Raw genomic sequence first — 56,293 nt, 5'->3', positions numbered from 1 at the left:
GGACGACGTGGACGCGGTCGTCCCGTACGCCGAGGTGGTCGACGATCTCCTGGCGGGAGGTGCCGGAGACGGTGAGTACGGAGGGCAGGCGGCGCGCGACGCGCTTCTGCATGCGGGTGAAGGCGTACCAGCGGCGCACCGAGTACCGGCGCTTCCAGCCTTCGGCGGCGTCCAGTTCGAGCTGCCGGTCGACGGTGATGGGGTGGTGGATGGTGGTGACGAGGGGGGCGCCCACGTCGCCCAGCAGGCCGTAGCCGAGGGTCTGGTTGTCGTGGACGACGTCGAAGTCGCCGCGGCGGGCGCGCAGATGGCGGCGGGCGCGCAGCGAGAACGTCAGCGGTTCGGGGAAGCCGCCGGTCCACATCGTGCCGACCTCCAGCGCGTCGACCCAGTCGCGGTACTCGCCGCGCTTCGGGGTGCGGAAGGGGTCGGGCTGGCGGTAGAGGTCGAGGCTGGGCAGCTCGGTGAGGGACAGCCGGTCCGCCAGGCCCTCGTCGAGCACGGGGTACGGCTGGGCGCCGATGACCTCGACGCGGTGGCCGAGGCGGGCCAGTTCGCGTGAGAGGTGGCGGACGTAGACGCCCTGTCCGCCGCAGAACGGGTTCCCCTTGTAGGTGAGGAGCGCGATACGGAGCGGTGGCAAGCCGTCGGCGGCTGGCTCCGGACGGGGACCCGTCTGACTGGCCTCGGCGGTCACCCTGGGCCCCCTCCTCACTGCGCTGTCCCGCGACACTATGCCGGGACGTTAATCTAGAACAAGTTTCAGACTTGATCGTTCAGAGGCTCCGAATCTACCGGCAGGTAGGGGTGCTGTGACGAGTGGATCAGGTGATTCACGCCACGGCGACGGGGAGAAGGTGGCCAAGGTGGACAACCCGGGAACGGAAGCCTCCGGTGGTTCTGGGCCCTGCGGTGCTTCCGGTACCTCCGACGCCTGCGATGCCTCCGGTTTCGAGCGCCGCTCCGCCGCCCCGCCCCTCACCGAGCGGCAGCGGGAGCGCCGCCGCCGCATTCTGCACGCGACCGCGCGGCTGGCCTGCCGGGGCGGTTTCGAGGCGGTGCAGATGCGCGAGGTCGCGGAGTCGTCGCAGGTCGCCCTGGGCACGCTGTACCGCTACTTCCCGTCCAAGGTCCATCTGCTGGTGGCGACCATGCACGACCAGCTGGAGCGGTTGCACGGCACCCTGCGCAGGAGCCCCCCGTCCGGTGAGACGGCGGCGGACCGGGTGGCGCAGACCCTGATGCGGGCGTTCGGCGCGCTGCGGCGGGAACCCCGGCTGGCCGAGGCCATGGCCCGGGCCCTGACCTTCGCCGACCGCGGCGTCTCCCCGGAGGTCGACCAGGTCTCCCGCCAGACCACGGCGATCATCCTGGACGCTATGGGCGGCCTGGAGAACCCGACCCCCGAGCAGCTCTCCGCGGTCCGCGTCATCGAGCACACCTGGCTCTCGACCCTGATCGCCTGGCTCTCCGGCCGCGCCTCCCTCGCCCAGGTGGGAGTGGACATCCAAACGGTGTGCCGGCTGATCGACCTCACGGACGCCGGGGCACACGGGCGGCCGCCCCGGCCCGGCCCCGTCGGCTCCGGGTAAGGTGGCCGCGTCGTCATCACGCCGTACGGGGGGAAGCCGGTGCAATTCCGGCGCTGACCCGCAACCGTGAACCGCCCGCCGAGGCCCCTTCGGGGTCGTCCGCGGACGGTGAGCCGGACTGCCCCGCACGGACGTGACCGGCTCACGTGCCCGGCACCCGCCGGCGCACGGGCACCGTCGAGGCATACGGGGCCGAGCCGCCGGGGGTGCCCCGTGCTGTCCGGCCCCGCACAGGGAAAGGCACCCGCCGCTCATGAACGTCCGCCGTCGTGGCAGCGCCGCGGCCCTCGCCGTCATAGCCGTGCTCGGCGCCGCGGCCGCGCCCGCGGTCGCCGCCGACCCGTCGCCGTCCGCCTCCGCGTCCGCCTCGTCCACGCCGTCCCAGCCGTCCGGGCTGTTCGGCACCACGGACCCCCAGTACGACGGCGTCTGGCGCCAGTCCCTCGCCCTGCTCGCGCAGGACACGGTGGGCATGCTCCCGTCGTCGGAGGCCGTGGACTGGCTCGCCGGGCAGCAGTGCGACAACGGCGCCTTCGCCCCGTACCGCGCCGACACCGCCAAGGCGTGCGACGCCAAGACCATGGTCGACTCCAACAGCACGGCCGCCGCGGTCCAGGCGCTGTGGGCCGTCGGCGGGCGCGGCGACGTCGTCGAGGACGCCCTCGCCTGGCTGAAGTCCGTACAGAACGAGGACGGCGGCTGGGGCTACACCCCCGGCGGTGCCAGCGACGCCAACTCCACCTCCGTCGTCATCGGCGCCCTCACCGCCACGGGCACCGACCCCGAGCGGGTCGAGAAGGACGGCAGGTCCCCGTACGACGCCCTGCTGACCTTCGCCCTGCCCTGCGCCGAGGACAAGGGCGCCGGAGCCTTCGCCTTCCAGCCCGACAAGGACGGCAAGCTGCTCGCCAACGCGGACGCGACGGCCGCCGGCGTCCTCGGCGCGCTCGGCAAGGGCCTGGTCACCGAGGCCGGCGGGAAGACCGCCGACGCCACCTGCGCCGACGCGGACAAGCCCACCCGCGAGCAGGCCGCCGCGAACGGCGCCGCCCACCTCACCCAGGCCCTCGCCGCGGACGGTCACCTGAAGTCCGCCCTCGGCGGCTCCGCCGACCAGCCCGACTACGGCAACACCGCCGACGCGGTCGTCGCCCTCGCCGCGCGGGGCGGCGCGCAGAAGGCCGCCGAGCCGCTGGCCTGGCTGAAGAAGAACGCCGCGAAGTGGGCCGAGCAGAGCGGCCCGGCCGCCTACGCCCAGCTGATCTTCGCCGCGCACGCCACGGGCACCGACCCGCGCGCCTTCGGCGGCACGGACCTGGTGGAGAAGCTGAACGCGACCGGGCCGGCTCCGCGAGGTGTGACGGACACCGCCACCATCAGCGCCCAGGACGCCGACCAGGACGAGAAGAAGGACGACTCCGGCTTCGGTGTCTGGTGGATCGTCGGCGTCTGCCTCGTCGTCGCCGTCGCCGTCGCCGCCGGCCTCGTCCTGCGCGCCCGCACCAAGAGGCAGCAGCCGTGACCCGCCGCGCCGTTCTCCTCCTCCTGGCCACGATCCTGCTGATCGGGAGCGCGGGCCAGGCGCAGGCCGCCGGGTATCGCTACTGGTCCTTCTGGGACCGCGACGGCGACAGCTGGGTCTACGCCACCCAGGGGCCGTCGCTCGTCCGTCCCTCCGACGGCGACGTCCAGGGCTTCCGCTTCGCGGTGAGCGAGAACTCGGGCGACGCGGCCCAGCCGCGCGGTACGGCGGACTTCGCGGCGATCTGCGCGAAGACGCCGGCCGAGGACGGCAGCAAGCGCGTCGCCCTGGTCCTCGACTTCGGCACGGCGTCCGACGCGCCGTCCGGCGAGACTCCGCCGGCCCCGCGCACGGCCTGCGCCCAGGTCTCCCCCGACGCGACGACGGCCGACGCCCTGGCCGCCGTCGCGGACCCGCTCCGGTACAACACCAACGCGCTGCTGTGCGGCATCGCCGGGTACCCGAAGTCGGGGTGCGGCGAGCAGGTGGCGCGGAACGAGGGCGCGCAGGACGACACGCAGGAGGGCTCGGCGGCCACCGCGGCCCCGGACGAGAAGAGCACGCAGGACGACGACGGCCCGTCGGTCGGCCTCTACGCGGGCATCGCCCTCGTGGCGGCCCTGGCCGGAGCGGCGGCCTGGCAGGCGAGGCGGCGCAGAAATGCCACCGACTGACCCTGCGGACAGCCACGCCACGCCGCCCCGCCCTACGGACAGCCGCGCCACGCCGCCGCCCCAGCCTGCGGGCAGTCGTGCCGCTGGGGCGGCACGGGTGGGCGCAGGCGGCACCCTGGCAGCGCCGGTAAGCGCCCCCACCCCCGGCCCCCACCGCACGGTGCCCGTACACCCCGGCGCCTGGTGGCTCTGGGCGCTGGCCCTCGGCACCGCCGCAACCCGCACCACCAACCCCCTCCTCCTCTCCCTCCTCGTAGCCGTCTCCGCCTACGTCGTCATCGCCCGCCGCCCCCACGCCCCCTGGTCCCGCTCCTACGGCGCCTTCGTCAAGCTCGCCCTGGCCGTCCTCGTCATCCGCCTCCTCTTCACCGCGGTCCTCGGCTCCCCCATCCCCGGCACGCACACCCTCGTCACCCTCCCCGAGGTCCCCCTCCCCGACTGGGCGCAGGGCATCCGCCTCGGCGGCCGGGTCACCGCGGAGGGCCTGGCCTTCGCCCTGTACGACGCGATGAAGCTGGCCACCCTCCTCATCTGCGTCGGCGCCGCGAACGCCCTCGCCAACCCCGCCCGCCTCCTCAAGTCCCTGCCGGGCGCCCTGTACGAGATGGGCGTGGCCGTCGTCGTCGCCCTCACCTTCGCGCCGAACCTCATCGCCGACGTCCAGCGCCTGCGCGCCGCCCGCCGTCTGCGCGGCCGCCCCGACGGCGGCGTACGGGGCCTGCTCCAGGTCGGTCTGCCGGTGCTCGAAGGCGCCCTGGAGCGTTCCGTCGCCCTCGCCGCCGCGATGGACGCCCGCGGTTACGGCCGTACCGCCCAGGTCCCCGCCCCCGTCCGCCGTACCACCGCCGCCCTCACCCTGGGCGGCCTGCTCGGCGTCTGCGCGGGGACGTACGGGCTGCTGACCGCGGCGGGCGGCACGTACGGCATCCCCGTCCTCCTGGCCGGCGTCGCCGCCGCGCTCGCGGGGCTGTGGCTCGGCGGTCGCCGGTCGGTCCGCACCCGGTACCGACCGGACCGCTGGGACGCCCGCGCCTGGCTGGTCACCGCCTCCGGGGTGGCGGTGGCGGCGCTGATGTTCCTCGCCGCCGCCCGTGACCCGGCGGCGCTGCACCCGGGCGTGGTCCCGCTGGTCGCCCCCGGCCTTCCGCTGTGGCCGGCGGCGGCCGTACTGATCGGCCTGCTCCCGGCGTTCGTCACTCCCGCCCCCACCCCCACCTCCGTAACCGCCCCCGTACCCGCCCCCGTCAAGGAGCCGTCGTGATCCGCTTCGAGGATGTCTCCGTGACGTACGACGGAGCGGCCGAGCCCACCGTCCGGGGCATCGACTTCGAGGTCCCCGAGGGTGAACTCGTCCTGCTCGCCGGCCCGTCCGGGGTCGGCAAGTCCACCGTGCTGGGCGCGGTCAGCGGCCTGGTGCCGCACTTCACCGGCGGCACGCTGAGCGGCCGGGTCACGGTGGCCGGGCGGGACACCCGCACCCACAAGCCGCGCGAACTCGCCGACGTCGTCGGCACGGTCGGGCAGGACCCGCTCTCCCACTTCGTGACGGACACCGTCGAGGACGAGCTCGCCTACGGCATGGAGTCCCTCGGTCTGGCCCCGGACGTGATGCGCCGCCGCGTCGAGGAGACCCTCGACCTCCTGGGCCTGTCCGACCTCCGGTCCCGCCCCATCGCCACGCTCTCCGGCGGCCAGCAGCAGCGGGTCGCGATCGGCTCGGTCCTCACTCCGCACCCGGACGTCCTGGTCCTGGACGAGCCGACCTCCGCCCTCGACCCCGCCGCCGCCGAGGAGGTCCTCGCCGTCCTCCAGCGCCTGGTCCACGACCTCGGTACGACGGTTCTGATGGCCGAGCACCGCCTGGAACGCGTCATCCAGTACGCCGATCAGGTCGTCCTGCTCCCGTCATCGGGCGCGGCGCCGCTCCTCGGCTCTCCGGCGGACGTGATGGCCGTGTCCCCGGTGTACCCGCCGGTGGTGGGCCTGGGCAGGCTGGCGGACTGGTCCCCGCTGCCACTGACGATCCGCGACGCCCGGCGCCGCGCGGCCCCGCTGCGGGACCGGCTGGCCGACCGGGAGATCCCGGCCCGCACGCCGCCGGCCGCCACGCTCCCGCCCCTTCCCGCGCTCCGGCCCGCCCCCGCGTCCCGCTGGCGCCGCCGCGGGAAGGCCCCGCAAGCCCCTTCGGGCCCCACCTCGTACGCCGCCGAGGTCCGCTCCCTCGCCGTCCGCCGGGACCGGATCCAGGCGCTGCGCCACATCGACCTGACCGTCTCCCCCGGCGAGACCGTCGCCCTGATGGGCCGCAACGGCGCCGGGAAGTCCACCCTCCTGTCCGCCCTCGTCGGCCTGGTCGAACCGTCCGCCGGTTCGGTCCGCGCCGGCGACGCCGTACCGCACCGCACGGCCCCCCGCGATCTCGTGCGCCGGGTCGGCCTGGTCCCGCAGGAGCCGCGCGACCTGCTGTACGCCGACACCGTCGCCGCCGAGTGCGCGGCCGCCGACCGGGACGCGGAGGCGTCCCCCGGTACCTGCCGCGCCCTGCTCACCGAGCTGCTCCCCGGCGTCACCGACGACACCCACCCCCGCGACCTCTCCGAGGGCCAGCGCCTCACCCTCGCCCTGTCCGTCGTCCTGACCGCCCGCCCTCCCCTCCTCCTCCTGGACGAGCCGACGCGCGGCCTGGACTACGCGGCGAAGGCCCGGCTGGCCGGCATCCTGCGCGGCCTGGCCGCCGAGGGCCACGCGATCGTGCTGGCCACGCACGACGTGGAACTCGCCGCCGAGCTGGCCCACCGGGTCGTGCTGCTGGCCGAGGGCGAGGTGATCGCCGACGGCCCGGCGGCGGACGTGGTGATGGCCTCCCCGTCCTTCGCCCCGCAGGTCGCCAAGGTGCTGGCCCCGAGGCAGTGGCTGACCGTCGCGCAGGTGCGGGAGGCGCTGGCATGACCGGCGGCGTCCCTCCCCAGCGTCAGGCCCGCGCCGTCCGGCTCGGCCCCCGTTCCGTGGCCGCCCTGCTCCTGGTCAGCGCGGTGGGCGTGGCGGGCTTCGGCTGGCCCTTCCTGGCCCCGCCGGACGCCTCGCTGAACGCGCACGCGCAGGACGCGCCGTGGCTGTTCGCGGGCCTGCTGGTGCTGCTGGTGGCCGTGGTGGCGGCGACGATCTCGGAGTCGGGGCTCGGCCCGAAGGCCGTGGCGATGCTCGGTGTCCTGGCGGCGGTGGGCGCGGCGCTGCGTCCCATCGGCGCGGGCACCGCGGGCCTGGAGCCGATGTTCTTCCTCATGGTCCTCAGCGGCCGGGTCCTGGGCCCGGGCTTCGGCTTCGTCCTCGGCTCGGTCACGATGTTCGCGTCCGCGCTGCTCACGGGTGGGGTGGGCCCGTGGATGCCGTTCCAGATGCTGTCGATGGGCTGGTTCACGATGGGGGCGGGCCTGCTGCCCTTCCCCGACCGTCTGCGCGGTCGCACGGAGCTGTTGATGCTGGCCGCGTACGGCTTCCTGGCCGCGTTCGCCTACGGCACGGTGATGAACCTGGCGGGCTGGACCTTCATGAACACGCTCGCCTCGAACATCGCCTTCGACCCGGACGCGTCGATCCCCGACAACCTGGCCCGCTTCCTCGCCTACTGCCTGGCCACGTCCCTCGGCTGGGACGGGGGCCGCGCCGCCGTGACGGTCGTACTGACCCTCGCGCTGGGCACCCCGGTCCTGAAGGCACTGCGCCGCGCCACCCGCCGGGCGGCCTTCGAGGCACCGGTCACGTTCGAGCGGCCGGCGAGGTGAGCCGCCCCACGTGACCGAGGGCGCCGACTGCGGCGGCACCGCGCCCGCGGCGCCGATCGCGCCGCGGGGCAGGGCCTTCGTGCGGAGCGGCGTGCTCACGGCAGGACGTGCGCCGGGTGCGCCTACGGGAGGACGATGTCGCGGCCCGGCCCGCCTTCGACGGTGTCCTTTCCGAGGCCGCCACCGACGAGGTCGTCGCCGCCTTCGCCGTGCAGCATGTCGTCGCCGGGGCCGCCGAGAACGATGTCGCGGCCGTCCCCGCCCATGGCATGGTCGTCGCCGGAGCCGGCGTACACGGTGTCGTCGCCGCCGTAGCCCTCGATCATGTCGTCGCCCGCGCCACCCCACATCCGCTGGTCGTCGCCGTCGCCCATGAGGTGGTCCATGCCCTCGCCGCCGTGCAGCACGGCGGGCCCCATGACCATGTCGTTCCCGTCGCCGCCCAGCACCGTGCGTGCCGTGTGGGCGTGCAGTTCGTCGTCACCGGAGCCGCCGCTGACGGTGCCGACCCCGGGGGTGAAGGCGGCGACCGTGTCGTCGCCGTCGCCGAGGTGGATGTCGATCCGGTCGGGACGAGCGCCGTCGGCGGGCAGTTCGCAGACGACGGCGGTGGTGTCCTCGGCTGAGGAGTACGCGCAATGATCGCCCGGTTCGAGCGGGACCACGTCGCGGAAGCCGATCCGCTGGATGCCGTCGCTGGTGTACATGAAGAAGACGTTGAGGTCGTTGGTGTGGCCCGCGGCGGCCGTGAAGACGATCGACTGGGTCTCCCAGTCGGCTCCGACGCGGGACTTCGCCTCGGCGGCGCTCGCGGCGGTCGCCGGGCCGAGGGTGAGGCCGGCAGTGCACAGGGCCACGACGAACGCGCCGACGGCGGTTCGGTTTCGGTTCATCTGATTCCTCCGTGGATACCCCTGCCTTCAGGCAGGGGAGGAAACGGACTCCCTGCGGAGCAGGGTGATGGGCGGGGTTTCGCCGCCAGGGCGAAGGGCCGCGCCCCGACCAGCAGCTTTGGTCTTAAGTCGCAGTGCCGCTAGTTTGTGAGCGTGGCCACGACGTGTGTGAAGCGGGCGTTCAAGTACCGCTTCCATCCAACCGATGCGCAGGCAGCCGAGCTGTCGCGCACCTTCGGATGCGTACGCAAGGTCTACAACCTGGCACTCGCGGCCCGTACCGAAGCATGGGCGCGGCAGGAACGGGTCAACTACAACGCCACCTCGGCGATGCTGACGGCGTGGAAGAAGACCGAGGAGCTCGCCTACCTCAACGACGTCTCCTCCGTACCCCTGCAGCAGACACTTCGGCACCTGCAGAACGCGTTCACCCACTTCTTCGGCAAGCGGGCCAAGTATCCGCGCTTCAAGTCGCGGAAGAGGTCGCGGAAGTCGGCCGAGTACACGACCAGTGGTTTCCGCTTCCGTGACGGGAGACTGACGCTGGCGAAGATGGCCGGCCCGCTGGCCGTCGTGTGGTCGCGGCCCCTGCCCGAGGGGGCATCGCCGTCCACCGTGACCGTCTCGCAGGATCCGGCGGGACGCTGGTTCGTCTCCCTGCTGTGTGACGACCCGACCGTGAAACCGCTCCCGGCAACCGATACGGCGGTCGGTGTGGACGTGGGCCTGGAACACCTGCTGACCCTCTCCACCGGGGAGAAGATCGCCAATCCCCGGTATGAACGCGCCGACCGTGCCCGCCTGGCGAAGGCCCAGCGCGCCCTTGCCCGCAAGGCGAAGGGCGACGGAGCCAACCGGGCCAAGGCCCGCCGCAGGGTCGCCACAATCTACGCCCGCATCGCCGACCGGCGCCGGGACGGGCTCCACAAGCTGACCACCCGACTCGTTCGTGAAAACCAAACGATCGTGATCGAGGACCTGATCGTACGCAACATGGTCAAGAACCACACCCTCGCCCGGGCCATCTCGGACGCGGGCTGGAGCGAGTTCCGCTCCCTGCTGGAGTACAAGGCCGCCTGGTACGGGCGCGAAGTGATCGCAGTGGACCGCTTCTTCCCCTCCTCCAGGCTGTGCTCGGCCTGCGGCGCCCTGCGGGGCAGGATGCCGTTGAACGTCCGTACCTGGACGTGCGACGGCTGCGGCACGACCCACGACCGGGACGTGAACGCGGCCAACAACCTTCTGGCGGCCGGGCTGGCCGTGTCTGTCTGTGGAGCTGGTGTAAGACCTCAACGGAGTACTCCGGGCGGGCAGTCGGCGACGAAGCAGAAACCCTCACGACGCGAGCCGTGAGAATCCCCCTCCTTCAGGAGGGCGAGAAGTCAAGGAACCTCATCTCGATGGAGTGACAGTTGACCGAACGGCTTGCGTGGTGCTGGCGGGGACTCGGCCGTGAAGGCGGTCTCCTCCGCCGGCCCGAAGATGCCGGGCCGCGAACTGACGCGGCGTCATGGTAAACCGCTGCCCCTCCGGATGCGATGGGTGGGACTCGACGGCAAGGAGTGGTTCCGGAGTCGCCGCGGGAAGGGCCGACCGCCCGAGTCCGGCAAGGGCACCGGCTCCCGCACCAGGGCGGATTCCCCAACCGCGACCCACCACTGTGATCGACTTTGTCTGTTTCATTGACATTTCACTGAGGAGTCGTCATTTTGGGAGCGCTCCCATTACAGCCTTGCCTCTGGAAGGAGTCCCCCCACATGCGCACAACGAGTCCGTTAACCGGGCGTTCGCGGTCGGCCCTCCGTCGGCCTCTCCAGGCGCTCGTCATGCTGTTCGCCGTGGTCGTCGGCGCACTGGCCTGGTCGACCCCCGCCCAGGCCCACGGCACCATCGTCGGTCCCGCCACCCGCGCGTACCAGTGCTGGAAGACGTGGGGCAGCAACCACACGAACCCGGCCATGCAGACCCAGGACCCCATGTGCTGGCAGGCCTTCCAGGCCAACGCCGACACCATGTGGAACTGGATGAGCGCCCTCCGCGACGGCCTCGGCGGCCAGTTCCAGGCGAAGACCCCCGACGGGACGCTCTGCAGCAACAACCTCTCGAGGAACGCCAGCCTGAACAAGCCCGGCCAGTGGAAGACCACCAACGTCGGCAACAACTTCTCGGTGCAGCTGTACGACCAGGCGTCCCACGGTGCCGACTACTTCAAGGTCTACGTGAGCAAGCAGGGCTTCGACCCCAAGACCCAGACCCTGGGCTGGGGCAACCTCGACTTCATCACGCAGACCGGCCGCTTCGCCCCGGCGCAGAACATCACCTTCCCCGTCCAGACCTCCGGATACACCGGACACCACGTGGTGTTCGTGATCTGGCAGGCCTCGCACCTCGACCAGGCGTACATGTGGTGCAGCGACGTGAACTTCGGCTGAGCCGAGGAGCGCCGCGCACGGCACCGGCCTTCGCCGGGCGCCGGTGACCCGCCCGCCCGGCAGACCGAGCCCCGTCGGGGCAGGGGCCCTCTTCGGCCACCCTGCCCCGACGGGGCTTCACGCGCTCCGGGTTCCGTGACCCGCAAGCCGAGTTCACGCAGGAACGGTCCGGAACCGTCGCCGGTACTCCGTCGGGGTCGTGTCCAGGCGCCGGCGGAACGCCCGGACCAGGGTGTCGACGGTGCCGAAGCCGCAGGCGGAGGCGACCCTCTCCAAGGTCCCGTCAGTGGATTCGAGCTGCTGGCGCGCCACCTCGACGCGGACCGACTCGACGTAGGCGTACGGGGTGGTGCCGAGTTCGGTCTTGAAGATCCGGGTGAGCTGCCGGTCGCTGACGTGCGCGTGTGCGGCGAGGTCGGCGACGGTGAGCGGTTCGGCGATGTTGCGCAGGACGTGGTGGCGGAGTTCCTCGACGCGCCGTGTCGTGGAGACCTGCTCCAGCGGAACGCTGAACTGACTCTGCCCGCTCGGCCGCTTCAGATACATCACGAGCTGCCGGGCCACGCGCAACGCCACCGCCTCGCCGAGGTCGTCGGCGACGAGCGCGAGGGAGAGGTCGAGGCAGGAGCTGATGCCCGCGCCGGTCCACACGTCGCCGTCCCGGATGAAGATCGGGTCGGCGTCCACCTCGACCGCCGGGTGGTCGTCGGCGAGCTGCCGCGCGGTCGACCAGTGGGTGGTGACGCGCTTGCCGTCGAGGAGTCCGGCGGCCGCCAGCACGTGCGCGCCGACGCAGACGGACGTGACCCGCCGGGTCCGGCCGGCGAGCTGCCGCACCCGCTCCACCACGGCGGGGTCGGTGAGCGCGTGGACACGCCGCCGACCGTCGATCTCGACCGCGCCGGGCACGATCAGGGTGTCGACGCGCCGGGCGGACAGGTCGTCGAAGGTGACGTCCGGGAGGACCCGGACCCCGGCGCCGGTGGTGACCGGGTCCATGGTCTCGGCGGCGAGGACCACCTCGTACCCCGCCGCCTCGTCCGTCTCGCGCCGGGCGAGGGCGAACACCTCCGGCGGCCCGGTGACGTCGAGCAGGTCGACGCCCTCGAAGAGGACGACGACGATCAGTCGGCTCACGGAGTTCACGTTCCTCCCAGCTCCTATGTCGGTATCTGCAGGTTAGACGACATTGCCGACATCACGGCACGGCCGTAGCGTCGTAGGAGCAGGCCACCGGCCGCACCCCTTCCCCACCCGAAGACCAGGGAGTTCCCCATGCCCAGGACCACGCTGCGCCGCCTCAACGGACTCGACGACACCCCCGCCAAGCTCGCCGACTCCACCCTGGTGCTCGTCGACTACCAGAACACCTACACGACCGGCGTGATGGAACTGGACGGCTGGCAGGACGCCCTCGACGCCGGCGCCCGGCTGCTGGCCCGCGCCCGCCGGGAAGGCGCCAAGGTCATCCACGTCATGCACGACGGCGGCGAGGGCACCCCGTACGACATCCGCGCCGAGATCGGCCAGATCCACCCGAGCGTCGCCCCGGTCGACGGCGAACCCGTCGTCGTCAAGAAGGCGCCCGACTCGTTCTTCGGCACGGACCTGGGCGAGCACGTCGACGCGGCCGGCAACAGCGACCTGGTCGTCGTCGGCTTCATGACGCACATGTGCGTGACCTTCACCGCCCAGGGCGCCTTCCTGCGCGGCAACCGCCCCACGGTCGTCGCCGACGCCTGCGCCACCCGCGCCCTGCCCGTCACGGGCCTCGAACTGGACGCCCACCAGGTGCACCACAGCGCCCTCGCCACCATTACCGACATGTACGGCGTCGTAGTCCCCTCCCAGGACTCCCTCTCCTGAGACGACCCGACGCCCCACCCCTCATCCGTCGGTGACACCTACGGAGGGTGCGCGGCAAGGCGGCTCAGGCCACCTTGAGCGTCCAGTCACCGGCCGGTGAGGAATGAACCCACACGTAGCCGGGCCCGCCCAGGCGGACCGTCCCTCTCTCGGTACCCGTCACGTCTATGTCCAGCGGCTCACCGCTGTCGAACGCGTGGTGCACCAACCCCAGGCCCCTGGCGCGGCCCGCGCAGTCGTACCGCAGCTCCAGCGGCCCGCCTTCCCAGGCGAAGAGCAGGGCCGGCACGTCTTCACGCCACAGCCTGTCCAACTGCCAGCGGGCCATGCCGTTCTCCCCGCCCTTGCGCACTTCCAGGTGCGTGTACCGGCCGGGGAGGACGAACGGATGCCACGACCGCCCCCACGTGTGGAAGAGAGCGGCAGCCTCCGTCCGCTCCTGCGGAGTGTCGATCCACGGCGCCGCGAAATAGGTGGTGACCGGGCCCCGAGACCGCAACCGCAACAGTGCCGGTTCCCCCTGCGGACGGGGAACGGCGACGGTGCGCTTCCTCCAGCCACCCACCGGAAACGCTTGTGGAATCACATCCAGCCCCTCCCCTTGCGCACCACTGACCCCGAGACGATCCAACCACGTCGCAGATCATCTCCTCAGACTTTGGGTACGGCACCGGTCATCCAACCGCCAACCCGGAGCGCGTGAAGAGCTGTTGAGACCGTTACGATCATCTGCGCGCCGCCGTGCTCTCCCCAAGGACCCGGCGGAGCTGATCCGCCGGGTGATGGAGGAACGCTGTGGGAAGCAAGGCGATGCCGACGGGAATCCAGTGGCGCGAGCTGCCCCGTCACGCCACCACCGCCGGGTGATCGCGTCCGGCTCCGGAGACGAGCCCTACGCCGAGCACGACGGGGCGGTACTGCTCCTGCTGCTCCTGGCCGGCCTCGTGGCCGTGCTCGGGCTCACCCTTCGTGGGATCACGGGCCTGGTGCGCGCGAGGAGGACCGGCCCGGGCGGGCAGGTGTTCCTCGCACCGGCGGCCGTACTGGCGTGGGGCGCGACGGCCGGCATGTACACCTGGGGCCTCCTGCACCTGTTCTTCTTCGACGACCACGCCCAGGCCCAGGCGTGCCACCGGGTCCTGGGCAGCGGCGAAGTCAGCGGTTACGTACCGACGTTCCTCCCGCTGCACTTCGGGTGCCGGGCCGGGGACGGGCGGGTGGTCGAGGCCGTCATCCCGTCGTACCTCAACCCGGCGACCGCCCTGCTCGGGATCGCCGCGCTCACCCTGACCGGATTCGCCGTCACTCGCCGGACGCGGGAGGCCGTGCCCGAATGACCCGGTGAGCCGGTGAGCCGGTAGCCCCCTGTGCCCCTGGGACCCGGACCGGGGACAGGTAAACGTTTCTGTTCGAATTATCGTCTTCGCACGTGCCCCCGCCGTGCCCCCGATGACGCCGAACGGAAACCCCGACCGTGGTCCCTGCCGCACTGACGACCGTCCCCCGCCCCGAACGGCAGCGGGAGAGACGCCCCGGCGATGCCCTGCGCGCCTTCGGGCGCCGGCATCGCGTGGCCCTGCTCGCCACCCTGCCCACCATCCCGCTGTACGCGGTGTGGTGGGCGTTTCTCGCCACTGGCGGGGGCGACCTCGCCGCGCAGGAGGCGTGGGCCGACTTCACCTCGCGGCACGGCGGTTCGCCGTACGGGCTGTTCTGGTACGGCGGGACGCACACCGCCAACTACAGCGTGATCTCGCCGCACCTGATGGCCCTGCTCGGCGTGCGCACGGTCACCGTGGTGTCCGGGCTGGCCGGCGCCTGGCTGGCGGCCGTGCTGATCGAGCGCGCCGGTGTGCGCAGGCCCCTGTGGCCCGCCCTGCTCGCCTCCCTCGCTCTGTGGTGCAACGTCGCCTCGGGGCGTACGACCTTCGCGCTCGGTCTCGCCTTCGGGCTGGCCGCCTGCGTGGTGCTGGTCCGGGAACGGCGGACGGTCCTCGCCGCCGGGTACGCGGCACTGGCCACCATGGCCTCGCCGGTGGCCGGGCTGTACCTGGCCGTCGTGGGCGCCGGTCACCTGCTCGTACGGGACTGGGGGCGCGCCCTCGTCCTTCTCGTACCGCCCGCCGTCGTCGTCGGGCTGACCACGCTGCTGTTCCCCTTCAGCGGGGAGCAGCCGATGCCGGCGGCCCGAATATGGCCGCCGGTCGTGCTCGGCCTCGCCGTCACCGCGCTCGCCCCGCGTACCTGGCGGGTCGCCCGGTGGAGCGGGGTCGTCTACGCGACCGGCACCGTGCTCACGTACCTCGTCGCCTCGCCCGTCGGCACGAACGTCGAGCGGTTCGCCGAGTACTTCGCTCCCGTCGTGCTGCTCGCGGTCCTGCTCACCGCGCCCCCGCTGCGACGGGTCTCGCGCTTCCTGCTGGTCGTCGCCCTCGTCTTCTCCGTCGGGTGGATGGGGAAGAAGACCGCCGACGATCTGAAGGAGTACACCGTGGTGCCCGCCTGGTCCGTCGAGACGGACGGTGTCCTGCGGGCGCTGGACGGCCTCGGGGCCGACCGCACGCGGGTGGAGGTCGTACCCGCCCGCGACCACCGCGAGGCGTCCCGGCTCGCCCCGCACGTCAACATGGCCCGCGGCTGGAACCGGCAGCTCGACGTGGAACGCGCCCGTCTCTTCTACGACGGCACCTTCTCCGAGGACACCTACCGGGCCTGGCTGGACCACTGGGCGGTCGGCCTCGTCGTCCTTCCGCTGGGCAAGCCGGACGGGCCCGCCAAGGCCGAGGCGGCGCTCGTCCGGGACCCGGACCGGCGGCCCGAGTGGCTCGAGCCCGTCTGGCAGGACGAGCACTGGCAGGTGTACCGGGTGCGGGACGCCGTACCGCTCGTCTCCGAGCCCGGCGCCGTCGTGACGACCAGCAGCGCCGACCTGGTGCTCCGCGTGGACCGGCCCGGCCCGGTGACCGTGCGGGTCGCCTGGTCGCCCTGGCTGCGGACCGACGGCGGGTGCCTCGCCCAGGACGGCGAGTTCACCCGCCTGACCGTCGAGGCGGCGGGCGAGTACCGGATCAGCTCCCGGTACGGTCCTTCGCCGGGGTCGGAGGATCGCTGCTGAGGCCCTCGGCGGGCGGGTCGGTGCTCTCGGCCGTGGGCGAGGCGGGAGCGGGAATGGCGTTCGCGGTCGGGGCGGCCTCCTTGGGCGGGGCAGCCCCCTCGAGCGGACCGGTCCCCTCGGCCGGAGCAGTCCCCTTGGTCGCGGTCGCCGTGACCAACCGGGCCCTCGGGCCCTGGAACAGGTAGGTCAGCCCGAAGCCCGCGGCGACCACGGCCGCGCCGCCCACCGCGTCCAGGATCCAGTGGTTGCCGGTCGCCACGATCGCCGCGACGGTGAACAGGGGGTGGAGGAGGCCGAGGGCCTTCATCCACATCTTCGGGGCGATGATCGCGATCGCCACCCCGCACCACAGCGACCAGCCGAAGTGCAGCGACGGCATCGCCGCGTACTGGTTGGTGAGGTGGGTCAGCGTGCCGTAGTCCGGCTTCGAGAAGTCCTGCACGCCGTGCACCGTGTCGATGATCCCGAGGTTCGGCATCAGGCGCGGCGGCGCCAGCGGGTACAGCCAGAAGCCGACCAGGGCCAGCAGCGTGGCGAAGCCGAGGGACGCGCGGGCCCAGCGGTAGTCGACCGGGCGGCGCCAGTACAGGACGCCGAGGACGGCCAGCGGGACGACGAAGTGGAACGACGTGTAGTAGAAGTCGAAGAAGTCCCGCAGCCAGCCGATCTTCACGACGGCGTGGTTGACCGCGTGCTCGATGTCGATGTGCAGGAAGCGCTCGATGTCGAGGATCTGCCAGCCGTGCTCCTCGGCCCTCGCCCGGCCCGCCGAGTTGCTGCCGCCGGTCGCCGCGAGGCGGACCTGGGAGTAGGCGGCGTAGGTGACCCGGATGAGGAGGAGCTCCAGGAGGAGGTTGGGGCGGGTGAGGACCCGGCGCAGGAAGGGCAGCAGGGGGACGTGCTTGAAGCGGGTCGGGACCGGCGGCGCGTAGCTCGTCGGGACCGGTGCGTCGAAGTACGGCGACGTGCGGGACAGGAAGGGCACGGCGACGGCGGCGGCCAGCGCCGCGAGGAGTACGACGTTGTCGCGCAGGGGGTAGAGGGCCGCCATGTTCGGCAGCATCATCTTGGCGGGCAGCGTCATCACCAGGACGACGGCGACCGGCCACACGTACCGGTCGGAGGCCTTCTTGCCCACCCGGCCGACGAGCGCGGGCAGCACCCACAGCAGCTGGTGCTGCCAGGTCGCCGGCGACACCACCACGGCCGCGCATCCGGTGACGGCGACCGCGAGCAGCAGCTGGCCGTCGCGGGCGTAGCGCACGGCGCGGCGCAGGGCGAGGACGGCGACGGCCGCGCCGAGCAGGAGGAAGAGGACGATCTCCAGGGGGCCGGAGAGGCCGAGTCGCAGCAGGACGCCGTGCAGCGACTGGTTGGCGAGGTCGTCGGCCTCGCCGCCCAGGCCCACGCCGGCCATGTGGTGGACCCAGTACGTGTACGAGTCCTGCGCCATCGCCGCCCAGGCCACGGCGGTGCAGGCGACGAACGTGACCCCCGTCGACACGGCGGCCCGTCTGCGGTCGGTGAACCACAGCAGGGGGACGAAGAGGAGGACGGTCGGCTGGAACGCGGCGGCGAGGCCGATCAGCGCGCCGCCGATCCGGTCGCCGTGTTCACCGCGTACGGCGAAGCAGCCCAGCAGAACCAGGAGGACCGGGATGATGCTGGTCTGGCCGAGCCACAGCGCGTTGCGCACCGGCAGCGACAGCATCAGCAGGCTGACGGCGACGGGCGCCGCCAGCAGTGCCGTACGGCGGCCCACCGGCTTGGGCAGGGCGCGGGCGGCGACCAGGCCGAGGGCCACGACGAGCAGCAGCGATCCGAAGGTCCAGCCCCAGCCGAGGGCCTGTTCGGCGGCGCGGGTGAACGGTTTGAGGACCAGGCCGACGAAGGGGGTGCCGGTGAACTCCGTGGAGTCGTAGAGGGAGCCCTCGACGTGCAGGACCCCGTGCTCCCCGACCCAGGTGTCCAGGTCCGTCAGCCGCTCCCCGCTCGGGGTGCTGAGGACCGCGGCCAGCTGTCGTACGGCGAGGATGGCGGCGACCAGCCACAGGCCGAGGCGCGCGACGCGCAGCCGTGCCCTGGTCGCATCGACGGCCGGTGCCCCGAAAGGCTCCGCCGGTCGCCCACTGTGCTCCGCATTCGCCACGCCTCGTCGGCCTCCCGCCCCGTTCGTACCGCGCCCGTGTACGCGATGTGTTGTCCTTGCGAACCCTATGAGGCTCGCACCACCCCCGGAGGGAGACGCAGGCAACCCCCGTTCAACCTGACCGCCGCCCGCGATTCGTCGCGCTTTTTCCCGGCCGTCCGGCCGTTTGTCCGGAATGACGATAGTGCGGGAGCGGTACCGACGCCTCCCGGGGGAGCGAGAAGGATCACAGGTCACACGGCCGGGGAGCGCTCCGTGGGGCGCGGACGTCCCTGCGTGTGCGCCGTTTTGGTGCACTGTGCAACGAAAAGCATACCGGGCGTAAGCGGCGCATCAGCGCCTATGGTCGCTTTTCTGCCCGTGGCCGAGTGCCGCGGGCTTCTTCCGGCCCGGCGACAGTGCCGCCGTGCGGGTCGTGGCGTCCCTGTTCCCGTCGAAAGGTAGGCGAGCGAAGTCTTGTCGGCCGTCCCCGTCGCCACTCACCCGTCCAGCGCGAACCCGCACTCCTCCCCTCCCCCGGGATCCGCTCCCGGGTCCGCTCCGGGGTCCGCTCCCCCCACCGTGACCGATCCCGCTCTCGTCAGGCGTGCCGTGAAGGCGGCGGCGCTCGGCAACGCGATGGAGTGGTTCGACTTCGGCGTCTACAGCTACATCGCCGTGACGCTCGGCAAGGTCTTCTTCCCGTCGGGCAACCCGACGGCCCAGCTGCTCTCCACGTTCGGCGCCTTCGCCGCGGCCTTCCTGGTCCGGCCGCTCGGCGGCATGGTCTTCGGCCCGCTGGGCGACCGGGTCGGGCGGCAGAAGGTCCTCGCCTTCACGATGATCATGATGGCGGCGGGCACGTTCGCCATCGGGCTGATCCCCTCGTACGCGACGATCGGCGTCTGGGCGCCCGTTCTGCTGCTGGTCGCGCGGCTGGTGCAGGGGTTCTCCACCGGGGGTGAGTACGCGGGCGCCTCCACCTTCATCGCCGAGTACGCGCCGGACAAGCGGCGCGGGTTCCTCGGGAGCTGGCTGGAGTTCGGCACGCTCGCCGGGTACATCGGCGGTGCGGGACTGGTGACGCTGATGACGGCACTGCTCTCCGACGGCGACCTGACGTCCTGGGGCTGGCGCATCCCGTTCCTGATCGCCGGGCCGATGGGCATCATCGGGCTGTATCTGCGGATGCGGCTGGAGGAGACGCCGGCGTTCGCCGCCGAGCTGGAGAAGGCGGAGACGTCGCGGCCGAAGGTACCGCTGCGGGACATGATCACCGGGCAGTGGAGGGCGCTGCTGCTCTGCGTCGGCCTGGTGCTGGTCTTCAACGTCACCGACTACATGCTGCTGTCGTACATGCCGAGCTACCTGACGAGCGAGCTGGAGTACGACGAGACGCACGGGCTGCTCGTGGTGCTGGTCGTGATGGCGCTGATGATGGTCGTCCAGCCGTTCGCCGGCGCGCTGACCGACCGGATCGGGCGGCGGCCGGTGATCGCGGCGGGCTGCGCGGGGTTCCTGCTCCTCTCCGTACCGGCGCTGCTGCTGATCCGCGAGGGCAGCCTGCTCGCGGTGGGGCTGGGCATGGCCGCGCTGGGCCTGCTGCTGGTCTGCTTCACGGCGTCGATGCCGTCCGCGCTGCCGGCGCTGTTCCCGACGCGGGTGCGGTACGGCTCGCTGTCGATCGGCTTCAACGTGTCCGTGTCCCTGTTCGGCGGTACGACACCGCTGGTGGTGACGGCGCTGATCGGGGCGACGGGCGACCTGATGATGCCCGCGTACTACATGATGGCCGCCGCCGTGGTCGGTGGCGTGGCGGTGTGGTTCATGTCGGAGTCGGCGGGCCGCCCGCTGCCGGGGTCGGCTCCGTCGGTGGAGGGCTGAGCGCGGGTCCCCCGGGATCTGTCCGCGGCTCCGCCGGGGTCCGTCCGCGGGCCCCCCGGAGAGCCCCGGGCCGTGCCCCGCGGACACACCCCGGCGAACGCCTGACACGCCACCACCGTGCGGATATCTTCGTCAGCGCACCTATTCGGAAAAGCTGACGACGCGCATGGGAGGCCCCGTCATGAGCGAGTCGCAGCTCTGGGACGACGTCGACGCCTACTTCACCAGCCACCTCGCGCCCGACGACGACCCCCTGACGGCCGCCCTGCGGGACAGCGAGGCCGCCGGGCTGCCGCAGGTGAACGTCACCGCCAACCAGGGCAAGCTCCTCCAGCTCCTCGCCCAGGTCCAGGGCGCCCGCACCATCCTGGAGATCGGCACCCTCGGCGGCTACAGCACCATCTGGCTGGCCCGCGCCCTCCCCGCCGACGGCCGCCTGGTCACGCTGGAGTACAGCGCCCGGCACGCCGAGGTCGCCACCCGCAACATCGCCCGCGCCGGCCTCGACGCCCTCGTCGACGTACGCGTGGGTCCCGCCCTGGAGTCGCTGCCGAAGCTCGCCGACGAGAATCCGCCGCCCTTCGACCTGGTCTTCATCGACGCCGACAAGGGCAACAACCCGCACTACGTGGAGTGGGCCCTGAAGCTCACCGGCACCGGCAGCCTGATCGTCCTCGACAACGTGGTGCGCGGCGGCCGCGTGGCCGACGCCGAGGACGGCGCCGACGACGTACGCGGCACCCGCGCCGCCATCGAGCTGATCGGCAGCCACCCGCGGCTCAGCGGTACGGCCGTCCAGACGGTCGGCAGCAAGGGCTACGACGGGTTCGCGCTGGCCCGGGTGCTGGCCTGAGCACCCGCGCCCCTGGGCGGGCACCGGCGCGCGGGCCTCACGCCTCGTGGTAGAAGCCGACGTTGACGCTGCGCGGTTCCGCCCGGTCCTGGACCACGATCTCGCCGCTGCCGCCCGTCGGCAGCGGCACGGTGCCGCCGTAGGCCAGCGGCCGCGCGTGTCCGCCGACGGTGAGCCGGACCTCGCAGGAGGGTTCCGGCTGCGAGCCCCGCAGCCAGGTCAGCTGCCACGTGCCGTCGGGACCGCACCGGAACTCCAGGTGGACCCGGGAGACGAAGAGCCAGTCGTCCGGCGTCGTCAGCCGGCACACGGACCTGTCCCGGCCCACCTTCAGCACCGCCCCGGGCTCGCTGGGCGCGTCGGCCATCTGCATGCCGGCCGTGGCACCCGCGTCCGCCGCGGTGACGGCGGCCATGGTGAGTTCGAGCACGCGCGCTCCTCCTGGGACCCGAGAGGAACCTGGGGCGTCCCTCGTTGACGTACCGCCGCCGCATGATAGATCGGCCGGTGGGGCGGTGTCCGGCACACTGGGGACATGACCGAGCGAAAGCCACCTGGCGTCGATTTCGAGTCCTGGGTCGACAAGCAGATTCGTGACGCCGACGCGCGCGGCGAGTTCGCGCAGCTCCCCGGCGCGGGGAAACCCCTCCCGAGCGAAGTGGACAGCACCTACGACGAACTGTGGTGGGTCAAGCGGAAGATGGCCCGCGAGGGCTTCTCCGTGCTGCCGCCCACGCTGGCCCTGCGCAAGGAGGCGGAGGACGCCCTGGAGGCGGCGGCGAACGCGCCGTCGGAGCGGGTGGTCCGCCGCATCGTCGAGGAGATCAACGTCAAGATCCGCGACGTCATGTTCAAGCCGCCGCCCGGCCCCCCGCTGGGTCTGAAGCCCTACGACGTCGAAGAGGTCGTACGGCAGTGGCGGGAGCGCCGGGCGGAGCGGTGACGCCTGCGCGTCACAGGCGCATGAGACGGTCCGCCAGCTCGCGGTAGTCCCGCAGGGCCAGACGGAGTTGTTCGGTGTCGGTGCTCGTCGCGGCGTGCTCGGCCTCGCCCGTGTCGCGCCAGGACGTGCGCAGCGTGCGGCGGCGGTGCGTCACGGCGTCCGTGACGCGGGAGCCGATCTCCTCCAGGACGCGGTCGGCCTCCTCGACGGAGGCACGCGGCGCGTCGACGAAGCCGGCCACCGCGTGCTGGAGCCGCTGCCCGAGCTTGTCGCACTCCTCGTGCGGGAGGAGGGCGCCCCCGTGGCCCCCGTGCCCTCCGTGCCCTTGGGTGGCGGCCGGGGTGCCCGCGTTCTCGGTAGGGGCGACCGGCGAGGCCGGGTTCTCGCTCCGGGCCGGGGTGGGGTCCAGGCCTGGGGTGGGGTCCAGGCCTGGGGTGGTGTCGGCGCGGACGTCGGGGCTCTGCCTGCCCCGCTCGGCGTGGGTGCCGCCGGCGACGGGCATGCCGCCGTCGACGGGGGTGCCGCCGGGCTGCCGGGTCACATCGGACATGTGCCTCAACTCTCCTTCGGCTGGCGCTTGCTGAGCGACCAGGAGTGGTGGGTGCGGGCGGCGCGGGCGGGCGCGCGTCCGTCGCCGTCCGTACCGGCTCGGTGCTTGCCGCCGTCGTGCCTGCCGCCGTCATGGCGGCTTCCGTCGTGGTGGCCGGGGCGTACCAGGTCCTCGAACAGCGCGCGGGCCTCGACCAGGGACTCGCGCATCTCCTCCGTACCCGCGCCGCTGTCCTGCGCGCCGTCCACGCGCGCGTGCGTCACGCGGTGCACGCGCCGGTAGCCGTCGACATGGTGCGCGTGGTGCACGGACAGTGCCGCGAGCTGCTCCTCGTACTGTCCGCCGTCCGGGAAGCCCCGGGCGCCGGCCAGTTCCGCGAGCAGCCGGTCCGCCTCGCCGACCGCCTCGCGCGGGGAGTCGACGAAGCGCTCCTGGGTCGCGGTCCAGCGCGCCTCGAAGCGCTCGCGCTCGGCCGGCTCCAGCGGCCTCTCGTGCAGCGAACCGTGCCGCTCCACGCGGTCGGCGAGTTCGCGCTCGGCGGCCTTGGTGTCGCCGTCGTGCCGGGCCACGGCCCGGTCGTACTCGGGCCCGAAGCGCCGCTTCAGGCTTCCGCCGTGCTGGGGGCCCCGCGCGCGCAGGGCCAGTACGGCCGCGACAACGAGCACGGCCGCCACGATCACGATCAAAGCGATGATCACGCCTGTGGACATGAGTGCCTTCCGGGTTCTCGGCCCTACCGGCTCTCCGAACGGGCCGGTTCGCTGTTCGGGTTGCCCCGGAGTCCGCGCTCAAACGGCTCACGACGCGCGCCGACGGCGCATCGGTGGGAAAATACGCTTGCACAGCAGGCCGGTCCGGTCCCGACAATGCGGGTCATGATCTGGACCGTCGCCCCGGAACCGTACGACTCCCCCGTCGCCACCGCCCTCTGGCGCGCGTACTACACAGAGGTCAGCGACCGCTACTACCTGCTGCACGAGGGGCGGCCCACCGACCCCGGTGAGCTGGAGCGGGAGATCGCCGCCTACCGCGGCGCCGACCTCGTACCGCCCCGGGGGCGGTTGCTGGTCGCGCGGTACGGCGGCGAACCGGCCGGCACCTCGGGCGTACGGCTGCGGGACGACACCACCGCCGAGCTCACCCGGGTGTTCCTGTACGAGCGGATGCGCGGCCTGGGCGGCGCGGCACTGCTCGTGCGGGCCGCCGAGGACTCGGCACGGGCGCTCGGGGCCTCGCGGATGGTCCTCGACACGCGGGGCGACCTCGTCGAGGCCCGGGCCCTGTACGCGCGCCTCGGCTACACGGAGACCGAGGCGTACAAGGAGGGCCCGTACGCCGAGCACTGGTTCGCGAAGCAGCTCCCGCGCGCCGCCTGACGGAAGCGGCAGGCCGGGCGGAGGTTCAGCCGGCCCGTGCCGGGGTGCGTTCCTCGCGCGTGCGTCCCCCACGCGTGCGCCCCTCGTGCGGACGCTCCCGCTCCGAGCCGCACAGCTCGCCGGTGAGCTCCCTCACGAGACGCACCAGATCGGTCGGGCGGTCCGGACCCCACCAGTCGCCCAGCAGCTCGGCCAGGGATTCCTCGCGGGCCGTCGCCAGCCGCTCCGCCACCTGCCGGCCCCGGTCGGTGAGGACCAGGTCGGGGCCCTCGCGAACGGCGAGGTGCCGCTCCTCCACCTGGCGGGCGGCGGCCATGACGGCGGTCAGCGGGACGGGGCTGCGCTCGGCGAGCACGGCCGGCTCCACCCGGCCGTACTTCCTGACCCGCAGCAGCATCCAGCTCGACGCCGGCAGCAGGTCGTAGCCCGCCCGCGCGGTGATCCGCCGGTAGACCTCCCGGCGCCCCTCGCGGGTGCCGAGCACCGACAGCGCACGGCACGCCTCGTCGCGCGAGGACCGTTCCACCGGGTTGCTGGCCAGGGTCTGGGTGGCGTCCGGCGCCCTGACCGAGCCGCGCAGCCGGTCCTCCTTCAGGAACCAGGCCAGCAGGAAGCCGAGGAGGGCGACGGGGGCGGCGTACAGGAAGACGTCGGTGATGGCGGAGGCGTAGGCGCCCAGGGCCTCGGGGCGCAGCGCGGGCGGCAGGGCGCCGATACCGCGTGGGTCGGCCTTGAGCGTGTCCACGGAGACGCCGGGTGGGAGTTCGGCGCCCCGGAAGGCGTCCGCGAGCTTGTCGCCGAGGCGGCCCGCGAAGACCGTACCGAAGACTGCCACGCCGAAGGACGCGCCGATGGAGCGGAAGAAGGTCGCGCCGGAGGTGGCGACGCCCAGGTCCTCGTACGCCACCGCGTTCTGCACGATGAGGACGAGGACCTGCATCACCAGGCCGAGGCCCAGGCCGAAGACGAAGAAGTAGGCGCTCATCTCGGCGGTCGCGCTGTTCTCGTCGAGCTGGTGCAGCAGGAGCAGGCCGAGGGTGGTGACGGCGGTGCCCGCGACGGGGAACACCTTCCAGCGCCCGGTGCGGCTGACGATCTGCCCGGAGACCGTCGAGGACAGCAGCAGGCCGAACACCATCGGCAGCATGTGCACACCGGACATGGTCGGGCTGACGCCCCGCACGACCTGGAGGAACGTGGGCAGGTAGGTCATAGCGCCGAACATCGCGAAGCCGACGACGAAGCTGATGACGGCGGAGAGCGTGAAGGTGCGCACGCGGAAGAGCTTGAGCGGGAGAACGGGCTCGGCGGCCCTGCGTTCCACGGCCACGAAGAGGGCGGCCAGCACGACTCCCAGCACCGCCAGGCCGATGATCTGCGGCGACCCCCAGGCCCAGGTCGTGCCGCCGAGCGAGGCCACCAGCACCAGGCAGGTGGCGACGGAGGCGATGAGGAGGGTGCCGAGGTAGTCGATGACGTGCCGGGTGGTCCGGCGCGGGATGTGCAGCACCGCCGCGATCACGGCGAGCGCGACGATGCCGACGGGCAGGTTGATGTAGAAGACCCAGCGCCAGCTGAGGTGCTCGGTGAAGATGCCGCCGAGCAGCGGCCCGAGCACGCTGGTCGCGCCGAAGACGGCACCGAAGAGGCCCTGGTAGCGGCCGCGTTCACGGGGTGAGACCAGGTCGCCGACGATCGCCATGGACAGCACCATCAGCCCGCCGCCGCCCAGCCCCTGGAGGGCGCGGAAGGCGATCAGCTGGAACATGCTCTGCGCCACGCCGCACAGCACCGAGCCGACCAGGAAGATCCCGATCGCCGTCTGGAACAGCTTCTTGCGCCCGTACTGGTCGCCGAGCTTGCCCCACAGCGGGGTGGCGGCGGTCGCGGCCAGCATGTACGCGGTGACCACCCAGGACAGGTGCTCCAGGCCGCCCAGGTCGCTGACGATGGTGGGCAGCGCCGTCGACACGATGGTCTGGTCGAGGGCGGCGAGCAGCATCCCGAGCAGCAGGGCTCCGATCGAGACGAGAACGCCGCTGGAGACCTGCTCCTGACCCTGATCCTGCTCCTGTCCCTCCCCGCTCTTGGCGGACTTCGCCGGGTCCATCGGGCTCATAGGGTCCGTCCGGTCCGCCGCTCCGCGCGCATCTCCCGCCATGAAGACCTCCCACGGCCGTCTCACGGTCTCTCACGGGTGCCTTCGCGCACCTTCCATCCTGGTCGGTGTGACCCGATATCGCCGGTTCAGTCCTGCGGGAAGCCGGTATCCCGGGGGCGTGCGCGCGGGAGTGTGGAGAAGATCTGCATAAACTCTGGAGTTCGCGAGGGGAGTCGCGAGGGGAGGGACGAACGCGTGGAACAGCAGAAAGAGCCGCCGCAGCAGCCGCAGGAGCGGCCCCAGGGGCACTCGTGCCCGGAGTGCGGGACGCCCAGGAAGGCGGACAACACGCCTTCCTGCGCCTGCGGGGTGCGGGCGGCCGACGCCCTGCGCGACGCGCGTACGGCGCAGGCGGCAGCGGCGGAGGACTTCGACCCGCTGCGGATACGGCCGTACGTCGAGCTGGACGGCGCGGGAGAGGCCCCGACACCCCCGGCCGGGACGACGGCGCCCTCCGGTACACCGTCTGGGCCGGACACGCAGGTGTCCGGCGGACCCGTGTCCGAGGGACCGGCGTCCGCGGCATCCACGGCGGCCCCGTCCGCGCGCCCGTCCACGCCCGCCCCATCCGCCCCGGCGCCGGGGCCCGGGTCCGCGCCCGACCCGGACGCCACCATGACGCTGCGCGCCGTCGGCGCCGAGCCACCCGGGGCGGACACGGAGGCGACCTCCGTACTGCCCATGCCCCTGGCGCCCTCGACCGGCACACCCAGCGCGCACGACCTGCGCCTGTTCGAAACCTCGGCCACCACGCCCGCCGCCCCTTCCGCGCCCATGGGGCCCGATGCGGACGGCACGGACGGCACGGACGGTACCGGCGGGCGTCCGCGGCGCGGGCGGCGCCGTGGCGTGCTGCTCAGCGCCGCCGGGGCGGTCGTGGTCGTGGTGGGGGCGGCCGGATACGCGAGCGGCCTCTTCTCCTACGAGTCGCCCTCACGGGACGGAGCGCTGCCGGACGAGGTCCGGGCGAGCGTGCCGGTCCCGTCGACCAGCGCCGCCTCCGCGGCCCCCGAGCCGAGCGTCACGTCCACCCGGCCGACCGCCTCGCCGTCGCCGTCCCCGTCCGCCTCCGCGTCCGCCAGTTCCAGTCCGTCGCCCTCGCCGTCCCCGTCGGCATCGAGCGCCTCGCCCACGCCGTCCCCGTCGGCCGAGCCGACCCGGACCGCGACGAGCGCGCCGGCCGAGAATCCCACGCAGGAGTCCGACGACGAGGACCACGCCCCCGACGGCGGGGGCACGCTGCACCGCGGCGACCGGGGTTCCGAGGTCGCCGAGCTCCAGCAGCGCCTGACGCAGCTGTACCTCTACACGGGCGACATCAACGGCACCTACAGCCGGCAGGTCGAGGACGCGGTCCGCACCTTCCAGTGGGCCCGCGGCATCCGCTCCGACGAACTCGGCGTCTACGGGCAGGACACCCGGCGCCAGCTGGAGTCGGAGACGCGAGCGCCGTAGGCGGCGTGCCCGGCCCACGGTCGGCCGGCCGACGCGCGACGCGGACGACGCGCGACACGGACGACGCGGGCGGCGCGGGCGGCGCGGGCGGCGCGGGCGGCGCGGGCGGCGTCAGCCGATGTGCAGCCGCAGCGTCCCGTCCGCGCCGGCCTCCACACGTACCCGCGTCAGGTCCTCCACGACCACGTCGGGCGCGTGGAGACCGGCCCGCGGCCCCACCCCCACGACCCGCATCCCCGCGGCACGTGCCGCCGCGATGCCGGCGCCGGAGTCCTCGAAGGCGATGCAGTCCGCGGGGGCGACACCGAGTTCGGCGGCGCCCTTGAGGAAGCCCTCCGGGTCGGGCTTGCTCGCACCGACCGACTCCGCGGTGACCCGGACGTCCGGCTGCGCGAGCCCCGCGGCGGCCATCCGCGCGGTGGACAGCGGCACGTCGGCCGAGGTCACCAGCGCGTGCGGCAGACCCCGCAGCGAGGCGAGGAACTCCGGCGCCCCGGGGATCGCGACGACGCCCTCGGTGTCGGCGGTCTCGTCGGCGAGCATGCGCGCGTTGTCGGCGTGGTTCTGCTCCATGGGCCGGTCCGGCAGCAGCAGCGCCATCGAGGCGTACCCCTGCCGTCCGTGGACGACCTTCATGACCTCGTCACCGTCCAGGCCGTGCCGGTCGGCCCAGCCCCGCCAGACGCGCTCGACGGCGGCGTCCGAGTTGACGAGGGTGCCGTCCATGTCCAGCAACAGGGCACGGGCGGTGAGAACGGTGGTGGCGGTGGCCGTCATCGGCAGACTCCAAAGCGCGGGGAGGAAACAAGGTGACCCCGCCCGCCGGTCAGGGAGAACGAGCGGGAGCCACTTTGTTCATCCACGGTACAAAACAGAACGGGCATCGCGCCACCGCCCCGCCCGAACGTTCACGAACAGCCCGGCCCTCCGGCCGCCGCTCAGCCGGCGACCGCCTCCCACAGGCTCCACACCCCGAGCCCCAGCATGAGCAGCGCCGCGATCTTCGTGATCAGCGACAGCGGCACCCGCTTCATCAGGGCCTTCCCACCGACGATGCCGAGCCCGGCCACCGCCCACAGGGCGAGCACCGCGCCGAGGCCGACGGAGAGCGGGTCGTCGTAGCGGGCCGCGAGGTTCGCGGTCATGATCTGCGTGAGATCGCCGAACTCGGCGACCAGGATGAGCATGAATCCAGCCCCGGAGACCTTCCAGAAGGACTGGTTCTCGGGCTTGCGGATCTCCTCGTCCTCGTCGTCCTTCCTCATCAGCAGCACGGCGGCGCCGCCCAGGAACAGCACGCCGGTGATCGCGTGCACGATCTGCTGCGGCAGCAGGGTCAGCACGCTGCCGGCCGCGACCGCGAGCACTACGTGCAGCAGGAAGGCGGCGGCCACACCGGCGAAGACGTACGAGGCCCGGTAGCGGGTGCCGAGGACGAGACCGGCGAGCGCGGTCTTGTCCGGCAGTTCGGCCAGGAAGACGACGCCGAAGACGACTGCCGTCACGGTCAGGCTGATCAAGGGATCCTCTATCGGTCGGGGCCGCCCCACCGAGAGTGCTGGTCCTGCGCTGCGGACACCTCGGCACGGCAGCACACGGTCGCCCCCGCCGTACGGCACGGGCGTGCACTGCTTGCCGAAGGTCTCGCTGGCCGGCCCCGCGCGCGAGGCCTGCCTCCGGGCGCCGGCTCAGACGAGCTGAGCAGTATGTCGACGGTCCGGCGAAGAGCTACTCCCCTTCTGCACCGTCCATAGTACGCGAGCCCCGCCGGCGGGGCCGAGGAGCGAAAGCCCTGGGACGCCGAGGGGCGCAAGTCCGGGACGCCCAGGGGCGAAAGTCCCGGGACGTTCCGTCACGAGTCCCGTCGCACCCATAGACGTGCCATGCACACGTCACTAACTTCTTACCGACCGCACACCTGTGCGCCATGCGGCGTCGCGAGCATTCCCCTGCCCGCGCCCCAACACCCCCACACTCCCAGGGAGTTCGCATGCCGAAGTTCTACGCGCGTCGACGGCTCGGCTTCGTCGCCGCGTTCACCGGGCTCATAGCCTCCGCCGGGCTCCTCAACGGCCCGGCCGCCTCCGCCGCCCTCCCCACCCCGGTCAGCGCCGCCACCGCCCGCGGCTACCTCGCCTCCCTCACCGTGAAGACCGAGAGCCGCACCGGCTACGACCGCGACCTCTTCCCGCACTGGATCACGCAGTCCGGCTCCTGCAACACCCGCGAGACCGTCCTCAAGCGCGACGGCTCGGGCGTCGACACCGACTCCTCCTGCGCCGCCACCAGCGGCAGCTGGTACTCCCCCTACGACGGCGCCACCTGGTCCGCCGCCGCCGACGTCGACATCGACCACCTCGTCCCGCTCGCCGAGGCCTGGGACTCCGGCGCCGGATCCTGGAGCACCTCCCGGCGCCAGTCCTTCGCCAACGACCTGACCCGGCCCCAGCTCCTCGCGGTCACCGACAACGTCAACCAGTCCAAGGGCGACCAGGACCCGGCCACCTGGATGCCCTCGCGCAGCGCCTACCACTGCACGTACGTCCGTGCCTGGGTCCAGGTGAAGTACTACTACGACCTCTCGGTCGACTCCGCCGAGAAGTCCGCGCTGCAGAGCCGGCTCGCGAACTGCTGACACCCCGGGCCGCGGTCCGGTCACCGTGTGTTCGGCGCGGAGCCTCCCCGCCGGCCTCCGTCGTTCCGTACCGTACGGGGCGACGGAGGAGGCGAACACCATGGCCGGACTGCGCCTTGGACCACTGCTGAGATACACCGACGGCTCGTGCGCGACCGTCTGGGTCGAGACGAACCGGCCCTGCACCGCCGAGGTGCGCTGCGCCGACGGCGCCCGGGGCACGACCCGCACCTTCCAGATCGCGGGCCACCACTACGCCCTGGTCCCGGTGAGCGGCCTGACACCCGGCACGGCGACGGAGTACGAGGTGCTCCTCGACGGCGCCCGCGTGTGGCCGCCGCCCGACTCCCGCTTCCCGCCCTCGGTCATCACCACGTCACCGGCGGCGCACGAGAAGACGCGCATCGCCTTCGGCTCCTGCCGCTGGGCCGCGCCGCCGGCCGGCGGGAAGGACCGGGTGGGCCCGGACGCGCTGGACACCCTCTCCGCCCGCATCGCCGCGGACCCCGAGGGCGAGCGCCCCGACCTGCTGCTTCTGCTCGGCGACCAGGTGTATGCCGACGAGGTCTCCGACGCCACACGCCACTGGATCGCCGGCCGCCGCGACCTCGCCGAACCCCCGGGCGACCAGGTCGCGGACTATGAGGAGTACACCCGCCTCTACTACGAGTCCTGGCTCGACCCCGAGGTGCGCTGGCTGCTGTCCACCGTGCCCAGCTGCATGATCTTCGACGACCACGACGTCATCGACGACTGGAACACCTCCGCGGCCTGGCTGGCCGACATGCGGGCCACGGACTGGTGGCGCGAGCGGCTGTTGAGCGGACTGATGTCCTACTGGGTGTACCAGCAGCTGGGCAACCTGTCCCCGGACGAGCTGGCCACCGACCCCCTCTACGCGGCCGTCCGCGAGATCCCCGACGGCACCGACGTGCTCCGTACGTTCGCCGCGCGGGCCGACGCCGACCCGGCCTCCGTCCGCTGGAGCTACCGGCGCGACTTCGGCCGCGTACGGCTGGTGATGGTGGACTCGCGCGCGGCCCGCGTACTCAGGGAGGACAGCCGCACGATGCTCGACCCGGGCGAGGCCGCCTGGCTGCGCGAACAGATCCTCGACGAGCGGGACTCCTACGACCACCTGCTGATCGGCACCTCCCTGCCCTGGCTGCTGCCCCACCTGGTGCACGACGTGGAGGCGTGGAACGCCGCGATGTGCGCCGGTGAACGGGGCGCACGCTGGGCACGGCGCGGAGAGAAGATCAGGCGCGGGGCCGACCTGGAGCACTGGTCGGCCTTCCCCTCCTCCTTCGACGCCCTCGCGGACCTGATCGCCGAGGCCGGTACCGGGCCCGGGGCGCCCGCGACGGTGAACGTACTGTCGGGCGACGTCCACCACGCCTACGTGGCCGAACCGTCCTGGCCCGGCCGCACGCCCGACGCCCGGGTGGCACAGCTGACCTGCTCCCCCGTCCACAACTCCGTACCGCTCTCGATCCGCCTCGGCTTCCGCTTCGGCTGGAGCGCCCCGGCACGCGCCCTCGGGCGGCGCATCGCCCGGCACGGACGCTGCGCGCCACCGGCGGTCGGCTGGCGCAAGACCGGCGGCCCCTGGTTCGGCAACCAGCTCATGACGCTGACCCTGCGGGGGCGCTCGGCCCGGCTGCGGCTGGAACAGGCACGGACGGAACGCGACGGGACGACCGCCCTGCGGACGGTCACGGACAGGGAACTGGCATAGGCCGGAGGCGCGGCCGGGTATGAATCCAGTCACACCGGCGGCCTTCGCCGCGCCAGTGGGAGCGCTCCCACCTGCGACGGCGACCGGAGCGGAAGGGTGACCATGCGCCAAGTCATGGCCAAATGTTGAACTTGCAAGTACTCGTAAGGCGCACCTAACGTGGGCAGCCCACTCGGTTCCGTCCCCACCGGCCCCACCTGGCCGGTCCGACCGAAGGAGCACCCCCACATGTCCGAACGCCTCAACAGCGCCCAGCCCTACGCCCTTGGCCTGTTCCGCATAGTCGTCGGCCTGCTCTTCGCCTGCCACGGCGCGGCCTCCCTCTTCGGCGTCCTCGGCGGCGCCTCGGGCACCGGCGGCACGATCGAGTCGGGCACCTGGCCCGGCTGGTACGCGGCCGTGATCCAGTTGGTCGGCGGCAGCCTCGTCATGCTCGGCCTCGGCACCCGGGCCGCCGCGATCGTCTCCTCGGGTTCCATGGCCTACGCGTACTTCAAGGTGCACCAGCCGGGCGCCCTGTGGCCGATGGAGAACGGCGGCGAAGCCTCCGCCATGTTCTGCTGGGCCTTCCTGCTGCTGGCCTTCACCGGCTCCGGCGCCTTCGGCCTGGACCGGCTCTTCGCCCGGCGCACGTCCGGGCAGGAGCAGGCCCCCTCGGAGCGGCAGACGCCGGTCGCCGCCTGACCGACCCTGAGCGGCGTCCCCTCCCGACCGGTCCGGAACGGACCGTGGACCGGGGCACCGCCGTCGCTCCCGGCGGTGTCCAGCGCCGGGAGTGACGGCGCGCGAACCCTGAGGCAGGACCCCGTCGGCACGTGAACAATCCCTCTGGGGTGAACGCTCCGTGCCGATCACACAAGCCCCCTGTGAACCGCCTGTCACACCCCGGGCGTACGCTGGATGGCTGTCAGAGGCCGCTCCTGCCGCCCCCGCGTCTCGCGGCATGGACCGGCTCACGGGGGGAGTAACGGGGAGTTGTGGTGCTCGACAGTCTCGGGAGTATCGGTTCGCTGGTCAGCAGCCCATGGATCTATGTGCTGGTGGCCGTCTCGGTGCTCCTCGACATCTTCCTGCCGGTGCTGCCGAGCGGCGTCCTGGTGATCACGGCCGCCACGGCGGCGGCCGCGGGTACGGGCGCGGCAGCCGCCGGGCGGGTTCCGCAGGACGTCCCCGACATCCTGGTCCTGACGCTGTGCGCGGCGACCGCGTCCGTCCTCGGTGACCTCGCGGTCTACCGCCTCGCCTGGCGCGGCGGGCCGCGACTGGACCGCGCGATCGCCCGTTCCCGCAGGCTGACCACGGCGCAGGAACGTCTCGGCGGAGCCCTCGCCCGTGGCGGCGGCGCCCTCGTCGTGCTGGCCCGTTTCGCCCCGGCCGGCCGCTCGGTCGTCTCTCTCATCGCCGGTTCCGCCCACCGCCGGGTCCGCGAGTTCCTCCCCTGGTCGGCCCTCGCCGGACTGGCCTGGGCCGTCTACAGCGTCGCCCTCGGCTACTTCGGCGGGCAGTGGCTGGGCGCGACCTGGCTGGGGGCGGCGGTGTCGCTGGTGGCGCTCTTCGGCGCGGGCGCGGGGGCGGCATACCTGATGCGCCGCCAGCCCAGGGCGACGGAGGCTTCGTAGCGGGTACGAAGCCTCCGGGTTTCATGACGGACGGGCTTCATGACGGACGGGCTTCATGACGGACGGGCTTCGTAGCGGGCGGGCCTCGCCAAGTCGGCTAACGCCCGCCAAGGCCGGTCAGGGCCGGTGACGGGGACGGGGACGTGCGCGGCACGGTGTCACGAGGCACGCCGGGTGCCGGCGCCTCCCCGTACCTCCAGGCCGGCCAGCAGGTCGGCCGTGGCCCCGGCGACGGCCTCCACGGCCCGATCGAAGACCTCCCGGTTGTGCGCGGCCGGCGCGCGGAACCCGGAGATCTTGCGCACGTACTGCAGGGCCGCGGCCCTGATCTCGTCCTCGGTGGCCTCCTCGGCCAGCACGGGCGGACGCAGTGTCTTGATGCTGCGGCACATGGCGTCAGTCTCCTCTCTCCAGGTCCACCCGCCAGTCGTTCGATCTGATCCAGTGGCCCTTCGGATACTCGAAGTCGGCCTGTCCGAGCAGGGTGAACCCCGCCCCGCGGCAGACCGCGTTGGAGGCGGCGTGGTCGACTTTCGGGAACGCGTGCAGATACCGGTGCGTCCCGTCGGCCCGGGCCGCGTCCCGCACCGCACGGGCCGCCCGGACGGCCAGTCCCCGCCGCTGGAACTCGGGCAGCACCGCCCACCCGGTCTCCCAGACCTCCACGCCCTGCCAGGTCCGCGGCCAGTATCCGATCGAACCGACGGTCTCGCCGCCGTCCGCCGATGTGACCCGGTACATCCGCCCCGGTCCCAGATCCGCGTACCGCCGGTGCCGAGCCGCGAGCTGCTCCTCGGTCTCCGGTCCGCCCAGGTGCACGGTCATCTCGGGACTGTTGGTCCTGCGCAGCAGCCACAGGTCCCCCTCCGCCCAGGGGACCAGGCGCACCCGCTCCCCGCCCTTCCCGGCCCGCCCATCCATGCCATCCATGTCCTTCACGGTAGGGCAGGGGTCTGACAGTCGGCCCCGGCGGCGGACCCGGGCCCGTCGGCCCCGGCGGCAGACCTGGGACAGTCGGCCGGCGGCGGACTCGGGCCGCGGGCAGCGGAGTCGGGCCCCGGGACGGCGCCCGACTCCGCTGCTCCCCTACGGCGCCACCCTTTCGCGTGAACCACCGAAGGGAACGCGCGCCTCAAAATCGAACAGGCGTATCATTGAAACGTGGCTACGACCTATGATTTCCCCAGTGACCTCCTCGCCGGTCAGGAGGAACTGCATCAGGTCCGGGCCGAGCTGACGGCCCTGCTGAAGAGACTTCCATGGTCCGTCGAGCCGCTCGACGGATTCAGCGACGACAACGGCTGGCGCAAGGTCGAGCGCCCGGCCTCGCCCGGCTGGTCCGCGGACGAACAGGCCGAGGTGGAGAAGCTCCGTCAGCGTGAGCGCGAGCTCGCCGTGTTCGTCAGTACCCATCGCTACTGGTCGGAGATCACCGGCCCCGACCAGGTGGACGCCCGCTCGGAGCTGAAACGCGCCCACGAGGCCTCTGCCCGGGAGACCCCGCCCGGGGACGCCTGAGCAGCGTCACCCCGGCGGGGTCCGTGCGTACCGCGAGGACGTTCCGTCCCCGTCAGGTCAGCCCCTGCCGGGTCAGTCCCTGCCGAGGAGCTTGTTCATCTCGGTGATCTCGGCGTTCTGCGCGGTGGCGATGTCGTCGGCCAGAGCCTTGGCGGGGGCGTAGCGTCCCTTGGCCGTCTCGGTCGCGGCCATCTCGACGGCGCCCTCGTGGTGCTCGACCATCATGGTCAGGAACATCGTGTCGAAGACCTTGCCGGACGCCTTCTCCAGCTCCGCCATGTCCTGGCCGTCCATCATCCCGGGCATGCCGGAGTGTGCCGAGTGGCCGTCCATGCCGGGCATCGGCTCCGTGGCCTGCGGCACCTCCTCGCCCCAGGCCTTCAGCCAGCCGGTCATGGTCGAGATCTCCGGATCCTGCGCCTTCTCGATGCGTGCCGCGAGGTCCTCGACCTCGGCCGACGCGGAACGGCCGGCGGCCAGTCGCGCCATCTCCAGCGCCTGCCGGTGGTGCGGGATCATGCCCTGCGCGAAGGCCACGTCCTGGGCGTTGTGCGCCTCCTGGGCCGCGTCGGCGCTCGCGGAGGCCGAGCCGTGGGGACCCTCGTGAGCGGTCCCGCCGTCGCCGTCGCCCCCGCAGGCGGCGAGGACGAAGGCGGCGGCGACGGTCGCGGGCACCAGGGCGGTATGGCGCGTCAGGGTACGGATGCTGTTCATGCGTGAACTCCTGCTGTGAGGGGGATCGACATGCCTGTGCACCGCGCCGCGCTCGGCGGCGCGGGTGCGAGGGGGGCGGTGTCTATATCCGCAGGAGCTGGAGTTCGGCCAGGGAGGGCGGTGCCCGCGCGCCGTCCGGTGCGTCGGCCGCGTAAGCGCACACGACGCCATCGCACACGGCGGTGGGGACCGGGTCGGGAGCGGGCGCGGCCAGCACCGGCCCGTCGCTCACCGCGCCGGACGCGCACACCGCGTCGGCGTGCTCGAGATGTCCGCCGCCGCAGGAACCGTCGTCCTGCGGACACCCGGCGTGCGCCGTCCCGGCGGCCACCGGCACTGAGGGCACTGAGGGCACTGAGAGCCCTGCGGCGTGCCGGGCGGAGTGCTCCGGATGAGCCGGAAGCGAGCTCTCCGCAAGGCCCCCGCCGGGCGCCAGCCCGTGCATACCCAGCAACCCGGCCAGCAACCCGAGCACGCACACGGCCTGCCACCACCGCACGGGCGGTCGCTGGACGTGCTGCTCGGGGCGGCTCACGGACCTCATCCTAGGGAGGTCACGAACGACCGCACGCGAGAGGCCCCCGGAAGATCTCCGGGGGCCTCCGCACCGACGGGATCGGCGCCGGTCCTGGTGGGCGCGGACGGTTTCGAACCGCCGACATCCTGCTTGTAAGGCAGGCGCTCTACCCCTGAGCTACGCACCCAGGACGAGTCGACAGCCTACATGGCCCAGGGCACTGCCCGGCAAACGTGTGGGCCGGGCAGTGCCCTGACCGGGGGTTAACCCCACCCTCGATCCGGTAGTGGCCCGGATCCCGGCGCCCGCCGGTGCTCAGTACGGTCGAAGAGCCTCGTCGGCAAGGGCCTCTTCCACTCCGGAACGGCTCAGGGCGCGGCACCTCGTCGACCGTCCCAGGGGGATTCGTCATGGCCGCCCGTACCGTTCCTGCTCGCGCGTTCGCCGCCTTCGGCGCCGTCGCCGTTCTCGTCGCGGGTCTCAGCGCCTGTGCCTCCGCCTCGGACGACAAGGAGCCCGAGCACCGGTCCTTCGCCCTTCAGGGCCGCACACTCACCGTCGACTCCGACGACTCCGACGTGGAGGTCGTCGCCTCGGACGACCAAGGGTCCGGGAAGGTCGAGGTCACCCGGTGGTTCTCCGGGTCGGTCGCCATCGGCTCCGGACCCGAGGTGACCTGGAAGATGGACGACGACCGGCTGGTGCTGCGGATGCGGTGCTCCGGGCTGGCCGCCGACTGCGCCGCCAAGCACCGCGTGGAGGTGCCGCGCGGCATCGCCGTCCGGGTCAAGACCGACGACGGCAGCGTGCGGGCACAGGGCTTCAGGGACTCGCTGGACATCCGGACGGCGGACGGGTCCGTGCGCGTCAGCGACTCCACGGGGCCGCTGAAGCTCCGCAGCGATGACGGATCGCTGCACGCGGACGTCTCCTCCCGACAGGTGAACGCGTCCACCCAGGACGGCTCGGTCCACCTCGAACTCGGGGCCGTGCCGGACCTGGTGGAGACCCACAGCGACGACGGCTCCGTGACCGTCGCCCTGCCCCGGGCCACGTACAAGGTGTCCGCCGAGACCGACGACGGATCGGTCGACGTGTCCGTGCCCCGGGCCGACGCCAGCTCCCACGTGGTGACCGCACGGACCCAGGACGGCAAAGTCACGGTCCGAATCGCGAACTGACCAGCCCGTGTGTTCGTCCCTTACGGGTGGGAGAATGAAACCCGGGCAGGACGGACGACACGGGAGAGGGATGTGACGGCGACACCATCGCAGCCGTACTCGCCGATGGTGCCGCGCGCGCAGCGCCTGCCGCACCATTCCCACCGCCACGGCCACCGCCGCGGCGGTTCCGGCGCGGTCCGTGACACGCTCGCCCTCGTGGGCCTGCCGCTCCTCGCGGTGCTCGCACTGCCCGCCGCGTTCGCCGGGGGCGGCACCCGGCGCTGGTTCGGCGGGCGGGCCGAGAGCCAGCGGGCGGATGCGCAGGCGGCGAAGGACGACGCGGCGGCCGCCTTCTACGAGCTGGACACCGCCCAGCGTGACCTGCGGATCTCGATAGAGACGATCGCGGCCGTCGACGCCTCCCCCGCCGCCCGGCGGGCGGTCACCGACTTCGAGGCGCTCGGCCGGCGCATCGACGAGGTCAGCCACCAGTACATCAACGCCGTCGACGCCCACGATCTGGACCGCGACGACCTGGAGGCATCCGCGGCCTCCCGCGCCCGCGACGAACTGACCACCGCCAAGAACGAGCTCGGCCGGGTCAAGCGCGACCTGGACCGCTTCGCCGACGGCCTGGGCCCCCTGCTCGGCAAGGCCGAGACCCAGCTGGCCCGGCTGGCGCCCGCCGTCGAACGCGCCCGGCAGACCCTGCTCGCCGCCTCCAACGCCCTGGACGCCGCACGAGGAGCCGGGCTGACGGCGGACGACCTCGCCGCCCGGCTCGCCACCCTCGGCCCGGAACTGACACGGCTGAACCAGGGCGCCGGACAGCACGGCGTGCCCCAGACTCTCGACCGGGCGGAGCGAGTCACCCGAGAAGCCGAGTCGGTCCGCGCCGAGGCCGAACGGCTGCCCGAGCGAGCCGCCGAGGTCGGCCACCGGCTGGTCTCCCTGCGCACCCGCGCCCAGGCACTGACCACCCGCACCGAACAGGTCGAACCGGTACTGAGCGAGCTCCGGCGGCGGTTCACCGTCGCCTGCTGGCAGGACCTCCAGGCCGTGCCGGACCAGGCCACCGAATCGGTCCGGCAGGCCGAACGGAAACTGGCCGAGGCGCAGACCGCCCGCGACGAACAGCGCTGGCCCGACGCCACCGCCCTGCTGTCGACGGTACGAGCGCTGCTGAACTCGACCGACGAGGCCGTCTCGGCCGCCGGTGACCGGCTGCGGCAGCTGAACGCCGTGCAGAAGGACCCCCAGCAGGAGATCGAGCGCACCCGCTTCGCCATCCGCGACGCCCAGCGCCTGGCCATGGCGGGCCGCAACACCCCCGACCCGCAGCACGCCCGCCCGCTGGACGACGCCGTGGCCCGGCTGGAGCGGGCGATCACCACGCTCGAGGGCCGGCACCCTGACTACTGGCACTTCCTGACGGAGACGGAAGCGGTCCGGCAGACGGTGGCCGGCGTGGTCACCCGGATCCGAGAGGAGCGCGGGGCCGCCCACTGATCACCGAGCGGCGGCCGGTCGCGGGTACTTCCGCCGGTCCGGTCGCGGGGTACTCCCACCGGTCCGGTCGCGGGGTACTCCCACCGGTCCGGTCGCGGGGTACTCCCACCGGTCCGGTCGCGGGGTACTCCCACCGGTCCGGTCGCGGGGTACTCCCACCGGTCCGGTCGCGGGTACTTCCGCCGGCCGGGTCCCGGTCCCCGACCGCGTCCTCACCCGCGACCGGTCCTCGATGCCGGGACGGGCGGCGGGACGTGCCGGTAACCTGTGCGCATGCCTCGCTACGAGTACCGCTGCCGGAGCTGCGGCGACACCTTCGAACTGAGCCGTCCCATGGCCGAGTCCTCCGCTCCCGCCGCCTGCCCGGCGGGCCACGACGACACGGTGAAGCTGCTGTCGACGGTCGCGGTCGGCGGATCGGCCTCCGCGGCTGCCCCGGCGCCGTCGTCGGGTGGCGGAGGTGGCTGCTGCGGCGGAGGCTGCTGCGGCTGACCCCCCGGCCCGGGCCGCGCGTCCCGGTGTCGCCGCACCGGCGCCTCAGCCTCCCTCAGCTGCCCAGATACCGCAGCACCGCCAGCACTCTGCGTGAATAGCCCTCACCCCCGGTCAGTTCCAGCTTGTCGAAGATCGCGTTGGTGTGCTTCTCCACCGCGCTCTGCGAGATGTGCAGCCTCCGCGCGATCGCCGCGTTGGTGTGGCCCTGCGCCATCTCGGCCAGCACGTCCCGCTCCCGGGTGGTGAGCCGGGCGAGCAGGTCGGAGTGGGTCGTGCGGCCGAGCAGCTGGCGGACGACCTCCGGATCGAAGGCGGCCCGTCCGGCGGCCACCCGCTCCAGCGCGTCCAGGAACTCGTCGATCTGGACCACCCGGTCCTTGAGCAGGTAACCCACTCCTCCTGTCTCACCGGTCAGCAACTCCGTCGCGTACCGCTTCTCGACGTACTGCGAGAGGACCAGCACCCCGACCGCCGGCCAGCGCTCGCGTATCTCCAGGGCCGCGCGCAGCCCCTCGTCCGTGTGCGTGGGCGGCATCCGGACGTCGGCGACCACGACATCCGGCGGGTCCTCGGTGACCGCCTTCAGCAGCAGCTCGGCATTGCCGACGGCCGCGAGCACCTCGTGCCCTTCCTCCGCCAGCAGCCGCACCAGCCCCTCCCGCAGCAGGGTCGAGTCCTCGGCGAGGATCACCCGCATGGCAGCTCCGCGGCCACGAGGGTGGGTCCGCCCGGCGGGCTGACCACGCTGAGGCTGCCGTCGAGGGCGGCGACGCGCCGGGCGAGCCCGAACAGTCCGCTGCCGGCGGCGTTCGCCCCGCCGCAGCCGTTGTCCTGGACGCTCACGTACATCCGTTCCTCCTCCACTCTGACGGCGACGCTTATCCGGGTCGGCGCCGCGTGCTTGACCGCGTTCGTGACCGCCTCGCAGACGACGAAGTACGCGACGGTCGCCACGGCCTGCTCGGGTTCCTCGGCGAGGTCGTACTCCACCCCCACCGGCACGGACGCCCGCTCGGCGACCGTCTCCAGCGCCGCGCGCAGTCCCGCTTCGTCCAGCGTGGTCGGATAGATCCGCCAGGCCACCTCGCGCAGCTCGTCCAGGGCGCGGCGGCTCTCGTCGTGGGCCTGGCCCAGCAGCCGGTCCCGGCGGTCGGCGTCCTGACTGCGACGCGCACGGCCGAGCAGCATGCCGAGGGCGACGAGACGCTGCTGCACGCCGTCGTGCAGGTCGCGCTCGATGCGGCGTCGTTCGTCGTTCACCGCGTCGACCACGTCGGCGCGGCTGGCGGACAGCTCGGCGATCCGCCGCTCCAGCTCCTCCTGGTGGCGAGGGCCGAGGAAGTGACGCGCCAGCTGCCCTTCCAGTCCGACCACGCCGAATATTCCCTGCACGGCGAGGAACACGAGGAAGAAGCCGCCCAGACTGCCGAGGACGAACGAACCGGGGTCGCGTATGCCGTCCAGCAGGACCCAGCCGTATATTCCGAAGGTGCCGTACGCGAGGCCGATCGCGGCGGTCAGCATCACCACCCCGCCCAGGACGCCCAGCGCCCAGTGGCAGGCCACGTACCGCAGCGCCCGTACGTCCTCGTACGCGGGCGTGACACGGAGGTCCAGCCACATCGCCAACCGGGCGCGCTCCAACCCCGCCAGTCTGCGCGCGCCCGCGAGGACCGGGCGCAGTACGGCACGTCGGCCGGCCGGCCAGGCGACCACGGGCAGCAGCGCCACGCCGGCCAGTAGAGAGAAGAGCAGCTCGACGGCGGCCGCGGCGGTCCCCATGATGAGGCCCACCCCGCACCGCACTACGCGTCGCGCCATGTCTCGCATGATCGCGAGGCTAGCCGGGCGCGGCAGCGGCGCACACTGCGGAAAACCACAATTCCCGCCTGCGGTACACCACAGTCGATTCTGCGGTCTTCCTCAGTCTCCCTTCAGCTGCGATTTTCTAGCGTGGTCGACATGACAGCCATCGCAGCGCAGACGGCCGCGGAGAGCGGTGCGGCTCCGCAGTGGATCAATGACCTCATGGACGCGCTCGGCGCACCGGGCGCCGGCCTCGCCATCGCTCTGGAGAATCTCTTCCCTCCCCTGCCGAGCGAGGTGATCCTGCCGCTCGCGGGGTTCGCGGCGAGCTCCGGCCGGATGAGCCTGATAGCCGTCCTGCTGTGGACGACGGCGGGGTCGGTGATCGGCGCGCTCGCCCTGTACGGGGTCGGCGCGCTGCTCGGCCGGGACCGCACGGTGGCGATAGCGGGGAAGCTGCCGCTGGTGAAGGTGTCCGACATAGAGAAGACGGAGGCCTGGTTCCTCAAGCACGGGACCAAGGCGGTGTTCTTCGGCCGGATGATCCCGATCTTCCGCAGCCTGATCTCCGTGCCGGCGGGCGTGGAGCGGATGCGGCTGCCCGTCTTCCTCGCGCTGACCACGCTGGGCAGCGCCATCTGGAACACCGTGTTCGTCCTCGCCGGCTATGCGCTGGGGGACAACTGGTCCGAGGTCTCGGGCATCGCCTCCACGTACTCGAAGGTGATCCTCGCCATCGCCGCCCTGGCCCTGCTGGTCTTCATCGCCATGCGGATGCTGCGGCCGGGGGCCGGCCACCGCAGGCGGGGCCGCGGACGCGACAAGGGGCAGGACATACGGCCGCCCGCGGATGACGACGACCGCCCCGGCACCGGGGACGGTGTCGGGGCGGGTGCCGGGAGTCCGGACGGCGGGATCAGCGGCGACGGGATCAGCGAGCCGGACTCGCCTCGCGCAGGAACTCCCGAAGGATCCGCTCGCCGGCCAGCACGCCGCGCTCGGGCAAGGCGCTGATCGCCGGAGCCGTCCAGCCGGAGTCGGCCAGCTCGCCGTGGCCGGGGCGCCATCCCCGGTCGGCGGCGAGCAGCAGGTCGGCGTCGAGGAGTGAGTCGCCGGCGGCGAGGGTGAGATCGGCGCCGGTGCGGCGGGCGACCTCGTACACGGCGGCGCTCTTGGTGAGCGGTTTGGGGACGGCGTAGATCTTGCGGCCCTGGAGGGACACGGTCCAGCCGCGGTTCTCGGCCCACACGGCGAGTTCCTTCACCCAGTCCTCGGGCAGCAGTTCGCGCTCGACGACGAGGTAGGCAAAGAGGTCCTCGGCGACCCGGTGCTTGCGCACCCACAGCGGGTCGGCGGTGTTCATCAGGTGGTCGCGGACCTCGGTCAGCGAGGCGCACTCGTCGGCCAGCCGTGCGGTCACCCGCGCGTGCCAGTCGGGGTCGGAGACGCCGTCGACCAGCAGGTGGCCGCCGTTGGCGCAGATCGCGTACTTCGACGGAGGGCCGGGGAGGTTGATGCGCTGGTACTGCTTGCGGGTCCGGGTGGTGGTCGGCACGAAGACCGCCGTGTCACCCAGGTCGGTCAGCAGCCCGGCTGCCGTCTCGGTCATGTAGGAGAGGGGTTTACTCTCGTAGACCTCGACGCACAGCAGGCGGGGCGCCCGCAGGTCGGGCATGGTCAGCCCGAGCGCGGCGGCGGAGTAGATGAGCGTGCGGTCGAGGTCGCTGGCGACGAGCACCGACATCAGAGGGCCACCGCCTTGCCGTCGGCGCCGGTCGCGCCCCGGGTGTACTTGGGATGGATCAGCCCGACGCAGGTGTAGGGCAGGTCGGCGACCTCCTCCACGGGTACGCCCCGCTGTTCGGCCAGCAGGCGTACGTGGTCGAGGTCGGCGCCCGCGCCGGCCCGGGCCAGCACCTTCCAGGGCACGCGGCGCAGCATCACGCGGGTGGTCTCGCCGACGCCGGGCTTGACGAGGTTGACGTCGTGGATGCCGTACTCCTCGCATATGCGCTCGACGGCGGCCCAGCCCGCCCAGCTGGGGGTGCGGTCGGCGGAGAGGAGCTCCTTGGCCTGGGCGTCGACCGTGTCGGTGACGTCCGGGAAGCGTGCGGAGACGGCGTCGAGGAAGGCCGGCGACAGGTCGGAGCCGGCGAGTTCGCGGTAGAACTTCGCGCCGTGGAAGTCGTGCGGGCCGACCAGGTCGGCGCGGAGCACGGTGCGGGATATCAGGCCGGAGACCGTGGAGTTGAGGCAGGCGGAGGGGATGAGGAAGTCGTCGCGGGTGCCGTAGGTGCGTACGCAGGAACCGGGGTCGGCGAGTACGGCGATCTCCGGGTCGAAGCCGGTGACGCCGTCGGAGACCTCGAAGTCGCGCAGGGCGCCGGCGAGTTCGCGGGTGATGGCGCCCTTGCCGGTCCAGCCGTCGACGAAGACGACGTCGGCGGGGTCGTGACGGTCGGCCAGCCAGCGCAGGGCGTTGGCGTCGATGCCGCGGCCCCGGACGATCGACACGGCGTAGTGAGGGAGGTCGAGACCATGACGGAACCGCGCCCAGCGGCGCATCAGGATGCCGACCGGTGTGCCCGCGCGGGCGAGGGAAACCAGTACGGGGCGGGGCGACCGTTCCGCGAGCACGATCTCGGTGACGGCGCCGACGGCGCGGGCCAGCCGGGCGGCGGAGGTCTCCAGGGCCGCGTGGAACAGCTCCTGGTACTGCTCACTGGGCTGGTACTCCACGGGCAGCGACTCCGCGTAGTGCGCGCCGCCGCTCTGGATCGCCTCCTCGCGCTCCTCGGTCGGCGCCTCCAGCGTCGTGTCCGAGAGGTCCTGGAGCAGCCAGCCGACCTCGTCGGACGCGTACGAGGAGAAGTCGGGGCCGCGCAGGGGCTCGGGCAGCATGGGGGGCCTTTCGGAGGCGTGCGGGACGTACGACGGGACGACCGCGAGCAGGACGTGCGGGACATGGGCGGCGAGCCGGGCCAGCAGTCCGTCGGGCGCGTGCAGCGCCGGGGTGTCGGCGGCCGAGTCGACGACGGCGACGACGGCGTCGAAGCCGGCGCCCGCGACGTTGTAGGCGTAGCGCTCGCCGGGGCCGTCGGCCGGGTCGTCGTGCGCGGGGAAGACCAGGCGGGTGCGTATCGCGTAGCCGGGGTCGTCGACGGCGAGGACGGGAGAGCGGGTGGTGGTGGAGTAGCGGACGTCGGCGTCGGCGGTCTGCTCCAGTGCGTGGGCCAGGCGCAGCGGGGCGTACATCAGCTCCTCGAAGCCGAGGACGAGGACGCGGCGGGCGTCTGTGGGCAGCGCCTCGGTGATGCGTTCCGCCATGCCGGGCAGGGCGCTCTCCAGTCGGCCCCGCTGGGCGGCCGTGAACCCGTGCCGTCCGCCGTCGGGGACCCCACCGGGCCACCGCAGGTCGACGTGGGTGACGGAGCCGGAGGAGGTCGGGGTGGGCGCCTCGGTGACCGGGCCGTCCCAGTCCGGTTCGGCGGCACGCGCCTCGTACCGGGCGACCAGCTCCTGGCCCTTCTCCAGTACGCCCTCCGGCAACCGGACCGTGCCCGAGGCGGCCGTCACCAGGTCCACGCGGGCGCCGATCTCCCGGGCGAAGTCCTCCAGCCGGCCGGCGTCGGCGGGCGAGCGCATGTCGACCAGGGCCACCACGACGTACTGCCGGCGGGGGTAGCGCTCGTGCAGGGCGCGGACGGTGTTGAGGACCGTGTTGCCGGTGGAGAACTCGTCGTCGACGAGGACCAGCGGCCCGTCGCCGGCCAGCAGCGCCGGGTTCTCGGGCAGCAGGAGGTGGGAGGTCGCGTGCGAGTGGGACTCCTCGAAGCCGCCCGCCCGGGCGACGCCGGTGACCGGACGGCGGGTGGAGTGCAGGTACGGGGCGGGGCCCAGGCCGTCGGCGACCGAGTGGCCGAGGCCGGTGGCGGTCTCGGCGTAGCCGAGCACGACCGCGCTCTCGGCCGCCTCGGCGCCGAGCAGGTCGCGGACGCGTCGGCCGAGGGCGACGCCGTGGCCGTACACGACGGAGGGCGACTGCGGGACGTGCTTGCCGAGCACGTTGGAGACGAGCAGGTGCGCTCGCTTGGGGTTGCGGCGCAGGGCGAGTCCCAGCAGGCCGGTCAGCGTGTCGTCGCCGGCGAGTTCCACACCGAGCCGTTCGGCGACCCAGCTGCCGGACCAGACTCCGGCGCCCTCCTCCGCGCGCGCCCTCTCGGTCATGTACTCGTGCCTCCCGTTGTCCACCGCGGCCTGGTCCCTTGCGTCGGTCATGGATTCCTTGCGTTCAGTCGGAGAGGCCGGCGGCGAGCAGTTCCACGAAACCGATGTCCTCGTTCGCCACCCCGAAGACCTCCGCGCGCAGCAGGGTGCGCTCGGCCCAGGCGCGGTGGGGTTTCACCTCGTTCATCTTGTTCGTGTACGCCGACCTGAGCACGCCCCCGCCGCCGCGCTCGGGCCGCAGGATGTCCTGGGCGTCACTGAACTCCTCGTGGCTGACCACGGACAGCGCGTGCACGGGGAGCACGTGGGAGGGGTGGATGCAGGTCTTGCCCAGCAGGCCGTTGGCACGGTCCAGGGAGATCTCCCGCAGCAGACCGTCCATGGCGTGCGCGATCAGCTTCTGCCGCAGTTCGACGGCCTGGACCTCCAGGAAGGGGCTCTGCCGCAGTTGCGGTTTGAACATCCTCTCCTGGACACGGAAGTACTCCCACACCGGTCCGGTCACCGTGAATCCGGTGCCGTCTGCCCGGGCGAGCATGTTCACCACGTCGGCGATCACGGAGGCGACGATCTGGACGTCGTACGCCGTCATGTCGGGGCCCCTGCGCAGCCCGTAGGAGGAGCAGAAATCGGTCACGCCGAGACGCAGGGCGAGTACGCGGTCGCGGTACTTGTCGACGGCGCGGAAGATGCCCTCCAGCGTCTGTACGCGGGACTCCCGGTACAGCAGGTCCGGGGACTCCAGCACGGGCATCGCGAAGAGCCTGCGGCCACTGGCGGCCTCGGCGGCGGCGAGCGCCTCCAGGAAGGGCACGCCCCGTTCCTCGGTGAACTTCGGCAGCACGAATCCGGACAGCAGCCGCACGGCGGGGCCGAGGCGCCGTACCAGGTCGGGAATCTGCTCGGGGGTGCGGACCCGGACGAACAGGAGCGGGACGTCCGCGCCGGAACGTTCCGTCAGGTCAGTGAGCTGACGGACGAGGTTCTCCTCACCGACCGGTACGTCGGCGTCGTCGATCGAGTCCTCCAGGCACAGCACCATCGACACCACGCCGATCGCGCCCTGCTTGAGGATGTCGTCGGCGAGTCTGGGCCGGGTGGCCGGGCTGTAGAGCGTGGCGCCCAGGGCCGCGGACAGCAGTCGGGCCGGGGAGTCCGCCGTGAAGGTGCAGGGCTCCTGGTGAAAGAGCCGCTTTCGCACATCAGGGGCAATCTGTCCGAAATGACGCATCAAAACTCCCCCGTGGTGTCTGGGCGACCTGTGAACTGTCCAAAGGTGGCCGGTAATAGTACGTACGTATCCATGTCGGAGGTTCCCACCGGGCATGAATTCCAGGTAACCCGGGCATGACGGCGGCGGCGACCCGGGGTGAGCGGGGCCGACCCGTGTACCCGCCCCCGCATTGTCGTGACCAGGACCGAGAGGGCAGGATGACGGCATGACGCACGCGATGCTGAAGGGGTCGAACGTCCCGCTGCAAGCCACCACGGTACGCGCCGTGCTGCGCTGGACACCCGGGCAGGGGGTCCCCGACATCGACGCCTCCGCCTTGCTGCTGGGACCGGACGACCGCGTGCGTTCCGACGAGGACTTCGTCTTCTACAACCAGCCCCGGCATCCCTCGGGCCAGGTCTGGCGGCTCGGCAAGAAACGGGTCGGCGAGAGCCTGACCGACACGATCCAGACAGACCTCTCCGGGGTCGAGTCCTCGGTGGGCCGGATCCTGCTGGTCGCTTCGGCGGACGGCGGCGCCTTCGACCGGGTCGGGTCGCTGCGCATCCTGCTGTACGACGCCACGGCCGCCGACGCGGAACCTCTGGCGTACTTCGACGTCAAGCCGGAGACGGGCGAGGAGACGGCGCTGATCTGCGGCGAGCTCTACCGGCGCGGGGACGGCTGGAAGTTCCGGGCGCTGGGCGAGGGCTATTCGAACGGGCTCAAGGGCCTGGCGACCGACTTCGGCATCTCGGTGGACGAGTCGGAGGGGTCGGACGACCCCATGCCGGCCCCCAGGCCCGAACCGGCCCCGCCCGTACCCGCTGCGGGCCCCGCTCCGGCCCAGTCCACGCCCGCCCCGCCGGTGGTCGGTCCCGACGAGCCGACGACCGTCCAGCCTCTCCAGCCCCTCCAGCCCGTCCCGGAGATCTCACGGCCGCTGCCCCCGGAGCAGCCCGTGGGAGTGCCGGCGCAGCCCGCGTACGGCTATCCGCAGCAGCCGCCGGCGGCACAGCCGGCGTACGGCTATCCACAGCCCGCCGGGCACCCCGGGTACGGGTATCCGCAGGCGCCCGCCGCGGCGGGGGGCACCGGCGCGCAGTCCGGCTACGGCTACCCGCCCCCGGTCACCGGGGCACCCGACCCGGACTTCCGGCTGCCCCCGCAGGGACCGCAGTTCATCGGAAGGTAGACGCCCGGACGGCCCGGACGGTACGGGCGGGGTCTCGGCGAACGGGCACGGGCACGGGCACGGCGGAGTCTCAGCGCTCCGCCTTGCTCTTGTGCCCCCGGCCCCACTGCAGGCCCCACCCGTACAGACGGTCCAGCTCTCCCTGGAAGCCGTACACGAACTTCACCTCGCGGCGGACGAAGATCTCGCCCTTGATGTTCTCGATCATCACCACGGCACAGGACCGGGCCTGCGGATGGCGCTCGTCGAGGCCTATCTCGATGCGGGGGCCGTTGCTCGGGTAGAGCGTGACGATGGCGTGGGTCCGGTCGAAGGCCGGGGTCTGGTCGTAGATGTAGGCGAAGAGCAGGAGGCGCTTGATGGCGTCCTTGTGGTCGAGGTTGACGTAGATCGTCTCGCCGGAGGCCGAGCCGAAGCGGTCGTCGCCGCTGAGCTTGACGTACGGCGCGGCGTTGACGTCCCCCAGGAAGCCGCCGAGCGGCTGGACGACCCCGCGGGTGCCGTCCTGGAGCTCGTAGAGGCAGCCGAGGTCGAGGTCGACGTTGACCATGCTCTGGCTGTGGCCGACGACCTCGGGGGGCTTGAGCGCCTTGAAGGGGTGCCGCAGCAGGCTCTCGCGCTGCACGCCCCTGATGTCCGAGGTCCGCATCCGCCAGCTGAGGTTGACGCGCAGGTGGCCGGTGGCCGCGCCCTGTTTGGACAGGGAGACCTGGCTGTGCCGTTTGGTCAGCTGGATGGAGTTGGTCGCCGCGCTGCCCGAGTCGAACTCGGCCTCGCGGCTTCGCCACAGACCGTCCAAGAATCCCATTCCCGCCCCCACCTTCACTCGACCGCCGTGACCGCCGACGGGGCGGCCCCGAGGAGTCGTCCTCGTAGGCCGCCCCGCACAGAGCGTTCCTCAACCGGGCCGTGTTCACACCGAAGGAGCAGGCGCACCGGGGGCGAACCGGGTCCGGTGACAGCAGGGTTTCACACCCCGGAGGAGACCTCCGCCTTCTCCTTGCCGCCGTCGCCCCCGGCCTCCGCGAGCCGCTTGTTGCGGCGTACGGAGGACAGGAAGGAGGCGCCGATGAGGATCACGCCGATGGAGCCGGTGATGAGCTCGTGGATCTCGTACTGGATGGTGACCAGGAGGATGACGGCGAGGGCGCCGATGGCGTAGTGGGCGCCGTGCTCCAGGTAGACGTAGTCGTCGAGGGTGCCCTGACGGACCAGGTAGATGGTCAGGGACCGGACGTACATGGCGCCGATGCCCAGGCCCAGGGCCATCAGGACGATGTCGTTGGTGACGGCGAAGGCGCCGATGACTCCGTCGAAGGAGAACGACGCGTCCAGGACCTCGAGGTAGAGGAACATGAAGAACGCCGCCTTGCCGGCCAGCTTGACGGCCGACTTGGGCTTGCCTGCCCGCTCGGCCTGCTCCTCGGCCTCGTGCTCGCGTTCCTCCTCCTCTTCGAGCTTCTCCTCGAAGAAGCCGGAGAGACCGCCGACGACCAAGTAGGTGATCAGGCCGGCGATACCGGCGAGCAGGACCGTCTCGGCCTTGTCCGCGTGGGTGCCGCCGTGCTGGTGCGCGTGGGCGCCGAAGGTGATGGCGGAGACCAGCAGCACGACCAGGGCGATGCAGACCGACAGCATGTCGACCTTGCCGAGCTTGGCCAGCGGGCGCTCCAGCCAGCCGAGCCACTTGATGTCACGGTCCTCGAAGATGAAGTCGAGGAAGATCATCAGAAGGAACATGCCACCGAAAGCGGCGATCGACGGATGAGCGTCGGTCACCAGCTCCTGGTAGCGGTCCTTGTCGGTGAGCGCGAGGTCGACGGCCTCGATCGGCCCGAGCGACGCGCTGACCGCCACGATCACGACCGGGAAGACCAGGCGCATGCCGAAGACGGCGATCAGGATGCCGATCGTGAGGAAGATCTTCTGCCAGAAGGCATTCATCTTCTTCAGGATCCCGGCGTTGACCACCGCGTTGTCGAAGGACAGCGAGATCTCCAGGACGGACAGGATCGCCACGATGCCGAAAGCGGTCCACCCCCCGTAGAAGATCGCGGCCACCAGGCCGAGCGCGGTGACCGCGAACGACCACCCGAAGGTTTTCAGAACCACTGGCTACCCAATCGTGTGTTGGGGGCGCCTCCCAGACGGAGTCTGAGGGAGGGGCTCCCCGCTGCCGTACGCGGCTTTACGAAACGTTGACTCCGAAGTCTAGAGCGATGCCCCGGAGCCCCGACGCGTACCCCTGTCCCACCGCACGGAACTTCCACTCGCCCTGGTAGCGGTAGAGCTCACCGAAGATCATCGCGGTCTCCGTGGAGGCGTCCTCGCTGAGGTCGTAGCGGGCGAGTTCCTGGCCGTCGGCCTGATTGACGACGCGGATGAAGGCATTGCTGACCTGGCCGAAGGTCTGGCCACGCTCGTCGGCCATGTGGATCGAGACCGGAAAGACGATCTTGTCGCACTGAGCGGGCACCGCGGAGAGGTCGATCAGCACGGACTCGTCGTCACCGTCGCCCTCGCCGGTGAGATTGTCACCGGTGTGCTCGATGGAGCCGTCCGGACTCTTGAGCTGGTTGTAGAAGATGAACCACTCGTCACCGAGCACCCGGCCGCTGCCGCACGCCAGTGCGCTGGCGTCGAGGTCGAAGGGTGCTCCGGTGGTGGAACGCGCGTCCCAGCCGAGCCCGACCAGTACCTGTGTGAGGTTCGGTGCGGCCTTGGACAGGGAGACGTTGCCTCCCTTGGCAAGCGTGACGCCCATGGTGATCCCTCCCCGGGTGATGGTTCTCGGGTTTCCTGCACGTCCGGCGCCGCACGTAAACCGTGCGGCGCCGGACGGTCGAGGCCGTCGCCTCGGACGTTTGGGTGACTCAGACGTTCACGCCGAAGTCCTGCGCGATGCCGCGCAGCCCGGAGGCGTAGCCCTGGCCGATGGCGCGGAACTTCCACTCCGCACCGTGCCGGTACAGCTCGCCGAAGACCATGGCGGTCTCCGTGGAGGCGTCCTCGCTCAGGTCGTAACGGGCGATCTCGGCGCCGCCGGCCTGGTTGACGACGCGGATGAAGGCGTTGCGCACCTGGCCGAAGGACTGCTGGCGGTTCTCGGCGTCGTAGATCGAGACCGGGAAGACGACCTTCTCGACGTCGGCGGGGACTCCGGCGAGGTCGATCTTGATCTGCTCGTCGTCGCCCTCGCCCTCACCGGTGAGGTTGTCGCCGGTGTGCTCGACCGATCCGTCCGGGCTCTTCAGGTTGTTGAAGAAGATGAAGTGCGCGTCGCTGGCGACCTTGCCGCCGCTGTTCAGCAGCATCGCGCTGGCGTCGAGGTCGAAGTCGGTACCGGTCGTGGTGCGGATGTCCCACCCCAGACCGACGATGACCGCGGTCAGGCCGGGGGCCTCCTTGGTCAGCGAAACGTTGCCGCCCTTGCTGAGGCTGACTCCCACGAGTCCTCCATTGGTGTCCTGGGGCGGGGAGCCCCGAAGTGCGTCGGATGTCGAGTGCCGGATGTCTTGCGTGGATACCGGATCAACGAGTCGATCCTAGTGACGGGTTCCCGTTCACCGCAGTCCCTGGAAGCGACGAATCACACGGTGTCGATCACGCGGCGGTCATCGCGCCGGCCACGCGGCGGTCATCGTGCCGGCCACGCGGCGGTCATCGTGCCGGTCACGGGGGCGGCCGAAGGGCGCCTGTCACAGGGCGTCGAGCGCCTTCACGTACTCGGTCAGGTCACGGGCGTCCGGCAGACCGTTGACGACGGTCCAGCGCACGACACCCTCCCGGTCGATGACGAAGGTCCCGCGGACGGCGCAGCCCTTGCCCTCGTCGAAGACGCCGTACGCGCTCGAGACGTCGCCGTGCGGCCAGAAGTCGGACAGCAGCGGGTACTCCAGGCCCTCCTGCTCGGCGAAGACGCGCAGGGTGTGGATGGAGTCGTTGGAGACGGCGAGCACCTGGGTGTCACGGTCGGAGAACTGCGGCAGGTTGTCGCGCACCTCGCACAGCTCCCCGGTGCACACGCCGGTGAAGGCGAACGGGTAGAAGAGCAGCACGACGTTCTTCCGGCCATGGAAGTCGGACAGCCGGACGGTCGCGCCGTGGTTGTCCTTGAGTTCGAAGTCGGGGGCCTTGTCGCCGACCTGGATCGCCATGTCCTGTTCGTCCCTTCGTAGGGTGGTTCGCTGGAACCACCCTACGCAGGGATCATCGCGGACCCGCGGACGGGCCGACGGCGGTCGGCCCGTACGGGGATCCGGTGTGGTGCGGAGCCTGGCCGGCTACCGCTTGGACTTGGCGGCCTTGGGCGTCGCCAGTCGGCTGCCGCTCCAGTCCTTTCCGACGCTGACGCTCTTGGCCGCCGTCAGTCCGGCGGTCGTCGCGGCTTCCGAAATGTCGCTGGCCTCGACGTACCCCGAACGGCCGGTCTTCGGCGTGAGGAGCAGGATCGCCCCGCCCTCTTCGATGTACGTGGTGGCATCCACCAGCGCATCCGTCAGGTCGCCGTCGTCGTCACGGAACCACAGCACGACGGCGTCGGCCACGTCCTCGTAGTCCTCGTCCACCAGCTCGCCCTCGACGGCGCCCTCAATGGCCTCGCGGAGCTCCTGGTCGACGTCGTCGTCGTAGCCGATCTCCTGGACCACCTGCCCGGGCTGGAACCCCAGCCTGACGGCAGGGTTCGTCCGCTCCTCCGCGTGGTCCGCGGTCGCGCTCACGGGTTGCCTCCTGATCATGTCTTGGTGAATATCTCAGCCACGCGCGTGCGCGAAGCATTGGCCGTAGTCCACACGGGCGGGACGGATCGCGCAAGTACCCGGCGACTGGGACCGTCGAAACGGTGACGATCCCGGCGGTGTCGCCGCAACTCCAGCCATGCCGTCCAGACCGAAGGTGACGTACACCACACCTATCTGCCCCGTTTGCGTATTTGGGAACCATGTGTGGGTACGAGACTCGAATGAACGTGCCCCCGATCCCATGGGGAGATCGGTTACCCCACGGTACAGATGACGTTTGCCCCCGCGAGGTCCACGATGGGGAATCGGCGGGGAAACGGCGCGACACCCGGCAAAGTTGCCCTCTGACAGCGAAGGAACAGCGTGGCTTCCGCATCCGATCGCAGTGATCGCAATCCGATCATCATTGGCGGCCTTCCGAGTCAGGTCCCTGACTTCGATCCCGAGGAAACCCAGGAGTGGCTCGACTCCCTCGACGCCGCCGTCGACGCGCGCGGCCGGGAGCGGGCCCGCTACCTGATGCTGCGGCTGATCGAGCGGGCCCGCGAGAAGCGCGTGGCCGTGCCCGAGATGCGCAGCACGGACTACGTCAACACCATCCCGACCAAGAGCGAGCCGTTCTTCCCCGGCAACGAGGAGATCGAGCGCAAGATCCTCAACGCCACCCGCTGGAACGCCGCCGTGATGGTCTCCCGCGCACAGCGGCCCGGCATCGGCGTCGGTGGCCACATCGCGACCTTCGCCTCCTCCGCCTCCCTGTACGACGTGGGCTTCAACCACTTCTTCCGCGGCAAGGACGAGGGCGACGGCGGCGACCAGGTCTTCTTCCAGGGGCACGCCTCGCCGGGCATCTACGCGCGCGCGTACCTGCTGGACCGGCTGACCGAGCAGCACCTGGACGGCTTCCGGCAGGAGAAGTCCGCGGCGCCGCACGCCCTGTCGTCGTATCCGCATCCGCGGTCGATGCCGGACTTCTGGGAGTTCCCGACGGTCTCGATGGGTCTCGGGCCGATCGGCGCGATCTACCAGGCGCGGATGAACCGCTACATGCACGCGCGCGGGATCGCGGACACGTCGAAGTCGCACGTGTGGGCCTACCTCGGCGACGGCGAGATGGACGAGCCGGAGTCGCTGGGCCAGCTGTCCATCGCCGCCCGCGAGGGCCTGGACAACCTGACCTTCGTCGTCAACTGCAACCTCCAGCGCCTCGACGGCCCGGTGCGCGGCAACGGGAAGATCATCCAGGAGCTGGAGTCGGTCTTCCGGGGCGCCGGCTGGAACGTGATCAAGCTGGTGTGGGACCGCACCTGGGACCCGCTGCTCGCGCAGGACCGCGACGGTGTGCTGGTCAACCGGATGAACACGACGCCGGACGGCCAGTTCCAGACGTACGCCACCGAGTCCGGCGCCTACATCCGCGACCACTTCTTCGGCGACGACCACCGGCTGCGCGCGATGGTCGAGAACATGACCGACGACCAGATCCTGCACCTGGGCCGCGGCGGACACGACCACCGGAAGATCTACGCCGCGTACAAGGCGGCCCTGGAGCACAAGGGCCAGCCGACGGTCATCCTCGCCAAGACGATCAAGGGCTGGACGCTGGGCCCGAACTTCGAGGGCCGCAACGCCACGCACCAGATGAAGAAGCTGACGGTCGACGACCTCAAGCGCTTCCGCGACCGGCTGCATCTGCCGATCTCCGACCGGGAGCTGGAGTCCGGCCCGCCGCCGTACTACCACCCCGGCCGGGACACCGAGGAGATGCAGTACATGCACGACCGGCGCCTGGGTTGCGGGGGATATGTCCCCACCCGGGTCGTACGGTCGAAGCCGCTCGCCCTGCCGGACGACAAGACGTACGCGACCGTGAAGAAGGGGTCGGGCCAGCAGTCCATCGCGACGACGATGGCCTTTGTGCGGCTACTGAAGGACCTCATGCGGGACAAGGAGATCGGCAAGCGGTTCGTGCTGATCGCGCCGGACGAGTACCGCACGTTCGGCATGGACTCGTTCTTCCCGAGTGCGAAGATCTACAACCCGCTCGGGCAGCAGTACGAGTCCGTGGACCGCGATCTGCTGCTCGCCTACAAGGAGGCGCCGAACGGGCAGATGCTGCACGACGGCATCTCGGAGGCCGGCTGCACGGCCTCGCTGATCGCGGCCGGGTCGGCGTACGCCACACACGGCGAACCGCTCATCCCGGTCTACGTCTTCTACTCGATGTTCGGTTTCCAGCGCACCGGTGACCAGTTCTGGCAGATGGGTGACCAGCTGTCGCGCGGTTTCGTGCTGGGTGCGACCGCGGGCCGTACGACGCTGACCGGTGAGGGCCTCCAGCACGCGGACGGCCACTCCCAGCTGCTGGCGTCCACCAACCCGGCGTGCGTCGCGTACGACCCCGCCTTCGGCTTCGAGATCGCGCACATCGTCCAGGACGGTCTGCGCCGGATGTACGGCGGGGACGAGCGGCACCCGCACGGCGAGGACGTCTTCTACTACCTCACCGTCTACAACGAGCCGATCCAGCACCCGGCCGAGCCCGAGAACGTGGACGTCGAGGGCATCCTCAAGGGCGTGTACCGCTTCAGCGAGGGGACCTCCGGCTCCCTCCCGGCGCAGATCATGGCGTCCGGGGTGGCGGTGCCCTGGGCGGTCGAGGCCCAGCGGATCCTCGCCGAGGAGTGGAACGTGCGCGCCGACGTCTGGTCGGCGACCTCCTGGAACGAGCTGCGGCGCGAGGCGGTGGCGTGCGAGGAGCACAACCTGCTGCATCCCGAGGAGGAGCAGCAGGTGCCGTACGTGACGCGGAAGCTGGCGGGGGCGCAGGGGCCGTTCGTGGCCGTGTCCGACTGGATGAGGTCGGTTCCGGACCAGATCGCGCGGTGGATGCCGGGGACGTACCAGTCGCTGGGCGCGGACGGGTTCGGCTTCGCGGACACGCGCGGCGCGGCGCGGCGCTTCTTCCACATCGACGCGCAGTCGATCGTGGTGGGGGTGCTGACGGAGCTGGCGCGGGAGGGGAAGGTCGACCGTTCGGTGCTGAAGCAGGCGATCGACCGGTACCAGCTGCTGGAGGTCGCCGCGGCGGATCCGGGGGTCGCGGGTGGTGACGCGTGACGCGTAACGCGTGAACGGTCGCGTGAGGGGCGGTGGGGCTGCGGCTCCGCCGCCCCTCGCGGTCTGTTCCGGGGGAATCCTCGCGGTGCGGGCCGCGGGCTTCGGGGGATGCGGTCGCGGCGGGGAACATCCGGTCGCCGGGTGACGGGGCGGAGTGGTCGTTCACGGCGTCGGCATCGGACCCGAAGCCGCCCTTGACCTCGACTTCGCTTGAGGTTTTAGCGTCCTCGCATCACCAGTCATCCATTCCTGAGGGAGCACCCGCATGACGAACGCACCCACGTCCGACGCCGAACTCGCCGCACAGCCCGCCGGGTACTGGACCGGAATGGCCTACGAGGCCGTCATTTCGTTCATCCGGGCCCGACAGGCCGAACTCGGCTTCACCCAGCCTCAGTTCTGGCTGCTGCGCAACCTGTCGGAGAACGACATCTCACCCGACGGCCACGGTATGACCATCCCCGAACTCCAGCAGGCCATGAACTCGTACCTCAGGTCCGAAGACGACCTGGGGGCGGAGGCGGAAGTCCTGCTGGGGCGCGGCTGGCTGACCCTCGACGCCGAGGGACGGCTGTGGATCACCGAGTCGGGCGAGGAGGCCCGGGCCGGCCTCGGGCAGCACACCCCGGCCATCCGGGACCACATCCACCGGGGCATCGACGACGCCGATTACGTCACGACACTGAAGGTGCTCCAGCAGATGATCAGGAACACCGCCGGTTCCTCGGTCTAGGGCCTGTCCGGCGGATCAGGTCGCAGGAAAGTCACGGTGCCTGATCGGCGCCGGTGAGCGGGGGCTGGTGCGTCCAGCTGCAAGGCGGAGGAGGGCGTCGACGCGATGGGGGTCCCCCCGCGC

At 71.9% G+C, this 56,293-nt stretch carries 54 protein-coding genes and 1 tRNA gene (1 of these 55 cut by a window edge); 28 read left to right on the top strand and 27 right to left on the bottom strand.

Features of this window, described 5'->3' with window-relative positions; all coding sequences use genetic code 11:
• Positions 1–697, bottom strand: partial view of a glycosyltransferase family 4 protein gene (locus QC283_RS23490; protein ID WP_279563620.1) — the 5' portion only. Its footprint begins 692 nt before the window's first position; 697 of the gene's 1,389 nt are visible here — the first part of the coding sequence; its start codon is at positions 695–697; the stop codon falls past the left edge of the window.
• A gap of 169 nt (positions 698–866) precedes the next feature.
• Here QC283_RS23490 and QC283_RS23485 point away from each other — a divergent pair, with 169 nt between their 5' ends.
• From QC283_RS23485 to QC283_RS23460, 6 genes are all read left to right on the top strand, one after another.
• The gene (locus tag QC283_RS23485; protein WP_279563619.1) at positions 867–1,592 is read left to right on the top strand and encodes a TetR family transcriptional regulator; all 726 of its coding nucleotides are present in this window, start codon (positions 867–869) and stop codon (positions 1,590–1,592) included.
• Between the two features lie 253 nt (positions 1,593–1,845).
• Positions 1,846–3,114: a prenyltransferase/squalene oxidase repeat-containing protein gene (locus tag QC283_RS23480; protein WP_279563618.1), complete on the top strand. Its 1,269-nt coding sequence runs from the start codon at positions 1,846–1,848 to the stop codon at positions 3,112–3,114.
• Positions 3,111–3,788 (top strand): SCO2322 family protein, encoded by a 678-nt coding sequence (locus QC283_RS23475; protein ID WP_279563617.1) that lies wholly within the window; start codon positions 3,111–3,113, stop codon positions 3,786–3,788. Before QC283_RS23480 ends, QC283_RS23475 begins: the two co-directional genes overlap by 4 nt.
• Before the next feature lie 97 nt (positions 3,789–3,885).
• Positions 3,886–5,049 carry a CbiQ family ECF transporter T component gene (locus QC283_RS23470; RefSeq protein WP_443032675.1) on the top strand — a complete coding sequence of 388 codons (1,164 nt, stop codon included), beginning with the start codon at positions 3,886–3,888 and terminating at the stop codon, positions 5,047–5,049.
• A complete protein-coding gene (locus tag QC283_RS23465; protein ID WP_279563616.1) occupies positions 5,046–6,737 on the top strand; it encodes an ABC transporter ATP-binding protein in 1,692 nt (563 codons plus the stop codon). Before QC283_RS23470 ends, QC283_RS23465 begins: the two co-directional genes overlap by 4 nt.
• Positions 6,734–7,570: an ECF transporter S component gene (locus tag QC283_RS23460; RefSeq protein WP_279563615.1), complete on the top strand. Its 837-nt coding sequence runs from the start codon at positions 6,734–6,736 to the stop codon at positions 7,568–7,570. Before QC283_RS23465 ends, QC283_RS23460 begins: the two co-directional genes overlap by 4 nt.
• 122 nt (positions 7,571–7,692) lie before the next feature.
• Here QC283_RS23460 and QC283_RS23455 read toward each other — a convergent pair whose 3' ends face one another.
• Positions 7,693–8,463, bottom strand: a complete 771-nt coding sequence (locus tag QC283_RS23455) for a calcium-binding protein (protein ID WP_279563614.1) — start codon at positions 8,461–8,463, stop codon at positions 7,693–7,695.
• 153 nt (positions 8,464–8,616) lie between these two features.
• Here QC283_RS23455 and QC283_RS23450 point away from each other — a divergent pair, with 153 nt between their 5' ends.
• Positions 8,617–9,816: an RNA-guided endonuclease InsQ/TnpB family protein gene (locus QC283_RS23450; RefSeq protein WP_279563613.1), complete on the top strand. Its 1,200-nt coding sequence runs from the start codon at positions 8,617–8,619 to the stop codon at positions 9,814–9,816.
• Positions 9,817–10,289: 473 nt separating this feature from the next.
• A complete protein-coding gene (locus QC283_RS23445) occupies positions 10,290–10,895 on the top strand; it encodes a lytic polysaccharide monooxygenase auxiliary activity family 9 protein (RefSeq protein WP_279563612.1) in 606 nt (201 codons plus the stop codon).
• Positions 10,896–11,048: 153 nt separating this feature from the next.
• Here QC283_RS23445 and QC283_RS23440 read toward each other — a convergent pair whose 3' ends face one another.
• The gene (locus QC283_RS23440) at positions 11,049–12,041 is read right to left on the bottom strand and encodes a GlxA family transcriptional regulator (protein ID WP_279563611.1); all 993 of its coding nucleotides are present in this window, start codon (positions 12,039–12,041) and stop codon (positions 11,049–11,051) included.
• 129 nt (positions 12,042–12,170) lie between these two features.
• On the opposite strand from QC283_RS23440, the gene QC283_RS23435 reads away from it, so the two are divergent.
• Positions 12,171–12,761, top strand: a complete 591-nt coding sequence (locus tag QC283_RS23435; protein WP_279563610.1) for a cysteine hydrolase family protein — start codon at positions 12,171–12,173, stop codon at positions 12,759–12,761.
• Between the two features lie 64 nt (positions 12,762–12,825).
• Here QC283_RS23435 and QC283_RS23430 read toward each other — a convergent pair whose 3' ends face one another.
• Positions 12,826–13,266 (bottom strand): hypothetical protein, encoded by a 441-nt coding sequence (locus QC283_RS23430; RefSeq protein WP_279563609.1) that lies wholly within the window; start codon positions 13,264–13,266, stop codon positions 12,826–12,828.
• Between the two features lie 358 nt (positions 13,267–13,624).
• Between QC283_RS23430 and QC283_RS23420 the strand changes: the two genes are divergently transcribed.
• The gene (locus QC283_RS23420; protein WP_279563608.1) at positions 13,625–14,098 is read left to right on the top strand and encodes a hypothetical protein; all 474 of its coding nucleotides are present in this window, start codon (positions 13,625–13,627) and stop codon (positions 14,096–14,098) included.
• 137 nt (positions 14,099–14,235) lie between these two features.
• Complete coding sequence (locus QC283_RS23415) at positions 14,236–15,876, top strand: hypothetical protein (protein WP_279563607.1); 1,641 nt, start codon at positions 14,236–14,238, stop codon at positions 15,874–15,876.
• Here QC283_RS23415 and QC283_RS23410 read toward each other — a convergent pair.
• The gene (locus tag QC283_RS23410) at positions 15,830–18,025 is read right to left on the bottom strand and encodes a bifunctional glycosyltransferase 87/phosphatase PAP2 family protein (RefSeq protein WP_279563606.1); all 2,196 of its coding nucleotides are present in this window, start codon (positions 18,023–18,025) and stop codon (positions 15,830–15,832) included. The genes QC283_RS23415 and QC283_RS23410 overlap by 47 nt on opposite strands.
• A gap of 456 nt (positions 18,026–18,481) precedes the next feature.
• On the opposite strand from QC283_RS23410, the gene proP reads away from it, so the two are divergent.
• Both proP and QC283_RS23400 read left to right on the top strand, forming a co-directional pair.
• The gene (gene proP / locus QC283_RS23405) at positions 18,482–19,888 is read left to right on the top strand and encodes a glycine betaine/L-proline transporter ProP (protein WP_443032674.1); all 1,407 of its coding nucleotides are present in this window, start codon (positions 18,482–18,484) and stop codon (positions 19,886–19,888) included.
• A 181-nt stretch (positions 19,889–20,069) separates the two neighbouring features.
• A complete protein-coding gene (locus QC283_RS23400; protein ID WP_279563604.1) occupies positions 20,070–20,741 on the top strand; it encodes an O-methyltransferase in 672 nt (223 codons plus the stop codon).
• Positions 20,742–20,778: 37 nt separating this feature from the next.
• Here the strand turns inward: QC283_RS23400 and QC283_RS23395 are convergent, their stop codons facing one another.
• Positions 20,779–21,171 (bottom strand): hypothetical protein, encoded by a 393-nt coding sequence (locus QC283_RS23395; protein ID WP_279563603.1) that lies wholly within the window; start codon positions 21,169–21,171, stop codon positions 20,779–20,781.
• A gap of 105 nt (positions 21,172–21,276) precedes the next feature.
• On the opposite strand from QC283_RS23395, the gene QC283_RS23390 reads away from it, so the two are divergent.
• Positions 21,277–21,684, top strand: coding sequence for a J-domain-containing protein (locus tag QC283_RS23390; protein WP_279563602.1), 408 nt, complete (start codon positions 21,277–21,279; stop codon positions 21,682–21,684).
• Positions 21,685–21,694: 10 nt separating this feature from the next.
• Here the strand turns inward: QC283_RS23390 and QC283_RS23385 are convergent, their stop codons facing one another.
• Both QC283_RS23385 and QC283_RS23380 read right to left on the bottom strand, forming a co-directional pair.
• Positions 21,695–22,234 (bottom strand): hypothetical protein, encoded by a 540-nt coding sequence (locus QC283_RS23385; protein WP_279563601.1) that lies wholly within the window; start codon positions 22,232–22,234, stop codon positions 21,695–21,697.
• Positions 22,235–22,239: 5 nt separating this feature from the next.
• Positions 22,240–22,944, bottom strand: coding sequence for a hypothetical protein (locus tag QC283_RS23380; protein WP_279563600.1), 705 nt, complete (start codon positions 22,942–22,944; stop codon positions 22,240–22,242).
• A 165-nt stretch (positions 22,945–23,109) separates the two neighbouring features.
• Here QC283_RS23380 and QC283_RS23375 point away from each other — a divergent pair, with 165 nt between their 5' ends.
• On the top strand, positions 23,110–23,610 hold the full coding sequence (locus QC283_RS23375) for a GNAT family N-acetyltransferase (protein ID WP_279563599.1): 501 nt from the start codon (positions 23,110–23,112) through the stop codon (positions 23,608–23,610).
• A gap of 25 nt (positions 23,611–23,635) precedes the next feature.
• Here QC283_RS23375 and QC283_RS23370 read toward each other — a convergent pair whose 3' ends face one another.
• Positions 23,636–25,720: an MDR family MFS transporter gene (locus QC283_RS23370; protein WP_279563760.1), complete on the bottom strand. Its 2,085-nt coding sequence runs from the start codon at positions 25,718–25,720 to the stop codon at positions 23,636–23,638.
• 246 nt (positions 25,721–25,966) lie between these two features.
• Between QC283_RS23370 and QC283_RS23365 the strand changes: the two genes are divergently transcribed.
• A complete protein-coding gene (locus QC283_RS23365) occupies positions 25,967–27,226 on the top strand; it encodes a peptidoglycan-binding domain-containing protein (RefSeq protein ID WP_279563598.1) in 1,260 nt (419 codons plus the stop codon).
• 111 nt (positions 27,227–27,337) lie between these two features.
• Here QC283_RS23365 and QC283_RS23360 read toward each other — a convergent pair whose 3' ends face one another.
• Both QC283_RS23360 and QC283_RS23355 read right to left on the bottom strand, forming a co-directional pair.
• A complete protein-coding gene (locus tag QC283_RS23360) occupies positions 27,338–28,003 on the bottom strand; it encodes an HAD-IA family hydrolase (RefSeq protein WP_279563597.1) in 666 nt (221 codons plus the stop codon).
• A 161-nt stretch (positions 28,004–28,164) separates the two neighbouring features.
• Positions 28,165–28,746, bottom strand: coding sequence for a TMEM165/GDT1 family protein (locus tag QC283_RS23355; RefSeq protein ID WP_279563596.1), 582 nt, complete (start codon positions 28,744–28,746; stop codon positions 28,165–28,167).
• Between the two features lie 470 nt (positions 28,747–29,216).
• On the opposite strand from QC283_RS23355, the gene QC283_RS23350 reads away from it, so the two are divergent.
• The 4 genes from QC283_RS23350 (at position 29,217) to QC283_RS23335 (ending at position 33,218) form a co-directional block, all read left to right on the top strand.
• Positions 29,217–29,861: an HNH endonuclease family protein gene (locus QC283_RS23350; RefSeq protein ID WP_279563595.1), complete on the top strand. Its 645-nt coding sequence runs from the start codon at positions 29,217–29,219 to the stop codon at positions 29,859–29,861.
• A gap of 100 nt (positions 29,862–29,961) precedes the next feature.
• A complete protein-coding gene (locus QC283_RS23345; protein ID WP_279563594.1) occupies positions 29,962–31,599 on the top strand; it encodes an alkaline phosphatase D family protein in 1,638 nt (545 codons plus the stop codon).
• Positions 31,600–31,827: 228 nt separating this feature from the next.
• A complete protein-coding gene (locus QC283_RS23340; RefSeq protein WP_279563593.1) occupies positions 31,828–32,283 on the top strand; it encodes a DoxX family protein in 456 nt (151 codons plus the stop codon).
• 296 nt (positions 32,284–32,579) lie between these two features.
• Complete coding sequence (locus tag QC283_RS23335) at positions 32,580–33,218, top strand: DedA family protein (RefSeq protein ID WP_279563592.1); 639 nt, start codon at positions 32,580–32,582, stop codon at positions 33,216–33,218.
• A 158-nt stretch (positions 33,219–33,376) separates the two neighbouring features.
• On the opposite strand, the gene QC283_RS23330 is transcribed toward QC283_RS23335, so the two are convergent.
• Together QC283_RS23330 and QC283_RS23325 are read right to left on the bottom strand one after the other, a co-directional pair.
• Complete coding sequence (locus tag QC283_RS23330) at positions 33,377–33,610, bottom strand: DUF2277 domain-containing protein (protein WP_279563591.1); 234 nt, start codon at positions 33,608–33,610, stop codon at positions 33,377–33,379.
• Positions 33,611–33,614: 4 nt separating this feature from the next.
• Positions 33,615–34,148, bottom strand: a complete 534-nt coding sequence (locus QC283_RS23325; protein WP_279563590.1) for a GNAT family N-acetyltransferase — start codon at positions 34,146–34,148, stop codon at positions 33,615–33,617.
• A gap of 231 nt (positions 34,149–34,379) precedes the next feature.
• Here QC283_RS23325 and QC283_RS23320 point away from each other — a divergent pair, with 231 nt between their 5' ends.
• Positions 34,380–34,736: a hypothetical protein gene (locus tag QC283_RS23320; protein WP_279563589.1), complete on the top strand. Its 357-nt coding sequence runs from the start codon at positions 34,380–34,382 to the stop codon at positions 34,734–34,736.
• Between the two features lie 72 nt (positions 34,737–34,808).
• On the opposite strand, the gene QC283_RS23315 is transcribed toward QC283_RS23320, so the two are convergent.
• The 3 genes from QC283_RS23315 to QC283_RS23305 form a co-directional block, all read right to left on the bottom strand.
• On the bottom strand, positions 34,809–35,450 hold the full coding sequence (locus QC283_RS23315; RefSeq protein ID WP_279563588.1) for a DUF305 domain-containing protein: 642 nt from the start codon (positions 35,448–35,450) through the stop codon (positions 34,809–34,811).
• A gap of 82 nt (positions 35,451–35,532) precedes the next feature.
• A complete protein-coding gene (locus tag QC283_RS23310; protein ID WP_279563587.1) occupies positions 35,533–35,985 on the bottom strand; it encodes a DUF6153 family protein in 453 nt (150 codons plus the stop codon).
• A gap of 94 nt (positions 35,986–36,079) precedes the next feature.
• A tRNA-Val gene (locus tag QC283_RS23305) sits at positions 36,080–36,154 on the bottom strand.
• 223 nt (positions 36,155–36,377) lie between these two features.
• Here QC283_RS23305 and QC283_RS23300 point away from each other — a divergent pair.
• From QC283_RS23300 to QC283_RS23290, 3 genes are all read left to right on the top strand, one after another.
• Complete coding sequence (locus tag QC283_RS23300; protein ID WP_279563586.1) at positions 36,378–37,148, top strand: DUF4097 family beta strand repeat-containing protein; 771 nt, start codon at positions 36,378–36,380, stop codon at positions 37,146–37,148.
• Between the two features lie 72 nt (positions 37,149–37,220).
• On the top strand, positions 37,221–38,639 hold the full coding sequence (locus QC283_RS23295; protein WP_279563585.1) for a hypothetical protein: 1,419 nt from the start codon (positions 37,221–37,223) through the stop codon (positions 38,637–38,639).
• A 273-nt stretch (positions 38,640–38,912) separates the two neighbouring features.
• Positions 38,913–39,131, top strand: a complete 219-nt coding sequence (locus tag QC283_RS23290; protein ID WP_279563584.1) for an FmdB family zinc ribbon protein — start codon at positions 38,913–38,915, stop codon at positions 39,129–39,131.
• A 55-nt stretch (positions 39,132–39,186) separates the two neighbouring features.
• Here QC283_RS23290 and QC283_RS23285 read toward each other — a convergent pair whose 3' ends face one another.
• Both QC283_RS23285 and QC283_RS23280 read right to left on the bottom strand, forming a co-directional pair.
• Positions 39,187–39,831 carry a response regulator transcription factor gene (locus QC283_RS23285; RefSeq protein ID WP_279563583.1) on the bottom strand — a complete coding sequence of 215 codons (645 nt, stop codon included), beginning with the start codon at positions 39,829–39,831 and terminating at the stop codon, positions 39,187–39,189.
• A complete protein-coding gene (locus QC283_RS23280; RefSeq protein WP_279563582.1) occupies positions 39,822–40,964 on the bottom strand; it encodes a sensor histidine kinase in 1,143 nt (380 codons plus the stop codon). The genes QC283_RS23285 and QC283_RS23280 overlap by 10 nt, the downstream gene beginning before the upstream one ends.
• A 132-nt stretch (positions 40,965–41,096) precedes the next feature.
• On the opposite strand from QC283_RS23280, the gene QC283_RS23275 reads away from it, so the two are divergent.
• Positions 41,097–41,954: a DedA family protein gene (locus QC283_RS23275; protein WP_279563581.1), complete on the top strand. Its 858-nt coding sequence runs from the start codon at positions 41,097–41,099 to the stop codon at positions 41,952–41,954.
• Here QC283_RS23275 and QC283_RS23270 read toward each other — a convergent pair.
• The 3 genes from QC283_RS23270 to QC283_RS23260 all read right to left on the bottom strand — a co-directional run bounded on the left by QC283_RS23270 (position 41,872) and on the right by QC283_RS23260 (position 46,398).
• Positions 41,872–42,684 (bottom strand): HAD family hydrolase, encoded by an 813-nt coding sequence (locus QC283_RS23270; protein ID WP_279563580.1) that lies wholly within the window; start codon positions 42,682–42,684, stop codon positions 41,872–41,874. The genes QC283_RS23275 and QC283_RS23270 overlap by 83 nt on opposite strands.
• Positions 42,684–45,167 carry a phosphoribosyltransferase gene (locus QC283_RS23265; protein WP_279563759.1) on the bottom strand — a complete coding sequence of 828 codons (2,484 nt, stop codon included), beginning with the start codon at positions 45,165–45,167 and terminating at the stop codon, positions 42,684–42,686. Before QC283_RS23265 ends, QC283_RS23270 begins: the two co-directional genes overlap by 1 nt.
• A gap of 64 nt (positions 45,168–45,231) precedes the next feature.
• Complete coding sequence (locus tag QC283_RS23260) at positions 45,232–46,398, bottom strand: HpcH/HpaI aldolase/citrate lyase family protein (protein ID WP_279563579.1); 1,167 nt, start codon at positions 46,396–46,398, stop codon at positions 45,232–45,234.
• Between the two features lie 208 nt (positions 46,399–46,606).
• On the opposite strand from QC283_RS23260, the gene QC283_RS23255 reads away from it, so the two are divergent.
• On the top strand, positions 46,607–47,575 hold the full coding sequence (locus QC283_RS23255; RefSeq protein ID WP_279563578.1) for a TerD family protein: 969 nt from the start codon (positions 46,607–46,609) through the stop codon (positions 47,573–47,575).
• A 70-nt stretch (positions 47,576–47,645) separates the two neighbouring features.
• On the opposite strand, the gene QC283_RS23250 is transcribed toward QC283_RS23255, so the two are convergent.
• The 6 genes from QC283_RS23250 to QC283_RS23225 form a co-directional block, all read right to left on the bottom strand.
• Positions 47,646–48,383 (bottom strand): TerD family protein, encoded by a 738-nt coding sequence (locus QC283_RS23250; protein ID WP_279563577.1) that lies wholly within the window; start codon positions 48,381–48,383, stop codon positions 47,646–47,648.
• 161 nt (positions 48,384–48,544) lie between these two features.
• A complete protein-coding gene (locus tag QC283_RS23245; protein WP_279563576.1) occupies positions 48,545–49,687 on the bottom strand; it encodes a DUF475 domain-containing protein in 1,143 nt (380 codons plus the stop codon).
• Between the two features lie 76 nt (positions 49,688–49,763).
• The gene (locus QC283_RS23240; protein WP_279563575.1) at positions 49,764–50,339 is read right to left on the bottom strand and encodes a TerD family protein; all 576 of its coding nucleotides are present in this window, start codon (positions 50,337–50,339) and stop codon (positions 49,764–49,766) included.
• A gap of 109 nt (positions 50,340–50,448) precedes the next feature.
• Positions 50,449–51,024, bottom strand: a complete 576-nt coding sequence (locus QC283_RS23235; protein WP_279563573.1) for a calcium homeostasis/redox stress adaptation protein — start codon at positions 51,022–51,024, stop codon at positions 50,449–50,451.
• Positions 51,025–51,273: 249 nt separating this feature from the next.
• The gene (locus tag QC283_RS23230; protein ID WP_279563572.1) at positions 51,274–51,732 is read right to left on the bottom strand and encodes a peroxiredoxin; all 459 of its coding nucleotides are present in this window, start codon (positions 51,730–51,732) and stop codon (positions 51,274–51,276) included.
• 126 nt (positions 51,733–51,858) lie between these two features.
• Positions 51,859–52,296, bottom strand: a complete 438-nt coding sequence (locus QC283_RS23225; RefSeq protein WP_279563571.1) for a DUF3052 domain-containing protein — start codon at positions 52,294–52,296, stop codon at positions 51,859–51,861.
• Positions 52,297–52,680: 384 nt separating this feature from the next.
• On the opposite strand from QC283_RS23225, the gene aceE reads away from it, so the two are divergent.
• Both aceE and QC283_RS23215 read left to right on the top strand, forming a co-directional pair.
• Positions 52,681–55,437 (top strand): pyruvate dehydrogenase (acetyl-transferring), homodimeric type, encoded by a 2,757-nt coding sequence (gene aceE / locus QC283_RS23220; protein ID WP_279563570.1) that lies wholly within the window; start codon positions 52,681–52,683, stop codon positions 55,435–55,437.
• A 265-nt stretch (positions 55,438–55,702) separates the two neighbouring features.
• Positions 55,703–56,170 (top strand): MarR family transcriptional regulator, encoded by a 468-nt coding sequence (locus QC283_RS23215; RefSeq protein WP_279563569.1) that lies wholly within the window; start codon positions 55,703–55,705, stop codon positions 56,168–56,170.
• The last annotated feature ends 123 nt before the right edge of the window (positions 56,171–56,293 follow it).

Origin of the sequence: Streptomyces sp. DH41 (assembly GCF_029813785.1) — a bacterium.
In the GTDB taxonomy this organism is placed as follows: Bacteria; Actinomycetota; Actinomycetes; order Streptomycetales; family Streptomycetaceae; genus Streptomyces.
This window is presented reverse-complemented; position numbering and strand designations above follow the sequence as displayed.

Bases quoted from the DNA above. Each gene is read 5' to 3' on its own strand.
- QC283_RS23480 (WP_279563618.1), top strand. From the start codon at position 1,846: ATGAACGTCCGCCGTCGTGGCAGCGCCGCGGCCCTCGCCGTCATAGCC.
- QC283_RS23460 (WP_279563615.1), top strand. From the start codon at position 6,734: ATGACCGGCGGCGTCCCTCCCCAGCGTCAGGCCCGCGCCGTCCGGCTC.
- QC283_RS23455 (WP_279563614.1), bottom strand. From the start codon at position 8,463: ATGAACCGAAACCGAACCGCCGTCGGCGCGTTCGTCGTGGCCCTGTGC.
- QC283_RS23445 (WP_279563612.1), top strand. From the start codon at position 10,290: ATGCTGTTCGCCGTGGTCGTCGGCGCACTGGCCTGGTCGACCCCCGCC.
- QC283_RS23435 (WP_279563610.1), top strand. From the start codon at position 12,171: ATGCCCAGGACCACGCTGCGCCGCCTCAACGGACTCGACGACACCCCC.
- QC283_RS23400 (WP_279563604.1), top strand. From the start codon at position 20,070: ATGAGCGAGTCGCAGCTCTGGGACGACGTCGACGCCTACTTCACCAGC.
- QC283_RS23390 (WP_279563602.1), top strand. From the start codon at position 21,277: ATGACCGAGCGAAAGCCACCTGGCGTCGATTTCGAGTCCTGGGTCGAC.
- QC283_RS23385 (WP_279563601.1), bottom strand. From the start codon at position 22,234: ATGTCCGATGTGACCCGGCAGCCCGGCGGCACCCCCGTCGACGGCGGC.
- QC283_RS23380 (WP_279563600.1), bottom strand. From the start codon at position 22,944: ATGTCCACAGGCGTGATCATCGCTTTGATCGTGATCGTGGCGGCCGTG.
- QC283_RS23375 (WP_279563599.1), top strand. From the start codon at position 23,110: ATGATCTGGACCGTCGCCCCGGAACCGTACGACTCCCCCGTCGCCACC.
- QC283_RS23370 (WP_279563760.1), bottom strand. From the start codon at position 25,720: ATGGACCCGGCGAAGTCCGCCAAGAGCGGGGAGGGACAGGAGCAGGAT.
- QC283_RS23360 (WP_279563597.1), bottom strand. From the start codon at position 28,003: ATGACGGCCACCGCCACCACCGTTCTCACCGCCCGTGCCCTGTTGCTG.
- QC283_RS23350 (WP_279563595.1), top strand. From the start codon at position 29,217: ATGCCGAAGTTCTACGCGCGTCGACGGCTCGGCTTCGTCGCCGCGTTC.
- QC283_RS23345 (WP_279563594.1), top strand. From the start codon at position 29,962: ATGGCCGGACTGCGCCTTGGACCACTGCTGAGATACACCGACGGCTCG.
- QC283_RS23340 (WP_279563593.1), top strand. From the start codon at position 31,828: ATGTCCGAACGCCTCAACAGCGCCCAGCCCTACGCCCTTGGCCTGTTC.
- QC283_RS23330 (WP_279563591.1), bottom strand. From the start codon at position 33,610: ATGTGCCGCAGCATCAAGACACTGCGTCCGCCCGTGCTGGCCGAGGAG.
- QC283_RS23325 (WP_279563590.1), bottom strand. From the start codon at position 34,148: ATGGATGGCATGGATGGGCGGGCCGGGAAGGGCGGGGAGCGGGTGCGC.
- QC283_RS23315 (WP_279563588.1), bottom strand. From the start codon at position 35,450: ATGAACAGCATCCGTACCCTGACGCGCCATACCGCCCTGGTGCCCGCG.
- QC283_RS23300 (WP_279563586.1), top strand. From the start codon at position 36,378: ATGGCCGCCCGTACCGTTCCTGCTCGCGCGTTCGCCGCCTTCGGCGCC.
- QC283_RS23290 (WP_279563584.1), top strand. From the start codon at position 38,913: ATGCCTCGCTACGAGTACCGCTGCCGGAGCTGCGGCGACACCTTCGAA.
- QC283_RS23285 (WP_279563583.1), bottom strand. From the start codon at position 39,831: ATGCGGGTGATCCTCGCCGAGGACTCGACCCTGCTGCGGGAGGGGCTG.
- QC283_RS23280 (WP_279563582.1), bottom strand. From the start codon at position 40,964: ATGCGAGACATGGCGCGACGCGTAGTGCGGTGCGGGGTGGGCCTCATC.
- QC283_RS23275 (WP_279563581.1), top strand. From the start codon at position 41,097: ATGACAGCCATCGCAGCGCAGACGGCCGCGGAGAGCGGTGCGGCTCCG.
- QC283_RS23270 (WP_279563580.1), bottom strand. From the start codon at position 42,684: ATGTCGGTGCTCGTCGCCAGCGACCTCGACCGCACGCTCATCTACTCC.
- QC283_RS23265 (WP_279563759.1), bottom strand. From the start codon at position 45,167: ATGACCGAGAGGGCGCGCGCGGAGGAGGGCGCCGGAGTCTGGTCCGGC.
- QC283_RS23260 (WP_279563579.1), bottom strand. From the start codon at position 46,398: ATGCGTCATTTCGGACAGATTGCCCCTGATGTGCGAAAGCGGCTCTTT.
- QC283_RS23255 (WP_279563578.1), top strand. From the start codon at position 46,607: ATGACGCACGCGATGCTGAAGGGGTCGAACGTCCCGCTGCAAGCCACC.
- QC283_RS23250 (WP_279563577.1), bottom strand. From the start codon at position 48,383: ATGGGATTCTTGGACGGTCTGTGGCGAAGCCGCGAGGCCGAGTTCGAC.
- QC283_RS23240 (WP_279563575.1), bottom strand. From the start codon at position 50,339: ATGGGCGTCACGCTTGCCAAGGGAGGCAACGTCTCCCTGTCCAAGGCC.
- QC283_RS23230 (WP_279563572.1), bottom strand. From the start codon at position 51,732: ATGGCGATCCAGGTCGGCGACAAGGCCCCCGACTTCGAACTCAAGGAC.
- QC283_RS23215 (WP_279563569.1), top strand. From the start codon at position 55,703: ATGACGAACGCACCCACGTCCGACGCCGAACTCGCCGCACAGCCCGCC.